General features: G+C 39.9%; 53 protein-coding genes, 2 pseudogenes and 1 riboswitch (2 of these 56 cut by a window edge). Of the genes and pseudogenes, 31 read left to right on the forward strand and 24 right to left on the reverse strand.

The window, feature by feature from the left end; genetic code table 11:
• Together QUE46_RS09675 and QUE46_RS09680 are read left to right on the forward strand one after the other, a co-directional pair.
• Positions 1 to 114, forward strand: partial view of an ATP-binding protein gene (locus tag QUE46_RS09675; protein WP_286244608.1) — the 3' end only. 1,224 nt of this gene lie to the left of the window's left edge; only the last 114 of its 1,338 coding nucleotides appear in the window; the start codon falls outside the window, past its left edge; its stop codon occupies positions 112 to 114.
• Positions 101 to 505 (forward strand): hypothetical protein, encoded by a 405-nt coding sequence (locus QUE46_RS09680; RefSeq protein WP_055014388.1) that lies wholly within the window; start codon positions 101 to 103, stop codon positions 503 to 505. Before QUE46_RS09675 ends, QUE46_RS09680 begins: the two co-directional genes overlap by 14 nt.
• A gap of 93 nt (positions 506 to 598) precedes the next feature.
• On the opposite strand, the gene QUE46_RS09685 is transcribed toward QUE46_RS09680, so the two are convergent.
• A complete protein-coding gene (locus QUE46_RS09685; protein ID WP_286244609.1) occupies positions 599 to 1,633 on the reverse strand; it encodes an AI-2E family transporter in 1,035 nt (344 codons plus the stop codon).
• 170 nt (positions 1,634 to 1,803) lie between these two features.
• Here QUE46_RS09685 and QUE46_RS09690 point away from each other — a divergent pair, with 170 nt between their 5' ends.
• Both QUE46_RS09690 and QUE46_RS09695 read left to right on the forward strand, forming a co-directional pair.
• On the forward strand, positions 1,804 to 2,697 hold the full coding sequence (locus tag QUE46_RS09690) for a TIGR01777 family oxidoreductase (RefSeq protein WP_286244610.1): 894 nt from the start codon (positions 1,804 to 1,806) through the stop codon (positions 2,695 to 2,697).
• A 432-nt stretch (positions 2,698 to 3,129) separates the two neighbouring features.
• Positions 3,130 to 4,002, forward strand: coding sequence for a GGDEF domain-containing protein (locus QUE46_RS09695; protein WP_286244611.1), 873 nt, complete (start codon positions 3,130 to 3,132; stop codon positions 4,000 to 4,002).
• Positions 4,003 to 4,052: 50 nt separating this feature from the next.
• Here the strand turns inward: QUE46_RS09695 and QUE46_RS09700 are convergent, their stop codons facing one another.
• Both QUE46_RS09700 and QUE46_RS09705 read right to left on the reverse strand, forming a co-directional pair.
• Complete coding sequence (locus QUE46_RS09700; RefSeq protein ID WP_286244612.1) at positions 4,053 to 6,605, reverse strand: exo 1,3/1,4-beta-D-glucan glucohydrolase; 2,553 nt, start codon at positions 6,603 to 6,605, stop codon at positions 4,053 to 4,055.
• Positions 6,605 to 7,879 carry a sugar MFS transporter gene (locus QUE46_RS09705; protein ID WP_286244613.1) on the reverse strand — a complete coding sequence of 425 codons (1,275 nt, stop codon included), beginning with the start codon at positions 7,877 to 7,879 and terminating at the stop codon, positions 6,605 to 6,607. Before QUE46_RS09705 ends, QUE46_RS09700 begins: the two co-directional genes overlap by 1 nt.
• Before the next feature lie 523 nt (positions 7,880 to 8,402).
• Between QUE46_RS09705 and QUE46_RS09710 the strand changes: the two genes are divergently transcribed.
• From QUE46_RS09710 to QUE46_RS09720, 3 genes are all read left to right on the forward strand, one after another.
• On the forward strand, positions 8,403 to 9,734 hold the full coding sequence (locus QUE46_RS09710) for a GH1 family beta-glucosidase (protein ID WP_286244614.1): 1,332 nt from the start codon (positions 8,403 to 8,405) through the stop codon (positions 9,732 to 9,734).
• Positions 9,735 to 9,794: 60 nt separating this feature from the next.
• Complete coding sequence (locus tag QUE46_RS09715) at positions 9,795 to 11,123, forward strand: glycoside-pentoside-hexuronide (GPH):cation symporter (protein WP_286244615.1); 1,329 nt, start codon at positions 9,795 to 9,797, stop codon at positions 11,121 to 11,123.
• Positions 11,124 to 11,186: 63 nt separating this feature from the next.
• Positions 11,187 to 12,191, forward strand: coding sequence for a LacI family DNA-binding transcriptional regulator (locus tag QUE46_RS09720; protein ID WP_286244616.1), 1,005 nt, complete (start codon positions 11,187 to 11,189; stop codon positions 12,189 to 12,191).
• 216 nt (positions 12,192 to 12,407) lie between these two features.
• Here QUE46_RS09720 and QUE46_RS09725 read toward each other — a convergent pair whose 3' ends face one another.
• Together QUE46_RS09725 and QUE46_RS09730 are read right to left on the reverse strand one after the other, a co-directional pair.
• The gene (locus QUE46_RS09725) at positions 12,408 to 13,076 is read right to left on the reverse strand and encodes a DUF2987 domain-containing protein (RefSeq protein WP_286244617.1); all 669 of its coding nucleotides are present in this window, start codon (positions 13,074 to 13,076) and stop codon (positions 12,408 to 12,410) included.
• Positions 13,069 to 13,878, reverse strand: a complete 810-nt coding sequence (locus QUE46_RS09730) for a glucosaminidase domain-containing protein (protein WP_286244618.1) — start codon at positions 13,876 to 13,878, stop codon at positions 13,069 to 13,071. Before QUE46_RS09730 ends, QUE46_RS09725 begins: the two co-directional genes overlap by 8 nt.
• A gap of 212 nt (positions 13,879 to 14,090) precedes the next feature.
• On the opposite strand from QUE46_RS09730, the gene QUE46_RS09735 reads away from it, so the two are divergent.
• From QUE46_RS09735 to QUE46_RS09745, 3 genes are all read left to right on the forward strand, one after another.
• Positions 14,091 to 15,383, forward strand: a complete 1,293-nt coding sequence (locus QUE46_RS09735) for an anti-phage deoxyguanosine triphosphatase (RefSeq protein ID WP_286244619.1) — start codon at positions 14,091 to 14,093, stop codon at positions 15,381 to 15,383.
• Between the two features lie 116 nt (positions 15,384 to 15,499).
• Entirely contained in the window at positions 15,500 to 15,811 is a 312-nt protein-coding gene (locus QUE46_RS09740) for an Mpo1-like protein (RefSeq protein ID WP_286244620.1), read from the forward strand.
• Between the two features lie 440 nt (positions 15,812 to 16,251).
• Positions 16,252 to 18,819: a TonB-dependent siderophore receptor gene (locus QUE46_RS09745; RefSeq protein WP_286244621.1), complete on the forward strand. Its 2,568-nt coding sequence runs from the start codon at positions 16,252 to 16,254 to the stop codon at positions 18,817 to 18,819.
• Between the two features lie 80 nt (positions 18,820 to 18,899).
• Here QUE46_RS09745 and QUE46_RS09750 read toward each other — a convergent pair whose 3' ends face one another.
• From QUE46_RS09750 to QUE46_RS09760, 3 genes are all read right to left on the reverse strand, one after another.
• On the reverse strand, positions 18,900 to 19,943 hold the full coding sequence (locus QUE46_RS09750) for a branched-chain amino acid aminotransferase (RefSeq protein ID WP_286244622.1): 1,044 nt from the start codon (positions 19,941 to 19,943) through the stop codon (positions 18,900 to 18,902).
• A 150-nt stretch (positions 19,944 to 20,093) separates the two neighbouring features.
• Positions 20,094 to 21,146 carry an acyl-CoA desaturase gene (locus QUE46_RS09755; protein ID WP_286244623.1) on the reverse strand — a complete coding sequence of 351 codons (1,053 nt, stop codon included), beginning with the start codon at positions 21,144 to 21,146 and terminating at the stop codon, positions 20,094 to 20,096.
• On the reverse strand, positions 21,143 to 22,186 hold the full coding sequence (locus QUE46_RS09760; RefSeq protein ID WP_286247720.1) for a flavin reductase family protein: 1,044 nt from the start codon (positions 22,184 to 22,186) through the stop codon (positions 21,143 to 21,145). Before QUE46_RS09760 ends, QUE46_RS09755 begins: the two co-directional genes overlap by 4 nt.
• A 390-nt stretch (positions 22,187 to 22,576) precedes the next feature.
• Between QUE46_RS09760 and QUE46_RS09765 the strand changes: the two genes are divergently transcribed.
• From QUE46_RS09765 to QUE46_RS09800, 8 genes are all read left to right on the forward strand, one after another.
• Positions 22,577 to 23,686: a PQQ-dependent sugar dehydrogenase gene (locus QUE46_RS09765; protein WP_286247721.1), complete on the forward strand. Its 1,110-nt coding sequence runs from the start codon at positions 22,577 to 22,579 to the stop codon at positions 23,684 to 23,686.
• Positions 23,687 to 23,827: 141 nt separating this feature from the next.
• Complete coding sequence (locus QUE46_RS09770; protein WP_024033426.1) at positions 23,828 to 24,025, forward strand: DUF6435 family protein; 198 nt, start codon at positions 23,828 to 23,830, stop codon at positions 24,023 to 24,025.
• 955 nt (positions 24,026 to 24,980) lie between these two features.
• Positions 24,981 to 25,409 (forward strand): DUF4262 domain-containing protein, encoded by a 429-nt coding sequence (locus QUE46_RS09775; protein ID WP_239247971.1) that lies wholly within the window; start codon positions 24,981 to 24,983, stop codon positions 25,407 to 25,409.
• 123 nt (positions 25,410 to 25,532) lie between these two features.
• Positions 25,533 to 26,033 carry a hypothetical protein gene (locus QUE46_RS09780; protein WP_286244624.1) on the forward strand — a complete coding sequence of 167 codons (501 nt, stop codon included), beginning with the start codon at positions 25,533 to 25,535 and terminating at the stop codon, positions 26,031 to 26,033.
• Between the two features lie 108 nt (positions 26,034 to 26,141).
• Positions 26,142 to 26,660, forward strand: coding sequence for a hypothetical protein (locus tag QUE46_RS09785; protein WP_286244625.1), 519 nt, complete (start codon positions 26,142 to 26,144; stop codon positions 26,658 to 26,660).
• Between the two features lie 100 nt (positions 26,661 to 26,760).
• Positions 26,761 to 27,165, forward strand: coding sequence for a hypothetical protein (locus QUE46_RS09790; RefSeq protein ID WP_286244626.1), 405 nt, complete (start codon positions 26,761 to 26,763; stop codon positions 27,163 to 27,165).
• A gap of 463 nt (positions 27,166 to 27,628) precedes the next feature.
• Positions 27,629 to 27,985 (forward strand): hypothetical protein, encoded by a 357-nt coding sequence (locus QUE46_RS09795; RefSeq protein ID WP_286244627.1) that lies wholly within the window; start codon positions 27,629 to 27,631, stop codon positions 27,983 to 27,985.
• 135 nt (positions 27,986 to 28,120) lie between these two features.
• Positions 28,121 to 29,023 carry a hypothetical protein gene (locus QUE46_RS09800; RefSeq protein WP_286244629.1) on the forward strand — a complete coding sequence of 301 codons (903 nt, stop codon included), beginning with the start codon at positions 28,121 to 28,123 and terminating at the stop codon, positions 29,021 to 29,023.
• A gap of 480 nt (positions 29,024 to 29,503) precedes the next feature.
• On the opposite strand, the pseudogene QUE46_RS09805 reads toward QUE46_RS09800, so the two are convergent.
• Positions 29,504 to 30,154: pseudogene (locus tag QUE46_RS09805) on the reverse strand (transposase); the annotation flags it as partial.
• A 128-nt stretch (positions 30,155 to 30,282) separates the two neighbouring features.
• Here QUE46_RS09805 and QUE46_RS09810 point away from each other — a divergent pair.
• The 7 genes from QUE46_RS09810 to QUE46_RS09840 all read left to right on the forward strand — a co-directional run bounded on the left by QUE46_RS09810 (position 30,283) and on the right by QUE46_RS09840 (position 34,934).
• The gene (locus QUE46_RS09810; protein ID WP_286244630.1) at positions 30,283 to 30,879 is read left to right on the forward strand and encodes a glutathione S-transferase family protein; all 597 of its coding nucleotides are present in this window, start codon (positions 30,283 to 30,285) and stop codon (positions 30,877 to 30,879) included.
• A 116-nt stretch (positions 30,880 to 30,995) separates the two neighbouring features.
• Positions 30,996 to 31,391, forward strand: a complete 396-nt coding sequence (locus QUE46_RS09815) for a hypothetical protein (protein ID WP_286244631.1) — start codon at positions 30,996 to 30,998, stop codon at positions 31,389 to 31,391.
• Positions 31,392 to 31,529: 138 nt separating this feature from the next.
• Positions 31,530 to 32,039, forward strand: coding sequence for a hypothetical protein (locus QUE46_RS09820; RefSeq protein WP_286244632.1), 510 nt, complete (start codon positions 31,530 to 31,532; stop codon positions 32,037 to 32,039).
• A gap of 116 nt (positions 32,040 to 32,155) precedes the next feature.
• Entirely contained in the window at positions 32,156 to 33,094 is a 939-nt protein-coding gene (lepB, locus tag QUE46_RS09825; RefSeq protein WP_286244633.1) for a signal peptidase I, read from the forward strand.
• Positions 33,095 to 33,214: 120 nt separating this feature from the next.
• The gene (locus QUE46_RS09830) at positions 33,215 to 33,682 is read left to right on the forward strand and encodes a hypothetical protein (protein ID WP_286244634.1); all 468 of its coding nucleotides are present in this window, start codon (positions 33,215 to 33,217) and stop codon (positions 33,680 to 33,682) included.
• A 120-nt stretch (positions 33,683 to 33,802) separates the two neighbouring features.
• Positions 33,803 to 34,423, forward strand: a complete 621-nt coding sequence (locus QUE46_RS09835) for a hypothetical protein (RefSeq protein ID WP_286244635.1) — start codon at positions 33,803 to 33,805, stop codon at positions 34,421 to 34,423.
• Between the two features lie 55 nt (positions 34,424 to 34,478).
• The gene (locus QUE46_RS09840; protein ID WP_286244636.1) at positions 34,479 to 34,934 is read left to right on the forward strand and encodes a hypothetical protein; all 456 of its coding nucleotides are present in this window, start codon (positions 34,479 to 34,481) and stop codon (positions 34,932 to 34,934) included.
• 30 nt (positions 34,935 to 34,964) lie between these two features.
• Here QUE46_RS09840 and QUE46_RS09845 read toward each other — a convergent pair whose 3' ends face one another.
• The 7 genes and pseudogenes from QUE46_RS09845 to QUE46_RS09875 form a co-directional block, all read right to left on the reverse strand.
• Positions 34,965 to 35,405, reverse strand: a complete 441-nt coding sequence (locus QUE46_RS09845) for a GNAT family N-acetyltransferase (RefSeq protein WP_286244637.1) — start codon at positions 35,403 to 35,405, stop codon at positions 34,965 to 34,967.
• A gap of 4 nt (positions 35,406 to 35,409) precedes the next feature.
• Positions 35,410 to 36,201 (reverse strand): SDR family oxidoreductase, encoded by a 792-nt coding sequence (locus tag QUE46_RS09850; RefSeq protein WP_286244638.1) that lies wholly within the window; start codon positions 36,199 to 36,201, stop codon positions 35,410 to 35,412.
• A 59-nt stretch (positions 36,202 to 36,260) separates the two neighbouring features.
• Positions 36,261 to 36,764, reverse strand: a complete 504-nt coding sequence (locus tag QUE46_RS09855; protein WP_286244639.1) for a DUF962 domain-containing protein — start codon at positions 36,762 to 36,764, stop codon at positions 36,261 to 36,263.
• A gap of 72 nt (positions 36,765 to 36,836) precedes the next feature.
• Entirely contained in the window at positions 36,837 to 37,523 is a 687-nt protein-coding gene (locus QUE46_RS09860; RefSeq protein WP_286244640.1) for a Crp/Fnr family transcriptional regulator, read from the reverse strand.
• The gene (locus tag QUE46_RS09865; protein ID WP_286244641.1) at positions 37,520 to 38,176 is read right to left on the reverse strand and encodes a hypothetical protein; all 657 of its coding nucleotides are present in this window, start codon (positions 38,174 to 38,176) and stop codon (positions 37,520 to 37,522) included. Before QUE46_RS09865 ends, QUE46_RS09860 begins: the two co-directional genes overlap by 4 nt.
• Positions 38,177 to 38,698: 522 nt before the next feature.
• A complete protein-coding gene (locus QUE46_RS09870) occupies positions 38,699 to 41,830 on the reverse strand; it encodes a pilus assembly protein (RefSeq protein WP_286244642.1) in 3,132 nt (1,043 codons plus the stop codon).
• 473 nt (positions 41,831 to 42,303) lie between these two features.
• Positions 42,304 to 42,714: pseudogene (locus QUE46_RS09875) on the reverse strand (hypothetical protein).
• A 271-nt stretch (positions 42,715 to 42,985) separates the two neighbouring features.
• On the opposite strand from QUE46_RS09875, the gene QUE46_RS09880 reads away from it, so the two are divergent.
• On the forward strand, positions 42,986 to 44,299 hold the full coding sequence (locus tag QUE46_RS09880) for a S41 family peptidase (protein ID WP_286244644.1): 1,314 nt from the start codon (positions 42,986 to 42,988) through the stop codon (positions 44,297 to 44,299).
• 76 nt (positions 44,300 to 44,375) lie between these two features.
• On the opposite strand, the gene QUE46_RS09885 is transcribed toward QUE46_RS09880, so the two are convergent.
• The 4 genes from QUE46_RS09885 to QUE46_RS09900 all read right to left on the reverse strand — a co-directional run bounded on the left by QUE46_RS09885 (position 44,376) and on the right by QUE46_RS09900 (position 47,329).
• Positions 44,376 to 44,786, reverse strand: coding sequence for a hypothetical protein (locus tag QUE46_RS09885; RefSeq protein WP_055015172.1), 411 nt, complete (start codon positions 44,784 to 44,786; stop codon positions 44,376 to 44,378).
• Between the two features lie 239 nt (positions 44,787 to 45,025).
• Complete coding sequence (locus QUE46_RS09890; protein WP_374761404.1) at positions 45,026 to 45,541, reverse strand: M23 family metallopeptidase; 516 nt, start codon at positions 45,539 to 45,541, stop codon at positions 45,026 to 45,028.
• A gap of 404 nt (positions 45,542 to 45,945) precedes the next feature.
• Positions 45,946 to 46,353 carry a hypothetical protein gene (locus QUE46_RS09895; RefSeq protein WP_286244645.1) on the reverse strand — a complete coding sequence of 136 codons (408 nt, stop codon included), beginning with the start codon at positions 46,351 to 46,353 and terminating at the stop codon, positions 45,946 to 45,948.
• A 568-nt stretch (positions 46,354 to 46,921) separates the two neighbouring features.
• On the reverse strand, positions 46,922 to 47,329 hold the full coding sequence (locus QUE46_RS09900) for a hypothetical protein (RefSeq protein WP_055015177.1): 408 nt from the start codon (positions 47,327 to 47,329) through the stop codon (positions 46,922 to 46,924).
• A 317-nt stretch (positions 47,330 to 47,646) separates the two neighbouring features.
• Here QUE46_RS09900 and sbcB point away from each other — a divergent pair, with 317 nt between their 5' ends.
• Positions 47,647 to 49,092, forward strand: coding sequence for an exodeoxyribonuclease I (gene sbcB / locus QUE46_RS09905; protein WP_286244646.1), 1,446 nt, complete (start codon positions 47,647 to 47,649; stop codon positions 49,090 to 49,092).
• A gap of 247 nt (positions 49,093 to 49,339) precedes the next feature.
• On the opposite strand, the gene QUE46_RS09910 is transcribed toward sbcB, so the two are convergent.
• Positions 49,340 to 50,221, reverse strand: coding sequence for an NAD(P)-dependent oxidoreductase (locus tag QUE46_RS09910; protein WP_286244647.1), 882 nt, complete (start codon positions 50,219 to 50,221; stop codon positions 49,340 to 49,342).
• Positions 50,222 to 50,337: 116 nt separating this feature from the next.
• Here QUE46_RS09910 and QUE46_RS09915 point away from each other — a divergent pair, with 116 nt between their 5' ends.
• Positions 50,338 to 50,889, forward strand: a complete 552-nt coding sequence (locus QUE46_RS09915) for a glutathione peroxidase (RefSeq protein WP_286244648.1) — start codon at positions 50,338 to 50,340, stop codon at positions 50,887 to 50,889.
• 302 nt (positions 50,890 to 51,191) lie between these two features.
• Entirely contained in the window at positions 51,192 to 52,172 is a 981-nt protein-coding gene (locus QUE46_RS09920) for a 2-hydroxyacid dehydrogenase (protein WP_286244649.1), read from the forward strand.
• A gap of 67 nt (positions 52,173 to 52,239) precedes the next feature.
• Here QUE46_RS09920 and QUE46_RS09925 read toward each other — a convergent pair whose 3' ends face one another.
• Complete coding sequence (locus QUE46_RS09925) at positions 52,240 to 53,562, reverse strand: sodium-dependent transporter (protein ID WP_286244650.1); 1,323 nt, start codon at positions 53,560 to 53,562, stop codon at positions 52,240 to 52,242.
• Positions 53,563 to 53,700: 138 nt separating this feature from the next.
• Between QUE46_RS09925 and QUE46_RS09930 the strand changes: the two genes are divergently transcribed.
• On the forward strand, positions 53,701 to 54,444 hold the full coding sequence (locus tag QUE46_RS09930; RefSeq protein ID WP_286244651.1) for a 4'-phosphopantetheinyl transferase superfamily protein: 744 nt from the start codon (positions 53,701 to 53,703) through the stop codon (positions 54,442 to 54,444).
• A 17-nt stretch (positions 54,445 to 54,461) separates the two neighbouring features.
• Here QUE46_RS09930 and lysC read toward each other — a convergent pair whose 3' ends face one another.
• Both lysC and nhaD read right to left on the reverse strand, forming a co-directional pair.
• On the reverse strand, positions 54,462 to 55,847 hold the full coding sequence (gene lysC, locus QUE46_RS09935) for a lysine-sensitive aspartokinase 3 (RefSeq protein WP_286244652.1): 1,386 nt from the start codon (positions 55,845 to 55,847) through the stop codon (positions 54,462 to 54,464).
• A 74-nt stretch (positions 55,848 to 55,921) separates the two neighbouring features.
• Positions 55,922 to 56,094, reverse strand: a riboswitch (Lysine riboswitch).
• A gap of 98 nt (positions 56,095 to 56,192) precedes the next feature.
• Positions 56,193 to 57,440 (reverse strand): sodium:proton antiporter NhaD, encoded by a 1,248-nt coding sequence (gene nhaD / locus QUE46_RS09940; protein ID WP_286244653.1) that lies wholly within the window; start codon positions 57,438 to 57,440, stop codon positions 56,193 to 56,195.
• A 212-nt stretch (positions 57,441 to 57,652) separates the two neighbouring features.
• On the opposite strand from nhaD, the gene QUE46_RS09945 reads away from it, so the two are divergent.
• Positions 57,653 to 57,671: the start of a hypothetical protein gene (locus QUE46_RS09945; protein ID WP_286244654.1), read on the forward strand. Its footprint extends 1,253 nt past the window's final position; the window shows 19 of its 1,272 coding nt (coding positions 1–19); it begins with the start codon at positions 57,653 to 57,655; its stop codon lies beyond the right edge, outside the window.

Genomic DNA, 57,671 nt, shown 5'->3' on the forward strand with positions numbered 1-57,671 from the left:
GCGATAGTCTCTGACTTGGTTAACTCTTATAACGGCCACTTAACGATTAATAAGTCTGACACCCTAGGCGGCGCACAATTTATTTTAGAGTTTAATTACAATGATAAAAAATAGCCTGTTAATCACACTTACAAGCCTATTAGCCCTAAGTGCTAATGCCAGCGCGAAAACACAGTGTACGCTTGAGCAAAACGCAACGCCAAGCCAAACTAAACGCTATACGCAGTGTTTAGACACGCAAATAAATCAGGCGAAGTACAGTCAAGGTACGTGGATTCAAAAACGTAAATATGAACTCACTAAACTAGAAGAGCAAAGCGGAAATACGCAAATCCTGATGTTGTTCAAGCGCAGCGTCGATAACCACCAAAAGTATATTGAAGCAAGCTGCCAATGGCGCTATATATTAAAACTGCCAAATGCCAGCCAAGCCGCTATAGATTACAAATTATGTGAACTTGCTCTTATTGAGCAGTTTACTCAAGTGCTTAAAAACCCGCTTTAAATGGGGGTATTAACCTCCATTAAAAAAGCGATTAGTACTGTGTATTAATCGCTTTTTTGTATTAATCAAATATGCATATTTAACGAACTGATATTATTTATCGTCTATCGACTCGCCAGTGCCAAGTAGCGTGGCAACCCAGCGCCCTTCATCACTTGCCTCAAGGGCTATTTTAACTATCATAGTAAGCGGTACCGATAGCAACATACCTACAGTTCCTAATAACCAGCCCCAAAATATTAACGACAAAAACACCACTAAGGTAGAAAGCCCAAGGCCTTTCCCCATAAATTTAGGCTCTACAATGTTACCCATAACCGTATTAATGACCAAGTAGCCTGCTCCAACAAGCCCCGCGGTCAGTGGACCTTGTGTAATTAGTGCAAGTAATACTGCAGGTACTGCAGCAATAATAGAGCCTATATTAGGGATGTAATTAAACATAAACGCTAAAACGCCCCACAGTACAAAATAATCAACATCTAAAATCCATAAATAGAATGCGGCAATAACACCTGTGCCTAAACTAACCAAGGTTTTAATTGCTAAATATGAATTAATTGAAGCCAAAAAGCGGTCTATTTGTTCCATTTTTCGATCTGGATCGGCAAGTGCCATGTGGATTTTTTTGCTTAGAGTAGGCCCTTCAAAAAGCATAAACACCACTGTTAATATAATTAAAAACATGTTTGCCATTACACCGCCTAAGCCAGTAAGCATATTAGTGGCTACATCGACCATTTTACCTGGGTCAAACATGGAGAGGATTTGATCTCTATCGATTAAAATATTGTATTGCGATGCAAGATCGACCAACCACACAAACTCTTCTTTTAGCCGAGCTTTATATTCAGGAAGTTGCTGCGAAAAGTCGTTAACAGATTGCCCCACAAGGCCGCCTAAGCTTACACCTAAGCCGACAATTATAAGTACCACAATAACAACAGAAACCCCTTTTGGGATGCGATAGCGGCCAAAAAAAGTGATCAGCGGGTTACATACAATGGCAATAAACGCTGCCAAAATAAAGGGGATAATAATAACACTTGCGGCCTTAATACCGGCTAATACAACCACCAGTGCTGCAAATATTATTAAGCTTTTATTTACACCAGTTAAACTTGCCAACGCGCCAATCCTTTTCTAATTAAACTCGCTTTAGTGTAAGACAAAAACTAATTAAATGAAATATTTACAAAGTGATCGTTGTTTTTAAAATCACGTAATAATTTGCAATAATAGATTTTAAATAGTATACATTTTAAACACTTTGTGTACTTATATTTGGTAAGGTTGCTATGCATATATTTTTTACAGGTGCCACTGGGTTAATTGGCAAACACTTAACCCCCTTTTTATTACATCATCACAAAGTAACTGTACTTAGCCGCAACAAAACGAAAGCACACGTGCTACTAGGGCATAATATTGATGTTGTGACTGACGTAGCAAATATTGATTTTAACAATATTGATGTTGTTATTAACCTTGCCGGAGAACCAATCGTTAATAAACGATGGACTCAATCACAAAAGAAAATTATTAGAGACTCTCGTATAAAGCTCACTGAACAAATTAGTGATGCCATTACAAAGTGTGCTACACCTCCAGCCACGTTTATATCTGGCAGTGCTATTGGTTACTATGGCCGCCAAGGCGATACCCCCGTTGATGAGCAGAGCAGCGATGTAAATGATGAATTTAGCCATCAGCTATGTAAAGAGTGGGAGCTCGCAGCCCTAAAAGCGCAAAGTGATAAAACACGGGTGTGTTTATTACGCACAGGAATTGTACTTAGCAAAAACGGTGGCGCTTTAAGTAAAATGCTACCTGCGTTTAAGTTTTTTTTAGGTGGCCCGATTGGCGATGGTAAACAAGGTATGTCGTGGATACATATTGATGACATGACTCAACTCATTTTATTTATTATTAAGCATAAAGAGGTATTTGGGCCCGTGAATGCGACTGCACCAGCTCCTGTAAGTAATAAAGTATTTAGTAAAAGTTTAGCAACTGCCCTTTCTCGTCCTGCAGCCTTAACTATGCCAAGCCCTGTGCTAAAAGTGTTAATGGGTGAAATGTCTGATTTGCTCACTACTGGGCAGTACGTAATACCCAAAAAAGCGTTAGCGCATAATTACCGTTTTCATTTTACGGATATAGATTCGGCTTTGAGAAGTTTAATAAAGTAGGTGTATTCAGCATAGATACACCTAATAAAGGTTATAAAATACTACTTTAAGCTGGCTTGTAAAATTTTTTATACGCCCTAGTATCTAGTCTCCATTAAAATAGTCGTTTTATAATAAAAGAACCTTTATATGCTGCACTTACCAACCGTTATAAGCCTTTCTTTTATTTTAAACCTTATAATCGGGCTGTATTTTATCTCTATCTATAAATATAAAAAACAAGCGAGCTTTTTATATTTTGGCCTTGCTTGTAGCACCTTTACGCTCGCCATTGTCTGCGCAAGCTTACGCGTGCTCCTTAATTGGCCGTTTATTACCCATTACTTTGCAAGTCTATTTATTATTGCTTGCCCACTTTTTTTAATTATGGGTTTAAAAGCACTCAGCCCTTTAAATAAGAGCATATACAAGCAAGTTAGCTGTTTTCTAATCGTGGCTTCGGTTTTTTTACTCGTAGTTTACAACACCGCAGCAGAGCAAATATTGGTTAGTTTAATTCTGGCAGGGTTATTTTTGTATGCTTCGCATATTGTTTTAAACACCCGCTTTATAGCAAAAATACAGCAGCGTATGTTGTTACTTTGCTTATTACTACATGCAATCGTTATGTTGATACAGGGTGCTTTATTACTATTGCCTTTTTTTACTGAGCTCAGCTTTAACTTTGCCTCTGTTTTACAAATTACATTAGCGGTACATTTAATACTTGCCACCAGCGCCGCCCTATTGCTGCCTTTTTTGGTGTTTGCCAATACAGAGCATACGCTCAATACTCTTGCTAATCGTGACCCATTAACCCAGCTATTAAATAAACGCGGCTTAAATGCAGTTGCCAATACGTTATTTAGTAAAATTAGTACCGAGCAACCCCTAAGTATTATTATGGTCGATATAGACTTTTTTAAGCGCGTTAACGATGAATACGGGCACGATGCAGGCGATGAGGCAATTAAATGGGTTGCGCAGCATATTGCAGCGCTTTTTTCTAAGAGCGCAGTTACCTCGCGTGTTGGCGGCGAAGAGTTTGCAATTTTACTTAACCACTGCACTTTAAATGAGGCACAGTGCGCGGCAAACACCCTCAGAAAAAACATTAAAAACAAGCCTTTTAGCTACTACGGTAATACCATTTATTTAAGAATAAGCGCAGGAGTGGCATGCAGCGATTCTCAAACAAACTCTTTTAAATCGCTACTTAGTGCGGCAGATAAGCGCTTGTATATTGCTAAAACCACAGGGCGCGACAAAGTTATATGTAAATCTGCACAAAACCCTTTTATAAGTAAAAAACCGGTTTGCACATAAAAAAAGCCCTTCAATTGAAGGGCTTTGACATACACACTAAAACAAAATGATTACTGACATTTAAGCCCAGCAGAGTCTGCCTTATTAGGCACAAACTGAATGTTTGCTACCGATACTGAGGTTTTGCTGCTTGCATGTAAACTAAACGGGCTTGTAAGGCTTGCAAAATCTACGCCTTGGTTAGCAAAACAACGTAAGTCTACCGACACCGATTGCCATTTATTTTTGATTGATTGATCAACCATTTTACTCAATGCAATCGCACCACCACACTCACCTGAACAAGTCATAGCAAGGTTTACATCATCGGTTAGTGGCTCATTGAGTTTAATATCAAAACTAATAACGCCATTAGCCTCTAAATACGTAATGGTATCTTCTGCAAAGCTTGTGACTATTTCAGCACTTGCCTTTTGCTCGCCACTAAAATTAAATTGGCGTGCGTCTTCTTGAACTGTTTTATCCTCAGTACGGTATTTAAGTGCCCCCAGTTGATGAGTACTGCTTGATACATCTAATAGCTCATCGCCAGATTTAAGTAATAAACGCCACGGAGCAACCGGTGCGCCAACTAAAATATCCATATTAGTGAGCGCTGAGTTATCTAATTTAGAGTCTTCGTCTAAATTATCAGCTAATACATTTTTATCGCCATAAGTTAAACCAAAGCCGTACGGTAATAATGGGCTGTAATCGTCATCGCCTTTATTAACCGTTGCTTGTACTGCTGTTTTAGGCCATGAAAACGAAAGCTTGCCGCTAAAGTCATGTTGAATGCTGCCATCTTTGGCTTTTAAAATAACATCGGCAATACCGCAGCCCTCTGTACCTGGCAGCCATGCTGCAACAAATGCATCTGAGGCATTCAATTCACTGTTAACCCACATAGGGCGACCCGAAATAAATACCGATACAACCGCAATATCCTGCTTTTTTAATGACTTTAATAACGCGAGCGATTTTTTATTACCGCGCTCAAATTCAAGGTTATCTCTATCGCCGTGGCCTTCTGCATAAGGCTCCTCTCCAAATACCACAACGGCTACATCTGGGCGCTGATCATATGAGCCATCTGCACTTAAAATGGCACGACCACCCGCCTGCGTAATTTGTTTTTCAAGACCTGCATAAATAGACGTAGCTCCAGGAAAATCGGCATTTTTGTTATTAGTCCCTTGCCACGTAATACTCCAACCACCCGACTGCTTACCTATGTTATCGGCGCCATCGCCAGCAATTAATACAGTTTGGTTTGCATCAAGAGGCAAAATATTGTTTTTATTTTTAAGTAAAACAAGTGATTCGCGTACTGCTTGACGCGCAACTTCGCGGTGCTGCTGCGCACCAATTAGCTCCGTTTTACCCGAGAACTGACGCTTAGCCGGGCTTGGTTTATCAAATAAACCGGCACGCAATTTAACGCGTAAAATTCTACTTACTGCATCATCAATGCGCGACATGCTGATTTCGCCAGCTTTCACTTGCGCTATGGTGTTTTCGTACAGCGGCTTCCAAGCGCCCGTTGGCACCATAAAAATATCTAGCCCCGCATTAACAGCCTGTGCACAGCTCTCGTTTGTACAGCCTTCAATCTGGCCGTGGCCGTTCCAATCACCTACAACAAAGCCATCAAAGCCCATGCGAGTTTTAAGCACATCCGTTAACAGGTATTTATTGCCGTGGTTCTTAACCCCATGCCAGCTATTAAACGATGCCATAACCGACTGACTCCCCGCCGATAAGCCGCCTACATAACCTTGGGCATGTATATCAAACAAATCTTGCTCACTGTCGATATTATTACCTTGGTCATCGCCATCAACTGTGCCGCCATCACCTAAAAAGTGCTTAACGGTGCTAATAACGCGTTTATCACTTAAAAAGTCGCCATCAGCCTTACCCTGTAAACCATTTACAATTGCGGCGGAATAATCGCGTACAATACGAGGGTCTTCTGAATAACCTTCATAGGTTCTGCCCCAGCGGTCGTCACGCACAACAGCCACTGTAGGTGCAAATACCCAATCAATACCCGTTGCCATTACTTCAACCGCAGTGATAGCTGCTATTTGTTCAATCAATGCTGGGTTGTTTGCCGCACCTAAACCAATATTATGCGGAAACAAGGTCGCGCCAATTACATTATTGTGACCATGCACCGCATCGGTGCCCCACATTGTCGGTATTTTACTGCCATCAATAGAATCATCTACCGACGCCTGATAAAAATCTTCAGCCAACTTTACCCAGTCCATTGGTGTTGCGTGTTTATCACCATTAGGAAAGGCACCGCCTCCGTTTAGGTATGAGCCAAAGCCATATTTGCGCATGTCTTCAACGGTAATATCACGAATTTCTGGTTGAATCATTTGAGCTACTTTTTGCTCAAGTGTCATCGTTTTTAAATAATCGGCTATTTTGGCTTCAATTTCTGGGTCTTGTTTTACGGCAATATTAAGTTTTGGCCAAATTTGTTCTGTTTTAGACAACGCATTATTAGCTTCAGGAGTGGTTGGCGCGTCATTTGAACAAGCCGCTAAAATGCCTACTGATGCAATTAATGAGGCACGTGCTATTTTATTAAGTGAAAAAGGGGTTTTCATTATAGAGTCTCCTGAGCTTGAACTGGTTTACTTGCGCTTAAACCATAAAACGCGATAAATAAGTAACAAAAAATAGGTAAAACATACGAAAGTTGAACACCCACACTATCAGCAAGTGCACCTTGTAAAAGTGGCACTATTGCCCCCCCAACAATCGCCAAGCACAAAATACCAGAGCCTTGCGCGGTATGCTTACCAAGGCCATTTAACGCTAAACTAAAAATAGTTGGGAACATAATAGAATTGAATAAACCAACCAGTAGTATTGACCACATTGCTAATTGACCCGACGTGCTCATAGCAATAAACACTAAAACAATGGCCATACTTGCGTTAAAGCCAAGCACTTTACCAGCGGGTAATTTTTGCATGACGGCTGCACCAATAAAACGCCCCACCATAGCTCCACCAAAATAGTATGTGATGTAGTGAGCGGCAACATGCTCTTTTAAACCAGCAATATTTTCTTGTGCTAAAAAGCTAACTAAAAAACTGCCAATTGCAACCTCTGCGCCTACATACATAAATATACCTACAGCACCGAGTGTTAGGTGACGGTACTGCCATGCACTACCCTCAATGGTCTCTGACTTTTCAGCGGCTTGTTTTTGCTCATTCATTATGTCTGGCAATTTAAGCCATGCAAAAATACCGGCTAGTAAAATAAGCATGCCTGCTAATAGTAAATAAGGAAGTTGTACCGATTCTGCATTTTGTGCCGGTGTTAAAAACGCCTCAGAAGCAGAGTCAAGAATCAAAAATGCACCAAATGTAGGAGCAACCGTAGTGCCTAGCGCATTAAATGCTTGCGTTAGAGTAAGGCGAGAAGACGCTGTTTTAGGGGCGCCCAATAAACTTACATAAGGGTTTGCAGAAACCTGCAATAAGGTAATACCGCTTGCCAGTACAAATAAAGCAAACAAAAATACTGGGTAATTATGTAGCGCCGCGGCTGGGTAAAAAAGTACACAACCACATGCTGCTATAAGTAACCCCACTACAATGCCTTTTTTATAGCCTAATTTTTTAACTATATAGCCACTTGGCAGTGACATTAAAAAATAAGCGCCAAAAAAACAAAATTGCACCAGCATGGCTTGTGCATAAGTTAGGTTAAACACCGCTTTTAAATGCGGGATTAAAATATCGTTTAAGCAGGTAATAAATCCCCACATAAAGAATAAAGTAGTTAAAGAAGTTAATGCAAAACCATAGTTTTTATCTTGGTAGTTTTGCGACTGTGTGTGTGTCCTCAGTGGTGCTGAACTGGCCATGGGCTCTCCGCAATTTATTATTATAAATTAGGGCGTGTTGTTCTTTGCGGATTGAGATTTGTTCAATCTAGGGGCGATTAAATCGCGGCGCGAGGTTTGTAACCTAGTGGGCTAAGTAAAAACCAAGCAACAAAGAGTTAATCGTCCCTAGAAAGAACCCGAAGGGCAACGTATGTTTGGCATTTATGCTGCGTTATCGCCTATTTATGGGGAATAACCACACTTCATAGGCTCTGCCTTGCCTAAAACCAAACATACAGCTGCAAATTCAACCATCAAAGATCAATACGCCCTAATACAAAAGTCGTTATTAAAAATTGCCGTGTAACCCAGCAACATTAAAGAGTTGACCTTCGTATCAATTAACACTAATCTAAAAATGTAAGCGCTTTCACGTGTAATTAAATACGAACATGTAACATATTTCAACAAGTTTTATTTTTTTATAAACGCGCCCTTACGCTTCATCGCAGTAAATACAGTGGCTATTTATGCATTTAAGGTTTAAAAAGGTTTGTTACTAATGACAAAATTATCGTTACCATCTCATTCACCTCTATTAACAAAAAACTTTGTTTATGGTGTGGCTACGGCATCATTTCAAATTGAAGGCGGGGTTGAGCATCGCCTACCCTGTATATGGGATACCTTTTGCGATACACCCAACAAAATAGCCGACAGCTCAAATGGGCATGTTGCCTGCGATCATTTCAACCAGTGGCAAAACGATATTGAATTAATAGACTCGCTTGGCGTAGATGCGTATCGACTTTCTATCTCTTGGCCGCGAGTTATCACCTTATCGGGCGAGCTAAACCCTGAGGGCGTAAATTTTTATATTAATATTCTTGATGAGCTCAATAAGCGCAACATTAAAGCGTTCGTAACGCTATATCACTGGGATTTACCTCAACATTTAGAAGATAAAGGCGGCTGGTTAAATCGCGATACAGCTTATGAATTTGCTCGGTATGTAAAGCTTATTAGCCAAGCATTTGGCGAGCGGGTGTTTTCGTACGCGACCCTAAATGAGCCATTTTGCAGTGCCTTTTTAGGCTACGAAGTAGGCATACATGCTCCAGGTTTAGTGGGCAAAGAGTACGGTAAAAAAGCGGCTCACCATTTATTGCTTGCCCATGGATTGGCAATGGATGTGCTAAAACACACCTCGCCTAATACTCAAAATGGTATTGTGCTTAATTTTACACCTTGCTATCCCTTAACGCAGTCAGCAGAAGATATAAATGCAGCCCGTTACGCCGATGATTATTTAAATCAATGGTATATGAAACCAATAATGGACGGCCAATACCCAGAAATTATAAAACAGCTTCCTAGCCATCAGCAGCCTGAAATCCACCCAGGCGATATGGACATAATTTCACAGTCTATTGATTACTTAGGCATTAATTTTTATACGCGCCAAATATACAAAGCGCATCCTAGCAATATATACGAGCCACTTGATCCACAAGGGCCTCTAACCGACATGGGCTGGGAAATTTACCCGCAGTCGTTTACCGATTTACTTGTAGCACTTAACAATACCTACACCTTACCGCCTATTTATATTACCGAGAACGGCGCGGCGATGCCCGACGCCATTAAAAATGGCGAGGTAAACGATGTAGATCGCGTAAACTATTATCATAGCCACTTAAATGCCGTGCACGATGCCACAGCACAAGGGGTTAATATTATTGGTTACTTTGCGTGGAGCTTAATGGATAATTTTGAATGGGCTGAGGGCTATCTAAAACGCTTTGGTATTGTTTACGTTGATTATAAAACTCAGCAACGTACTATAAAAGCCAGTGGCCAAGCTTATAAAAGCTTAATACAAAGCCGTAAATAGCCAATAAAAGCTATACGATTAATCGCATAAATAAAAATCAAAAAGCGAGTACCTAACATCATGATAAGTGTAAAAGAAAAAATAGCCTATGGCCTTGGCGATACGGCGAGTAATATTATTTTTCAAACAGTTATGATGTTTTTAATGCTTTACTACACAGATGTAGTAGGGCTTTCTCCTGCGGTGGTAGGCACCCTATTTTTAGTGGTTAGATTGTTTGATGCCATCACCGACCCGGTTATGGGTAACTTAGCCGATAAAACCAAATCGCGCTTTGGCCATTTTAGGCCCTATTTATTGTGGCTTGCCCTGCCCTTTGCGCTTATTAGTATTTTAGCTTTTACCACGCCAGAGCTTGAAGGCACAGATAAAATTATTTACGCCTTTACCACCTACACCTTGCTTATGGTGGCGTATACCGCCATAAATATTCCTTACTGCGCATTAGGTGGGGTGCTCACAAGCGATGTAAAAGAGCGTGTTAGCGTGCAATCGTATCGTTTTGTGTTTGGTATGTTAGGCGGCGTTATTGTCGCCGGCTGTACAATGCCAATGGTTGAATACTTTGGCCAAGGCGATAACGCCAAAGGCTATCAATACACCATGACGGCAATGAGCTTGCTTGGCTTAGTGTTATTCTTACTGTGTTTTTTTGGTACCAAAGAGCGCGTAGAGCAACCTCCTGAGCAAAACCTGTCGTTGTTTAAAAGTTTAAAAACCTTGATTAAAAACGATCAATGGCGTGTCCTGTGCGCTGCCGCACTGTTTTTACTCACTGGCCAAGTATTGCGTTTAACCTTAGGGGTTTATTACGTTAAATACTATTTAGGGCAAGAAGATTTAATTACCTCCTTTATGACCTTAGGCGTGTTTGCCAGTATGGTTGGGTGTGCGTGTGCTCAGCCGTTGGCTAAACGGTTTTGTAAAATAAAAGCCTATATTAGTTTGCAGTTAATTGCTGCAGGCATATGCATTGCGAGCTATTTTATCTCCCCTGATAACATTACTTTGGCATTTGCCGCCTTTATTTTGTGGAAGTTTTTTTTAGATATGGCCACCCCGCTACTGTGGGCAAAAATGGCCGACACCATAGACTACGGGCACCACAAAACTGGGGTAAGAATTACTGGCCTTGTGTATTCGGGCGTTATATTTTTCATAAAAATGGGTGTGGCGTTAGGCGGGGCAATTGCAGGCTGGCTGCTGTCTTTTTATAATTATCAGGCGCAAACAATGCAGAGCCTGGATACGCAGCAAGGTATTTTATTATCGTTTACTATTATACCGGCGTTTGGTTCTTTGTTTGTTGCTTTTATTATGCGTAAATACACGCTCAATAACGCACAGTTAGCCTCTATACAGGCATCGCTAAAAACTAGTGCTAGTTAACATTTAGTGGGTACGGTATTATTTGCCTGCTAAAATAAAGGATATAAGTGAGTTAACAATAACATGGCCACAATTTATGAAGTGTCGGAGCTTGCTGGCGTATCGTTAGCTACAGTGTCACGGGTAATGAATAAAAACACCCGCGTAAGTGAAAAAACCACCAAAAAAGTACTCGATGCAATGCAACAGCTGGGCTATAAGCCCAACTCTATTGCGCAATCGCTTGCCTCGAACAGAACCAACAGCGTGGGAATTTTGGTCTCAGAGCTTCATGGTCCTTTTTTCGCTCAAATGATGGCGGGCATCGAGTCAGCCCTGCGCGCTGCGGGTAAGCACGTTATTATTACCACCGGTCACAGTGAAGACGATAAAGAAAAAGACGGCATTGAATTTTTAATTAGCCGCAAATGCGATGCGCTTATTTTACATGTAGAGTCAGTCAGTGATGACTACCTAATTGAGCTAAGTAAAGGTAAAACCCCTATTTACCTTATTAACCGATACGTACATTCACTTGAAAGTAACTGCATTAGCCTAGATAACGAGCTCGGCGGCTACTTAGCCAGTAAATCTATTGTTGAACAAGGCCACAAAAATATTGCTTATATTGCGGGGCCGCAAGTTAAAGCCGATGCCAGAAACCGTTTAAAAGGACATAAAAAAGCGCTTCGTGAGAACAATATCCCCTTTAATGAGGCGCTGTTTTACGAAGGTGATTTTAACGAAATTGGTGGCAGCAAAGGCCTTGAAAAACTACTCAATACGCGTATTCCCTTTAGTGCTTTAGTGTGTGCCAACGATGAAATGGCATCAGGCGCTATGAAATACGCCCGTGAGCATGGCTTTAATTTACCAAACGATTTGTCGGTTATTGGCTTTGATAACGTTATATTTGCCAATTACCTTTACCCTACACTTACCACCATAGATAACCCAGTAGAAGAAATGGGTGAGATGGCTGCAAAAATGGTGCTACAAGATGTGTATCAGTATAAAAACTTACACATAAACCGCGTGTTTGAACCCACTTTAATTAAACGCGACTCAACCCAAGCATTGCCAAAATAACGCATAAAAAGCGGCGCTATATTAAGCGCCGTTTTTATTAACCCCCCAGGAATACCAATCCGCAATAATACTTAATCATTTTGCGGGGCTAAATGTGTCGCTACTTTCGTTAAAAAACTCTCATTTAGAACAACTAAATAGCGAATTTTTTGCCTAGTTATCAACACATTTATCCATCCTCAAAATAGATCACTTAATTATGCGCATTGGTATAACTTATTTTGCTATCCACGGGGTTACTTTAACTACATTTTCTATATCACCGAGCAGATTTACGTCATCTTCCCAGTTATCCTGTACTGCAAAGTAGCAGATTGATTTTTCGCACTGTATATGCGGGTTATTAAAAGTCACAGGCTCTTTAAACGTTACAGCAACGCCTTTTTGCTCAGGCAATAAAAACCACATGAGCTTACTAACAAAAAAGCCCGATAAATCTGTTAAAAGTTCATCTAACTCGTTATTAATTGTGTACAACGAATCTTTAGTGAAACTAAGCCCTTCAAATTCGCTGGCCTCAATTTGCAATTTTAACTGACAATCGTGATCAGGATTTTGTGGCTCTACAACAATAACGGCTTTATCCGTATCGAGCTGCTTATCAAACGGTAAAAGTAACTGTGCTTTATCGGTAAAATTAAGCGGGTATTCGTTATTTTCGGTTAAAATTGTGCCGCTTTTAATAGCGCATGCCTCGTTTGTGGCAATGTCGCTAATGTAAAAGTTAACCCGTGCATACTGAAAGTCGCCCTTGTTAACCACTTTTAATCTATCGTAAAAGCCATCGTACGACATTACAAACTCTTTGGCGTTAACATTGAGTGTTAAAACACTCAGTGCTAGTAGCGATATAGCTTGAGTGGTTTTTAAAATTCCTTTATTCATCAAAGTAAGCTCTGTTTTGGTTAATCATGGTGTTTAACTCTTCTATGTAGGCCTCGCCGCGCTCAGAGTACGACATTAACCCATGGGTTAATGCCGTTGCCGCAATGGGCTTTTGCTGTCGGCGCAGGTCTTCGCGTATCAGGCGTAAATCTTTGTAAGCAGAATGCGTGTTAATATTTCTAAAATACGAGCTTACTGCCGCACGTACCGACTTAAATGCAGCAACTTCGTGTGCCGCTCCAGTATTGCGGCGTCTTGGAACCATACCGCAGCCTTTTGAATAGCACCATTGGCCAAAAAAGTTAAGCCCTATGCGTGCAAAGCGCGATGTACCCCACGCCGACTCATTCGCCGCTTGCATTAGCGCAAGCTCTTTAGGAATAATATCAACACGGCGCAGCGCTTGGCTTAAAATTAGGGTGTTTACTGTTTCAGGTAAGCCATAGGCTTTTAAAATATTAACGATGTCGCGCTGTTGTTTTTTCTCGAGCGGTTCGTTGTATTCAAGCATCATACGCGCAATTTCTAACTTAGCGCGTTGCTGTAATATTTTTTTATTTTCAGCCTCAACGTGCGGGCGAATAAAATCAAAAAATGCCTGTTTTTTCTCTTTTACGTCAGCAAATTCAGAAAATTTAGGTAAGGTAACATTGTGCAGGGGTTTTTCTTTTTTCTTTACTTTTTTAGGTTGTTCACCTGTGGTTTGTTCTTCAACCTCTTGCTCATTACTTTGCATAAACGGATATGCAAGCGCCCATAAAAAAAATACGCTTAGTAACAGCTTTAAAATGGTTTTTAGCATGTAGTCTCTCTTTCAAACAACAATTATGCATGGGTAATACACACGCATACGAAACCCCATTATACCTAAGCCACTTTGTAAACGCGAATAACCTACTTTGTTCATTCGCAATTTATAAGCACAAAGGTATACTGAGCAAGTAGCCGCTGATTATGAATAAATACGCTACGATTAAATAACCCCTTGTTTGATAACGTTTTAGGTAAAGCAGTATGGATAAACAGTGGCAACAACGAATAATAGAGCAAGCTAAACACCGCCCTAATGACAATCGTTCACCTTGGCAGGTTGACCGCTCTCGCATTATTCATGCGGCAGCATTTAGGCGTTTACAAGCAAAAACCCAAATTATGGGGATAGGTTTAAACGACTTTTATCGCACTCGTTTAACCCATTCGTTAGAAGTATCACAAATTGGTACCGGCATATTGCGGCATTTAAAAGCGCAGCACAGCGATTTTGAACATTTCCCCTCTACTGGTTTATTAGAAACCTTATGTTTAGCGCACGATATAGGCCATCCCCCGTTTGGCCACGGCGGCGAAATTGCCTTAAATTATATGATGCGTGAGCACGGTGGATTTGAAGGTAACGCACAAACATTGCGTATAGTAGCTAAACTTGAGCCTTACTCTAACGGGCACGGCATGAACCTAACTCGCCGCACGTTACTTGGCTTTATTAAATATCCCGCATTTATAGACGATTTATGGCACACCATTCCTGAGATAAATAACACACGCTCATTTATAAAAGCAGATGATTGGCGCCCCGCTAAAGGCTTATACAAAAACGATGCACAAATATTTGAGTGGATCATTGCCCCTTTAAACAACAACGACAAGGCGCTACTAACAAGTCATACGCCTATAGATCAATACCGTGCAAAAACCCGTTATAAATCGTTAGATAGCGCCATAATGGAACACGCCGATGATATAGCGTACGCAGTGCACGACCTAGAAGATGCAATAGCCACTAAAGTGCTTACACTAGATGATTGGCAAACACACGCATTACCCCACTTAAACGCGCTTAATTACGATTGGTTAAACACTAAATTAGACTCGCTCACCCAACGCTTGTTTTCAAAAAACGATTTTGAACGTAAAGACGCCATAGGCGAGCTGGTAAATATGTTTATTATTCATATTCATTTAGATGTGCAACATGGTGATTTTGATTGCCCTATTTTGAAGTACACCGCAAAGCTGGACCCGCAGTACGAGCGCGTTTTGCAAATATTAAAGCATTTTGTATTTAAGCGCTTAATACGCGACCCAGAAATGCAGCAAATAGAGTTTAAAGGTCAAAACTTACTAATTGAGTTATTTACCGCTTTTGCCAGCGACCCACTACGTTTATTGCCCGAAACCACACAAGCTCTTTACATAGAGGCCGAGAAACAAAACCAAGGCATGCGCATAATATGCGACTACCTAAGCGGCATGAGCGATGAATACGCTTATAAAACCTATCAAAGGTTGTTCTCCCCTATTCAATAATGGTTCAATAAAGCCAAGTGCGCATCTGGCACTTGGTCATCTCTTGACAATTTTTACCTGCAAAGTCTCATAAACCATTGTATATTTAATAAACTATAAAAATAAGAGCATGGATTATGAACACACCACACACTTTTAACTCCTTTAAAGCGTTTTACCCGTATTACTTAAAAGAGCACCGCAATGTAACCTGCCGCCGTTTACACTTTGTGGGGAGCGTACTAGTACTGGCAGTTATCGTAATCGCGCTGTTAAAACAGCAATACACCCTATTATGGTTATTGCCTGTTATTGGCTACGGATTTGCGTGGGTTGGGCATTTCTTTTTTGAAAAAAACCGCCCTGCTACATTTAAGCACCCAATTTATAGCTTATGGGGAGATTGGGTTATGTTTAAAGATATACTTATCGGTAAAATAAAATTTTAATTTTTATATTATTTTCTCATAAAAATCACTCGCAACCTTTTTAAACGCTATACAAATTGCAAATTAAATACCTCACCTTTAAATGTTAATTAATTTAACATTTAAAGGTGAGGTATACACACATTTTTTAAACCCTTTTATTAAATACACATTTTCAAAGGCCCTCACACTGCCCTTACCTGTTAATCAAATGTAAACACTAGGATTGGTAATTATTTTAAGCTTCATCAGTGACTTACCAAATTCAGCCTGTTTATAACTTTTAACTTGTTTAGCTTCATTAATTCGAAATTGTAATTATATACCCCATTATTTTAATTGAATGTTATTCAATTGACTCATTTTGTTAATGCGGTTTATGTTCTCAAAGCCGATTAAATAAAAATTAGCGGTTATAAAAAAATTTTAAATCAATGGGTAATCAAACGAGGATCAACAACATGTATAAAAGCCTACCGTTTAGGTTAAATAATGTAAAAATAAGTACAGCGCTGGCTATGGGTGCATCGTTTTCTCTATTCGGCGCATTTTCTGCACATGCAGCAGAGCAGTCGCCGCAAGTACAAGAAGATATAGAGCAAATAAGCGTTATTGGCTCACGTCGTTTGGGGCGTACTGTAGAAGATAGTGCCGTTCCTATTGATATTATTGGCGCAGAGGCGCTTACCAGCTCAGGCCTTACAGAGACAAACGCGCTGCTGAGCAATTTACTACCCAGCTTTAACTTTCCGCAAGCATCACTTACCGATGGCAGTGACCACGTACGCCCTGCACAGCTTCGTGGTTTAGCGCCCGATCATACCTTAGTGCTTGTTAATGGAAAGCGTCGTCATAGTAGTGCTCTACTCAATCTTAATGGTTCAACGGGCCGTGGCTCATCGTCTGTAGATTTAAATGCAATACCAGCTAATGCAATTGAACGCATTGAAGTTTTACGCGATGGCGCTGCAGCACAATACGGCTCTGATGCAATAGCGGGTGTGATTAATATTGTACTTAAAAGCGCAAGCAGCGGAGGCTCCCTTGCAGCTATTTATGGGGCAAATATTACTGAAATGGATGGTGTACCTGAGCTTGAATCGGTATCTGAGGGTAGCGATGGCAACTTAGTATTTACAGAAGGCGGCGATCGCTCTTTAACCGATGGGCAAACGCTCACTCTGCAAGGTAATATTGGTTTAGAGCTGGGTGATGATGGCTTTTTAAATATTTCGACCGAATACCGCGACCGCCACTCAACTAACCGTGCCGATTATGATCAACGCGAAAACTACGACCGATTAGAAGATGGTTCACTCGACCCTCGCGAGTTTACCGTTAACCGCTATAACCATAATTTTGGTAACGGCGATGTAGAAGACCTATCGGTTTTTTATAATGCAGGGTATCAACTAGCCAACGATGTAGATTTGTATTCTTTTGGCTCCTACTCTAAACGAGAAGGCGAAGGCGCTGGTTTTTATAGGCGCGCAAGTGACAGCCGTAATATTCAAGAAATTTACCCCGACGGTTTTTTACCTGTGATCACCTCAGATATAAACGACTACTCACTCGCGTTAGGTGTTAAGGGTTTTATAAGTGATTGGAACTACGATGTATCGGCTGTGTATGGGGAAGATGCATTTGAATTTGGCGTAACCAATAGTTTAAATACGTCGTACGGACCAACTAGCCAAACAACTTTTGATGCAGGTACGTTGACATACGATCAACTTACTTTAAATGCCGATTTAAGCCGCGAAGTTGATATAAGCTTTTTAGAAAGCGCAGTCAGTGTTGCCATTGGTGCTGAGTACCGCCGTGAAGGCTACCAAATAGAAGCTGGCGAAGAAGCCTCATACGCACAAGGCACATTTGGCCCAGGCGGTGTAGTCACAGGCGAAGATGGCCCGTTTGGTGCAGCAGGTGCACAAGTATTTCCTGGCTTTACACCTGAGTCTGAAGGTGACAACAGCCGTCATAATGTGAGTTTTTACATAGACTTAGAAACCTACCTCACAGATGATTGGAATATTGCTGTGGCAGCGCGTTATGAGGATTACTCAGATTTTGGTGATACACTTAACGGCAAAATTGCAACACGCTATTCGTTAACTGAAGATTTAGCCATACGCGCTTCAGCGTCAACAGGGTTTAGAGCGCCTTCATTACAGCAGCAATATTTTACCTCAGTTGCTACTGTATTTGTTGATAGCGTTCCGACCGAAACCGGCACCTTTGCACCAAGCAGTGATGTAGCCAAAGCGCTTGGCTCGCCGGGCCTTGATGCCGAAGAAGCCACAAACTACGGGGTTGGCTTTACTTGGTCTACCGACTTTAATTTCAGCTTATCGGTTGATTACTATCAAATACTAATTGATGACCGGATTGTTTTATCAAACAATTTATCGGGCGCAGCAATAGAAGAGTTGCTAGCTGGCACGGGCGCTAACCAAGGCCGCTTTTTCTTAAACGCTATAGATAGCAAAACGCGTGGTGTTGATGTGGTTGCCTCGTACAACTTAATCACCGATGGCTATGGCGATATTGCCTTTAACTTAGGGTATAACTACGGCAAAAATGAAGTCACTGATATTATTGACCCGCCCGCTGAACTACAAGGTGCTGGGTTTGATCAAGACAACTTGTTCTCAGGTACAGAGCTACGCCGCTTTGAAGTAAGCACCCCGCGCAATAAATACAATTTAAGTGCTACATGGACCCATGATGCGCTGCGTACAACACTTAGAACTACGCGTTATGGTGAAACCCAAGACCCTTCATCAACGCCTGAGCTAAACGAGGTATTAAAGCCTAAGTGGATCACTGATTTAGATGTAGCCTATGCCGCTACTGATAACCTAACGCTTAGTTTAGGTGCCAATAACATTTTTGATGTATACCCAGATCCTACCCGCGAAAATGTAGAAGAAGTCTCTACTTTTTCTCGCTTGTTTGCTTATTCAAGCTTTTCGCCCTACGGATTTAATGGCCGTTATGTGTACGGCAAAATAGAAATGAAGTTTTAAGCGCTCAACATTTCAAAAACTACTCCAAAACACAAAAGCCACCTAGTCGGTGGCTTTTTACTGCGAACTAGTTAAATTAATTAGACTTTAGTTAACCAGCCGTGTTTGTCTTCACTTTTACCCCATTGAATATCGTTCAATGCTTGGCGTAATCGCGCTGTTGTAGGGCCTGGCTCGCCACTGCCTACTTTGTATTCTTTATCGTTATGAATAAACGTGCCTACCGGCGTTAACACCGCAGCAGTGCCTGAAAGTGCAGCTTCTGTACCTGGCTTTGCAGCACGCTCTAAAAGCTCGGTAACACTAAAGTTACGCTCGCTTACCGTCATGCCTAAATCTTTTGCAATGGTTAAAATGCTATTACGGGTTACGCCATGTAAAAACGTGCTATCGAGCGCTTTGGTGATAATTTCGTCACCGTCAATAAGAATAAAGTTAGCAGCACCTGTTTCTTGTACGTCGCCGCCTGGGCAAAACAATATTTGATCGGCTTGGTATTTTTCGCGTGCTGCGCTAATTGGTGCAAGTGCACTGGCGTAGTTACCGCCGCTTTTTACCATGCCCATGTGCGGCGCACAGCGCATGCCATCTTCTTCAAGTAATACACGCAGTGCAGTAGCGCCACCGGTAAAGTAATCGCCAACTGGCGATAAAAGTGTATATAACAACGAGCTCATTGACGGTGCAGCCGCTTTACCAATGGCAGCCTCTGTTCCTATGTGAGTTGGGCGAATGTACATAGAGCCCGGTGGTAATGGCGTTTCATCAGCATACTCTTTAACAATCTCGATAATCATGTCTTTTAGCATTTGCCCATCAAAGCTTGGTAAGCTTAATAACGCAGAGCTTTGCTGCATACGCGCAATGTTCGCATCTATTCTAAAAATATAAATAGAGCCATCTTCGTGGCGAAAAGCTTTTAAGCCTTCAAAACACGTGCTTGAATAATGAAGGACGTGCGCGCCCGCATGAAGTTCAAGTTTATCGGAAGGGACGATTGAGCTTTCGCTCCATTGGTTATCTGAAAAACGAGCTTGAATCATCTGCGGCATAAACACAGTACCGAATGCGGCCATTTTAATCTCTCTTGTGTGGTCTATTTTTCTCCATTGTATGACAATCATGCATCGTTTAACCATAGCAAAACTGAGGCTTTTTTAATTATTAAAAAGAATTTTTTGCAACTGCTGTTTATAAATTGGCCACATTGTTAACCACATACAAAAAAGCCGATTAATGCATCTTCATTAATCGGCTTTTTAAAGGCACATTATTTATTTAAACGAGTACCTAATAATACGTTTTAATACCGAGCCGTACTGTTTAAAAAAACCACCTGTATGATAATCAATACCGTGCTTTTGCATAACGGCTTGCACTTGCGGGGCCACCTCTTGATAGCGAGAGGACGGCATATCAGGAAATAAGTGATGCTCAATTTGGCAGCTTAAATGCCCAGTTAAAACATGAAACCAATGCGATCCTTTAATATTAGATGAGCCTAAAACTTGGCGATAGTACCATTGCCCTTGCGTTTCGTTTATGCAGTCTTCTTGTTTAAAGGTTTCGGTGTCCTCAGTAAAGTGGCCACAAAAAATAATGGTTGAGGTCCATAAATTACGGATTAAATTTGCCAGTAAGTTGCCTGCTAATACCCATACAAACAAAGGCCCTGCCAATAAAGGAAATATCACATAATCTTTTATTAATTGGCGCGCGCCTTTACTAAAAAAACGCTGTTTTAGGGTAGAATGCGATACACCCCCTTCGCGGTTTTCTTTCTTTTTACCTATAAACACACGTTCCGCTGCCAGTTCGTGATACGACACCCCCCACTGAAACAGCACACTTAAATTTATATAGGTAATAAACTGCCATACATTTTTTAAGCGCCATTTAAAATCATTACTTAAACGCAATAAGCCATAACCAAAGTCGCGGTCTTTACCAATAATATTAGTGTACGTGTGGTGCTCAAAGTTATGAACGCGATGCCAGCTTTGCCCATCGCAGGCAATATCCCATTCATAATGCTGCGAGTTAAGCTGCTTGTCGTTCATCCAATCGTATTGGCCGTGCATAACGTTGTGGCCAATTTCCATGTTGTCTAAAATTTTTGCCAGCGCTAATAACAGTACACCCGCAACCCATAAAATTGGCTGAATAAAGCCCAGCATAAGTAAAATACGCCCACTCCACTCACATAGACGCTGCTTTTTAACAACCGAGCGAATGTAGTTTGCATCTTGTTGCCCTACTTTGCTTAGCGTATCCATTTTTATGGTATCTAAATCGTGGGCTAACTGATCAAAGTTTATGTTTTTCATAGTTGTAACTCCAAGTCGCTAACAGGTTGGCTTACACACAGTTGAATTAACTGCTCGCCATTATCACTCAGCTCGCCGGTTTTTAAATTACGCACCACGCCTGACTTTTTAATGCACTGACACTGATGGCAAATACCAATGCCACACCCGCGTTTAACTGGTAGTTGTTTTGCCTCAAACTGTGCTAACAAAGCGTTGTTAGCATTGACGACATGAGCGGTGCTATTAATCTGTACGTTAAATAGGCTGTCGTCATTTTGGCTTGGCTGTGTTAAACCAAATGCCTCTTGGTAATAATTTAAATGGTGCTTTTTAGCAAAATCACTCACCGTTTTCATAAAGTTTGCTGGCCCACAGCAGTAAATATCTGGGTTTTCCCACACATTTACATGGCGTGTAATGTCACCTGATTGCTCGCGAGTGAGCAAAAAAAATGAAAAATGCGAAAACTGATTTGCTAATGCACTTAGCTCATCTACACATTGGTGTGCTGCAGCTTTGGCATAATAAATTAACGATACTTTTTGTGTGGTATGTTTTAAATGCTCACTAATCATGGCAAGCATAGGTGTAATACCCGAGCCCCCCGCTATAAACGTTGTATTGTTTTGGGAATTTTTATAAACAAAGTCGCCACTAGACGCTGAAATATTACACCACTCACCGACTCGTAAAGCACTGCTTAAAAGGCTTGTAAAACGCCCTTGCTCATTAGTTTTAATTAATAAACGCACTAACCCCGTTTTTTTAAATTGCTCAGGGCTTGAGGCAACCGTAAACACACGGGTTAATAAACGCCCATTTATTTCTACCGTTAAACTAATATGTTGCCCAGCAATGTGTGCCTGCCAATGTTGAGTAGGCTTTAAGGTAATACTTAAAAAATCACCATTGTGCTGCGTCAGCTCTTCTATTTTTGCTCTATAAAGACCAGCACGCCACGCAGGCTTAACCATTTGCATAATGGGCTCAATGTAGCCTGCAAAGCTTTGATGGTGTAAAAACCACTTCGCAAATTGGTCTAATACTTTAGTAATCATCACTATTAATCTCTTGGATATTAAATATTGAATTTGAACTTACATGTGTACGCCCAAACTTCAGCGCACAAGTGTACGCCCAAAAAATTTAATTTCAATAGTATTAGAGTAAATATTCAATTTTTTTAGTGCAGTTTTTACGCAGCGCCCTAATTCAAAGCAATTAACTAAAGCCTCAATTAAGGTGCAATAAATAGCTGTTTAAAATATTAAAACCAGCAATAGCGCTTTGAAGATAAGCCCTTTATTATTGAAATATATGGTTTTTATTAAAGCGCTACATTTAGAAAAATCAGCAACAATATGCTAATGTAGGTATTACTTGCTTACTTATTGGACAGGACAACAACCGTGTTTTTACCTATAAAAACGATTGCTAAAACAGTATCCATGGCGTTTATAGCTGTACTCGTTTCAATGCCAGTGGCGGCTGTTGATTACAAAAACCTTGATGTATTAGCACTCAATGTAAAAGCCGTCAGTGTGGCTAAAGGAGTAACTATCCCCTGGGCTATTGAGCCGCTAAGTAATGGTGATTTACTTATAACCGAGCGAAGCGGCACACTTTATTTATTGCCTAAAAACTCATCAACCTTAACTAAGCTCTCGGGTTTGCCACAAATTGATGCTAACGGGCAAGGTGGTTTACTCGATTTAGCCCTACATAGCGACGCAAACAATAATCAATGGCTTTACATAACTTACTCAAGTACCCAAGGCGCTAAAAGTGGCAGTAATACAGCCCTAATGCGCGCCAAGCTTAGTGACGATCGCACTGAGCTTTTAAACACACAATTACTTTATAAAGGTGAGCATAACAGCACAAAAGGCCAGCACTACGGCAGCCGTATTGTGTTTGATAACCAAGGCTATGTTTACTTTTCTATTGGCGATCGCGGCGCGCGCGATAAAAATCCGCAAGACTTAAGCCGTGATGGCGGTAAAATTTATCGCTTACACATTGATGGCCGTATTCCTAAAGATAACCCGTTTGTAAATCAAAAAAGCGCTAAACCCGCTATCTGGTCATACGGACACCGTAACCCACAAGGCATGTGGTTTGATAAAACAACACAAACGTTATGGTCTCATGAGCACGGCCCACGCGGCGGCGATGAGCTAAACATAATTAAAGCGGGCGCTAATTATGGCTGGCCGGTGGTTAGTTATGGAGTTAATTACAGCGGTTCGTCGTTTACCGACATACAAGAAAAAGACGGCATGCAATCGCCCGTACTGCATTGGACCCCCTCCATCGCCCCTTCTGACATGTTATTGGTTAGCAGCGATAAGTACCCGCAATTAAAAGGCAAGCTTTTGCTATCGTCTATGAAGTTTTCGTTTTTAAGTGCACTGGAAATATCTAACAAAGGTGTTTCAAAGCAATATAAAATTTTAGAAGGAATAGGCCGCGTTCGCAGCTTAGCACAAGGCAGTGATGGCTATATTTACTTAGGCATTGACGGACAAGGTATTAAACGCCTTGAGCCTGACCTATAAAACCGTTTGTAACCGCAGCATAGCAAATAATGCGTTTACCTTGTTTTTATTAACAAGGTAAATGCCCTTCGGCTAAAAGAACTATTTAGCTCTTTGTAGCGTATGGTAATGCTATTACTTTTATAAAACTAAGCGAGCTCCATGTTTTCATTATTTAAATCAGACCCGACAAAAAAACTACGCAAAGAGTACGACGCAAAACTTGAGCAAGGCATGCAAGCACAGCGTAAAGGCGACATTAAAAGCTACGCCATGTTAAGCGCAGAAGCCGAAAAAATCTGGAGTGAAATAGAAGCGCTTGAAGCAAAAAAGCCAGATAATACCAATCGTGTTAAGTAATTAGACATTTATAGCGACGGATAAATAGAGTGATAACAAGGCATAAATTTCGACATGTAGTTGTTCTACATGAGAAATTTATAACGCAGTTAACGCTTTATTTAGCACGCGAGAGAGGCTAAATATTTAAGTCGATTGGTATAAATATCGTGTCTGTACTGTTTTAAAAGTAGAAAGACGCGTTTAGTAAATAATTCATCACCTCGTTTTATAGCCTCCACCAGCCAAAAACCACCTTTTATAATAGGCTTGCATAAACAAATGTACTTAAAGCCGTTACTTACGTTATCGCCACCGTGTTTTTAGTGAATATTAAATGATTTAAAAAAGGGGTTTAGCTTTCATTTTAAATCTTTAGCTGCTGTATTTGCTTACTTCGATGGCGTTTTTCCTCCTAAGTCAGAAAATGAGGATGCTTTCTTCTTTTTTACCTGCTATTAGATAACAATAGGACTTAAAGTTTAAAGCTGGCAATGTGTTACAGTATTTGTTATTAATATTAAAAATAATAAAGAGGACATACTTTGCTCATAAAAAAAGGAAAGTGTCCTCTGATAAAGTTGTTATGTTCTTCTATGAAAAATCATCACCAAATTGTTTTAACCAAATATCAGAATCTTATGGCACCTCATGAGAAAATATTGGCTAGGTGGTTAACGGAAGAGTGGGATGGAGAAGGTACAGAGTTACCAAGTTGGTTACTAAACAAGATTTGGAGTAAATACCCTTCAAATTGCTTAAATGACCCATCGGCTCTAGCAAGAAAACTGTTCCTCAAAATTATGGAGAACAACAGGGGGGAAATATCTCTTCGGGAAAAACGAACATAACAAACGCATTAACACTCGCTGCGCTCGCTAGGGACAAAAACACGTAGGCTCCCTGCGCTTCGCTTGGTATTGTAGCCTACGTATTTTTGCCCGTTATGCGGGCCGTTATACGACATGGAGACATTGTGCAGATAACGGATAATATTGAAAAATATGGATGGCAATTCCAGTATGTATTTGATGCCGAAGGGGATAGACCAAATTTTGCGTATACAATAGGTTTGTTCGAAAGTTATTCTCACCCTGAAATCATGGTATTCGGCCTGAGAAAGGATGTTATGCATACACTTCTTTCAAACATCGCTGCTGAAATAAAAAACGGAGCGACTTTTAACTGTGATACAAAGTTTAGCGGCTTACTTAGCGATAACTTTGAAACAATGTTTAAAGAAATGCGAAGTGAATGGAAAAGCGAATATGCCGGTATTGCATTGGATTACTATGATAGAGAAATACCAATTTGGGTCTTGTTCTGGCCTGACAAGAATAATGTACTTCCATTAGAAAACGATTGTGAGCTTACAGTTCAGGCAGAGGCTGTAAGTGTCGTATAACAAAACACTAAAGGCACTCGCGCTGCTCGCTGGGACGCTAACACATAGGCTGCGTCACTTCGTTCCTAATTTTAGCCTATGTGTTATCGCCCCTTAGTGGGGTGTTAGGTTACCTTTGAAGTTATGCGTAAGTTTTTAAATGTGAGCAAACAACGTCAAAAAGCACTGGAGAAACAATTCCCAAAGCTTATAGATTTAGCTCAAGCTAACGAAACGAAAGAGTATACTTACTTAGCAGTTTCTATTTTTGACCATTGGCTTAATCGTGACGAAGCAATGGAGTTATTAGGTGATCTTGATGCAAGCGAAATTTTGCGAAGAGCTTCAATATTTGAGGCCTTTAATCACTTGTTATCTGAGCAAACAGAAATATTAACTTTTCGCTTTCGCGGATTAAAAGGTGACAAACCTAGGTTTAAATCATTCCTATCAGAACATGCGCAATCTATGTATTTGCGGCAAACTGATATGGGTATGTATCAAGTCATTCTTCCTAGATTAAATGCGGTCTACTTCGAAGGTTATGACGACACAAATGTGTTTTATTTGAAAGATCTTAGTGTTAGACCCATCATTGAGTCTTGTGCTGAGAAAGTAGGCCTACATTGTTTGGAGCATTGGTAACCTAACAAACGCTTTAACCAAGGGACGCAAAACAGCAGGCTTGCGCTCCTTCGTCGCTAATTTTAGCCTGCTATTTTGCGCCGGTTAAGCGGGGCGTTAGCTGTACATATGAAAACTGATCAAACTTCTCAATTATTGTGGTTCATTTTTCTGATTCTAGGGATCTGGTTTTCAATCGAAACAGTGAGTAGAACTTTCTATGGTTTTGAGCTTGTGTTTTGTACTGCTGTGATTGGTTTGGCTGTAGGGTTTATCATCCATAAAAAGCGTAATACGTCTGAATTATGGGATAGTTTTGTTGATAGAAGAAGCTTTTTTAGAAGCCAAAGAAGAACAACATATATGTTCTTTTGTCTGGCTGTTGTAGGTTTCTCAAGCTCATATATATTAGTTGGCGAGACAGTAAGTATAAATGTTGAAATAACTGACAAAAGAGTCAGCAAAGGAAAATCGACTAGTTATATCTTGGCTATCGCTCCAGAGGATCTTGGCCCATTAGATTTAAAAGTTGGCGAAGATTTTTGGAACTCTCAATCCGCAGGAAACATACTCACGATTGAAGTTCAAGAAAATATTCTTGGTTTTTATGTGGTTACGGATTACAGTACAGCTAACAAAGCAAATTAAAAAGTGCGGACAAAAAACAGTTGGCTTTGTTCGTTCCTCACAAATTTTAGCCAACTATTTTTAGCCGTTTATTTGCGGCGTTAGGCACTAGGTAGACACTGTGGATATTGAAGCAATCAAAAAAGAAGTATATAAAGCTAGAGAAGTTTTTGAAAAACATTGCAATCATATCAGCAAGACTTTTTTTGGTGACTTCCCATCAGCCTCATGTGGCCCTTCAGCTGACCTAATAGCAGAGTACCTCCTAAGCAAAGGCGTTCAAAATATTGAATATGTATATGGTGAGCGAAATGGTGGCTCACATGGTTGGCTTGAAATTGAAGGCCATATCATTGATATAACAGGTGATCAATTTGAGGAGGGGATCGAAGGTGTTTTTATTTCATCTAACCGAGACTTTCACAACCAATTTTCGCCTCAAACGCGGAACGATAAACCTGGTGTAAATGGTATTCTTCGAGACCCTTATAATAAGTTCAAGGCGCTTATGGAAACACATGCCTAACAAAACAAATTAAAAATGCGGACAAAAAACAGTTGGCTTTGTTCGTACCTCACAAATTATAGCCAACTATTTTTAGCCGTTTATTTGCGGCGTTAGGTGTCATCAATAATGAAAAACAATGTGGTTCATCAATACACGTACTTGTTTTCTCAAATTAGTAGAATGACCGAGGTTCTTTTTAAGCATGATTCAGGTGAGCACCTACTGAATGAACAGGAAAGAGCGGCGCTAATCAAAATAAGAAAGAATGAATTTGAAAAGCTAACCAGAATAATGAGTGAGTATCCTGATGCACACGAATGGTATCGGGAGTATCAAAAATGACTTTCTTCGAGTCAGCATTGACACCTAACAACTCAATAAACTCACTCACTTCGTTCGCTGGGACGCATACACGCAGGGCGGCTTCGCCATTATGCCCTACGTGCCTGCGCCCGTTATTGAAAAGTTAGGTGCTACCTCGATGGATAACTTTCCAGAATTGCATGACTTAATTGGTTTCTTCGAAGTGGAACCGGTGATCGAAGACAGAGACGTACCTTGGTTCTATAGCAAGTTGGTTTTCAGAACTATACGCGAGCACAATAAGATCTACTTCGCTATTGAGCCGGGTCACGGAAAAGTTGTCTTTATCTGGGAAAGCTCAAATGAGCTAATCGCATCGTTAAATCTTGAAAATGTAACAGCGTTGCTATTATTCACAGAAAGTGGCACAGAGAAGCTTTTGGCAAAATTTGCTCCTTCTACAAATCAATTAGATTTTGAGCTTCAATTAAAGCCTACTATTCATATCAAATGGGGAAATGAGCGTGCAATGTAACGCACCTAACAATCGCATAAACTCGCTCGCAAGCTTGCTGGGACAAAAACACGTAGGCTCCCTTCGCTTCGCTCAGTATTATAGCCTACGTATTTTTGCCCGTTATGCGGGCCGTTAACCATATGTAGGAGCATCATGTTTTCTAAGTTTCCACCAAAAGTATCTGTTCCTCTGTTTTATGCGTTCATAACAATGATGTATCTGATTAGATTCTTTGTCGGAAACATATATGGAATATTCCTTTTAGCGTTATTTATCTACTACAGAGCTGATGAGTTATTCGGTATTAGCCCCTATACGTTTGATCAATTAGTACTCTGGTTGGTTTCTCAAAGCGAATCAACTAAAACAGCACTGCTAAGTTCATTCATTACTGTTATAGGATTTATGCTCGCCTACGCTACAGCTACGGCAAACTGGAAAGGCCAACTTCAAGCTAATCTCAAATTACAGGCAGCGGGTGAGATTGATGTATTTTTCTCAGAATATTCAAAATTAGCAACAGACTGTGAAATTTATGCGTCGTCACTTGCGGAATCGGTTGATAAAATTCAAAAAAATTGCACTATAGAAAAAGCAGTTTTCCTTGCTAACTATAATCGTGATCAAGGGCAAATCTTCATGCAAAAAAGGCAGAGGCTTGTAGCTATGGGTATCGATGTTCATAGCTTTCAGGGACGTTATAGTACGCTTCTCCTGTCTGCCCCTAATTTAAAATCTAGCCTAGATGCTGCGACTGCAGCCGTTACAAATATCAATGATAAACTCTGGATAAATGTTCCATTCCACATCCAAGGTGATGAGAATATAGTCCAAACATTTGTTAATCAGGTAAATGTTGCTGATTGTTTAGCTCTTAAATCGGCGGTTGACGCTCACCACGGTGAGCTTAATTTCTCTTCTGGGGCTGTGAGAGGTAATTTAATGTCAACTGTTATCGGTTTCAATATCTGGACAATGTACCACTTGTTTCGTCAGTGTGGTGGTTTCTATGCGGTAATTAAAGAACGCTATACTAAGTCGCAAAAAAACGGTTAACAAGGCAATTAAAAATCGCCCACATAAAGCGTGGGCTGGACTCGCTAACGCTCGCCTTTTATTGCGGCGTTGGTATGACTCCCACTGTCAAGTTAAGCACACTGATCCTTGCTTAACTTTTTAAGCCATAATTACTTCAGCTCGAATTAGAGCGAGTTAATACATAGGATGAAGCAAGTAATGTCGTCGGTTATCTTGCTGATATTCGTTGGTTATTACTATTTCTAGTAACAGAGCAGACCTTACTTATTTCGTCGGGGCACCTGTCTTCAGTCTATGTTCGTGGTTCAATGAAGCGTTAGCTACATTGCCATCCTAACGCCGTCGGTGGTTGTGCCACTCCCGATGCTTGATCCTATGCATTAACTCTAATTCGTTTATCATGCAGGTACTCTTGCCAATCTAAGTTTTGTATTTACTGGCGTTAGCACCACTTCTTTTGTAATTGCCCATATGTATGCAATCATTTCTCGAGCAATGGACGTGATGTGTTAGCTCATTGTCTAGCCGCTCAAGTCGGCTTATTCGTTCATTAATTGTGTGTAAAAACTCTTGTAAGACGATGTGCTGCGCGGGATGTGGCAACACAAGCTCAGTGAGCCAACGTAAATGTTTTTGCGACCAATTTGCGGTGCCTTTATAATTAATATTATTGCGAAGCAGCAACGCTTTTAACTGATATTTAGCATCTTTTAAATCCTTCATGGCTACTTCGCGTGCACGAGATAAATCGCGTACAGCTTCATCTTCAGGCTCGGGGACATAAATAGGTGTTAAATCTTCAGACTTAAGTAATCTAGCAAGCTTAAGGGCATCACGTTTATCGGTTTTAATCTTCTCACCTGGCTTTTTAGGAATAAGAGAGGGTGCAACCACATAACAGCAATGGCCAAGGCTGGTAATTAATCGGTAAATCCAATAACCACAAGGGCCTGCTTCATAGACAAAGTGTAGCGTTGCGCCAGGGTATTTGGATTCAAACTGACGAATAAGCTTTTGAACGGCCACTTTGGAAGAAGAAATTCGGCCAAGATGAACGGGTTGCGCGCCTCTATGTTCTTCAATATAGGCGACTTCATTGAATTCTTTATGTGTATCAAGTCCGATAAAAAGTATGCTATGTTTGTTCATGTTAGCCTCTGCTATTTAGTTATTTGACAAACTAATTATGGCTCTGGCTTTGAATTAAGCTAACCCACGAAAAGCGGAGGCTAACACCGTGTGGGAGTCATTATGTCTATATGCCGAAGGAGAGTTCAGTGAAGATCTATGGAGATATTCAATCAGGTAATTGTTATAAGGTAAAACTTTTAACATCGCTTTTAGACATCAAACATGAGTGGGTTGATGTTGATATTTTAGCAAAAGAAACACAAACTGATTCCTTTTTAAAAATGAATCCAAATGGAAAAATTCCATTACTTGAGTTAGATGATGGGACTTATATTTCAGAATCTAATGCTATTCTAAATTACCTTGCCTTTGAAACACCGTTAGCTGGTAAAACACGTTTTACTACTTCTAAAATACTAGAGTGGCAATTCTTTGAACAATATAGCCATGAACCCTATATTGCTGTTGCACGGTTTATTTCTAAATACCTCGGGTTACCCGAAGATCGTATATCTGAGTATGAGGCTAAACAATTAGGTGGTCATAAAGCTTTAAAAGTTATGGAAGAGCAGCTGAAATTAACGCCTTATCTTGTTGGCTCTGAAATAAGTATTGCTGATATATCATTGTATGGGTATACACATGTTGCACATGAGGGTGGATTTGATTTGTCAGAATATCCATCGATTCAACAATGGATAGACCGGATTCAATCCGATCCTAAATATATAGGTATGGAGTAATCGGCATATAACAAGCCAATTAAGACGGGACTGCTAACAGCTTGCTCGGTTCCGCTTCGCTACACATTTTAGCAAGCTATTATCAGCCCCTTATTTGGGGTGTTAGGCGCCAAAGTATGTATGCATCATTTAAAGAAATGCCGCCTGTTTTAAAATTTTTAACGGGGATGGCAATTTTCTTTATATTTCTTTTTTTTAAAGCCACGATCCCCGGAATGTTTGGTACTTTCACGTACAATGGTGAAGTTCTAGAATTTAATGAAATATGGGAGCGTGGTTTTGGAGTGCCGTTAATTATAATCGGTCTTTTGGTGCCTCTCTCTGGCGTATCAGTTCTTTTAAAACAAAAGTATTCTAGACATTTCTATTGCTTCGCCTTAGCTGTCGCAGTTTCTATGCCAGCGTTAGAAGAAAGAGACTTTTACGCATTAGTATTCTTCTTGATTGTTCCAGTTATCGCTGCGATTTATCTTTTTTCATTTAATGAAGTTCGGCGGTATTATGTCACCTAACAAAAAAATTAAGTCGTTCCCGTTGGTCACTGGGACGCATACACGTGGGCTGCTTCGCATTCTAGCCCACGCGTCTGCGCCCCTTATTTAAAAGTTATGTGTCCCGTCTTATCCGAATATTTTACAAAAGGATTTATTATGAGAATTGGTTTTCTATTTATTCCGTTTATTGTAAGTGGCTGTGCAGGTTTACCTAAATATAAAGCTCCTCAAGCAAACCAGCCTACAGCGGCACTAAAAATAAATCATGATTTCAACGCACCACTGCTTGGCTATTCTACATTTGTGAATGTTCACTCTGAAGAGGAGTCATGTGGAAAATCGTTTGGTGAGGAAAGTGCAGCTCAATTAGTTATTTTGGATGACAGCAATCCTTTAATTTCACCATTAAACCCAGATGGCGTAAATCTTGTTGCTGACAAAAAATACACCTTCATGATTATGTCAGTAGCAGGCATGAGTAATTGCACAACTTACGCTTCATTCAAGCCTAAAGCTGATCAAAACTATGAAATCAACGTGTCGGGTAAGTTAGGAGCACATGAGTCATATTGTAAAGCTGAATTAGTTCATATAGATGGCAAGTCAAAAGAAACTTCACCTATGCAATTCGAATACTATGGCAATTGCAGGGAATCGAACAACTAACACATAACAAGCGCATCAATGAATGGACGTCTAAAGCTTGGCTGGCGCTCGTTCCTCGCTATTTTAGCCAAGCTTAATCCGCCCATTATGCGGGCGTTAGGCGAATAGGAGATAAATTGGAAAATTCATGGAAGCCTAAAGGCTGGCTGAGTATTTTATACGGTTTTGTATTACAGCCATTTACGTTTTTGTATGTCAATAAAGCCAAGCTGTTTTGGTTTTATTTAATCTTAACAGTATTAGTTTCATTGATTGATACAAAACTACATGCAATACCAAATAAGGAAGCTTGGTATCAAAGCGTATACTTCACGTGGCTAATTTTTTTAATTTGTCCTTTGCACGCATTTCTAATATCTCGACATTACGATAAAGCTCAGATTAGAAAATGGTACGCTAGCTGGTGGGCTACATTAGTATGTTTTGTAGTAGTTTTTATTTTAATGTTTTTGGGCAGAACATTTTTATTTGAACCATTTTCTATTCCTGCAAAGTCAATGAGTCCCACCTTGAATCCCGGTGACCAAGTAATAGTTAGTAAAAGCGGATATGGGAACTACAAATACTTAGGAATACAAATATATAAAACAGAACCATCTGAAGCTCTGCAAAGAGGGGATGTGGTAGTTTTTCAATATCCCCAAAATCCCAGCATTGATTATGTCAAAAGAGTCATTGGGTTGCCTGGCGATAAAGTGGTCTACCGCAACAAAAGTATTTTTATTAAACCTTCGTGTTTGGATGAATCAGCCAATTGCCCTAGTTTTAAGGAAGTGGAGAAAGAGTATAAATTTACTCGAAGCGAAGATGATTCTGAACACGTGTATTATCAAGAATTTTTAGGCAAAGTGTCATACGATATAAAATTGAACAGTAATCATATAGATCTAGCCAATCGATATTTTTATCAAGTTGGGACCCAACAAGATGAATGGTTAATACCAGATAATCATTATTTCGTATTGGGTGACAACAGAGATAATAGTCTAGACAGTCGTTATTGGGGGTTTGTACCTGAGAGTAATATTGTAGGTAGAGTAACTTTTAAATGGTAATTCGCCTAACAAACCAATGCAGGCAGGGACTTTTAACCGTTGGCTGAGTTCCGCTTCGCTTCACATTATAGCCAACAATTAAAAGCCCCTGATTGGGGCGTTGGTGCCTAGGATGGTGTCGTGAAATATCTAATATATTTGGTTATTGTCATTTCTTCTTTTAAAACTATCGCTCAAGATCATGATTGGATTCTGAGAGCTAAAATTGAGACTATGAGAAGTAATGATCAGATTTGGGTTAATGATAAAGGTGAGTTTTATTGGAGTACATCAATGTTCTTTGAGTCTATGCCTTGTAAAACTAATCTTAGTGACAGTGAACTTATTGAAGTCTCATCATTAATACAAAGTTTGCCTTCTGAACCATATGAAAGAGATTTCAATAACCAATGTAAAGATGGTCTTCGTTTCTTTATTCTATCTTCAACTAAGCAAGTTAACGGAAATTTTGTACAAGTCGGTAAGCAATTTCCAGCCTCAAAGGAGTGTCGAATTAAGGCAATTGATAAAGCTTGGGATGACTTAAGTGAAAAGCTATATACATTAACTCAAGACAAGTTTAAATCTTGCAAAAGTAGTTCGTGGTAACAGGCACATCAAGCTGCTCAAGCGGGACAAATAACAGTTGGCTGTTTCGCTCCGCTCACATTATAGCCAACTACTATTTACCTCTTAACAGGGCGTTGGTATTTCTTAAGAGAGATCTATTTGAATCAATATTTATCCACACTACTTAGTTCCATCGGTATCGATTTCGTACACTTAAAAAACAAATATCTTAGTCCCCAGGAACTTACATATATCGATAAGCTGTTGGCATCTAAGAAAGATTTCGAAGGAACTTTTTATACTGACGAACATGGCGATAAATTGGAGGTGTTGCTAATGTTTCTGAATGCTCATAAGGAGGGCATAATCAATATTATGGGAGGCAAAGGGAAAACAGAAACACTTAACGAGCTATATACATCAAGTGTGACATCAGGGAGTTATGATTGTTTTTGCTTTGATTTGTCAAAGTTTCCTCAAAGCTACACGCCTTTGAATCAAACTTTAACCTTATATCGAATAGGTAGAGATGGTGAGTCTAAACAGGATTTAGGTTGCTCGTGGGCAATGGAAATTGAAGGGCTTAATGCTTTTTACCATTCATCTGGAATGTCCAAATCCACGCTTAAAGCTAAGCCAGTATTTCTTATGGAAATAGATGATTCACAGGTGCTGTTCGAAGGTAATGTAAGAGAACATGAATTAGTATTAAAGCCTAATTTTGCACCTAATATATTAGAAAAGCTTGATGAAGAAAGACGAAACCGAATTAGCAGTTAAATCATCTAACGAAATATAACAAGACGTTATGTGCCAGTGCAATATGGAGTAAGCATTGAGTTTTAGTATTCAATCAAAATTATTATATAGTGCAGGTGTTATAGCTTCCGCTTCTGCGATCTGGCATCTACTCTGTATTTTGGCCGGTCCTAGTTGGTTTGCATTTGCTCGAGCACCTCAACAAATAATCGACTCTTCGATTCAAGGAACTTTACTTGCTCCAATTGGCACAATAATCGTTGCAAGCTTAATGTTTGCTTGTACTATTTTTGCTTTTTCAGCAATTGGTTTAATTCGCAAAGTTCCTCTGCTCAAATCAGCTTTAATTACCATTGCAATGATCTGCTTATTGCGGGGATTAATTGCTGTTCCTACATTTGTAACGCCCTCAGGTTTAGATACTTGGCAAATTGTAGCGAGTACTGTTTGGCTTTATGTTGGTATTTGTTTTTCCGCTGGTAGTATAGAACAATATAGTCTTGGTAAATTAGGCACACAGAAAACTTCTTAAACTCTTCGCCCCATTTATTAGGTCTCACTATTATTTTTTACTATACACATTCTCAGGATTTATTTGCATTAGCAGTGCTGGATTATCTATCGGTTTAAACCCGTATTGCGTATAAAGGCCATGGGCATCAGCAGTGGCTAATAAAAAGCGCCTGAGCCCTTGCAGCTCAGGGTGCTCTACTATCGTTTTAACCAGTAACTTGCTCAAGCCATTACCTTGCAAATCTGGGATAATAAATACATCGGCTAAATAGGCAAAGGTGGCGTTGTCGGTTACTACACGGGCAAAACCTATTTGCTCGTTTTGGGCACTATAAACACCAAAGCACATTGAGTTATCAATTGCTTTTTGCATCACACTTTTGGGTATTCCTTTAGCCCAATAGCTATTAGCAATAAAGTTATAAATAACGTTAAAGTTAAGTTTGTTTTTGTCTGTGCTTATTGTGTATTTTTTCGTATTGGCATTCATTACATTATCTATAATTGGTTCTAGCGGTTAATCGATTAAATAAGCGAGGGAAAAACCGTTTAATGGTTGGTGCCCAGCCACTTAAGCCTTTGCCAACAATCACTTCGTCTTTTTTATTACCAATTGCGAGGATCATTTTTTTAGCGGCTACGCTTACATCCATGCCATTTTCTATTGAGTGCTCTGGCTTATTTTGCGCTATGCCTTGCTCATTTAACGAATTATGTGCAATGGCGGTTTTAATAGAGCCGGGGCAAATGGTTAAGCAATGAATGTTATACTCTGCAAGCTCTGCACGCAGACAATCCATAAAACCTACTACCGCGTATTTAGAGCCTGAGTAGCCCGTTCTAAATTTAGAGCCTACTTTACCCGCAACGCTACTAATAGAAACAATAGAGCCGCTGCGCCTTGCTACCATACTAGGCGCTACCGCTTTGGTCAGTGCTATTAGGCCAAAGTAGTTAACTTCCATTAATTGGCGATAAACATTAAAGTCGTTTTCTAAAAATAGGCTGCGCTGCGACACCCCGCCGTTATTAATTAAAATATCGATTGCAGGTAATGTACTTATTAAATCAGTAACCTGAGCCAATACAGCTTCAGGCGCTGACAAATCAAGTGGCAGTACAATGTGGCCATCGCCATGTAAGCTTTGCTTTAGTTCGTTAAGTTTATCAACACTTCTGGCGGATAAAATAACGTTAGCCCCAAGCTGGGCAAACTGAGTTGCGAGCTCTTTGCCAATACCTGATGATGCACCTGTGATCCATACGGTTTTATTTTTATAGTCCATGCGTTATTTACCTTTTATGTTCTCTGGTGCTAATAATTATCGTATTAAGTCGCTTATTATTATGCTTTAGTTGGGCCAGCTATGGCGTTAACTTCATCTTCTAAGGTTTTATAAAAACCCATTAAAAATAAAAGCTCAACGGTTACATATAAAGGGCCAATAATTAAACCAATTAAATCATCTACAAACGCGGGCTTTTTACCTTCATAGTAATGGCCAATAAACTGCAGTACCCAACCAAATACAAATACGCCAGCGCCAATACTTAACCAAGGCCAAAAAGCCATAGCTGCGATTGGCTGCGCTGCTAAAAGTAATAATGTAAACAGTACGCCCATTATTAAACCAAGCGACACGCTCAGCATTAAGTAATACACCACGCTTGCAAAAACAAAAAGCTGCGCACCATCAATAATTAAGCTGCCAATGGGTATTTGAATACGTGCTAACAAGCACAGCACGGCAAATACAATAAGTGGAATACCAAAAAAATGAGTTAAAACATTGCGCTTAGAGCGATGGTACAAACCATATGTACCAAGCTGTTGCTGTAGGGTTTTCATGCGAGTGCCTTTTATTGTGTTTTTTACACTATATCAGGCTTTTAAATTATCACTCTGTCGGGAAGCCGACATTTACTGATTACAAAGTTGCTCTAAAGCAGATTGGTTTAAAATGGTTACTTTGTTATAGCCAATTTCGATAAGTTGTTGCTTTGCTAATTTTTTGAGGATTTGGTTGGCGGTTTGCCGTGTCAGGTATGTCATATCAGCCAATTGTTGCTGCGACAAAGTAAACGTATGGCCATTACTATTTGCTAAGTGTGCACACAATATGAGTAAGCGTTTTGCAACGCGCTGCTCAGCGCTTAATAGTGCGTGATCTTCCATGCTAGTAAACATAACGCGTAATTTTTGAGCAAGGAGTAGCCCAAAATCTTGCCAGTAATGAGGGTACTGGTTTAACAATTGCTCAAGTGCGCGTTGCCCAATAAAACACAGTGTCACATCGGTTTGCGCATATACATCGTGCGTGCGCATTCCGCGGTCAAATAAAGTAACTTCGCCGAACCACAACGAGGCGTCAACAAAGCTTAAAACAGCTTCTTTACCATTATTACTTACCCCACTAATACGCACCACACCACTTAATACAGCATAAATACCATCGTGTTTATCTCCGCGTAAAAAAAGCGATTGGTGCGCGCTAAGGCTTAAACATTTTGCGTGGCTTAGTAAAAACTGCTTTAAGTGTGCATCTCGACCAGAAAACCACTGCCCTTGTTCAATAATATTAATGTGAGCTTTACTAAGTTCTTTCATTGCATTGTGTTTATATGTGGTTTTAGCTCTTTAGCTAACGACTTTGGTAAATCTAAATTACTGGCAATAACAAAATCGTTATAGGCTTCATTCCCAGAGAAAAACTCTCCTATAAGTGTTTTATTTTTATATACATTCACTGTAACACCACTGCCCATACCACCGGCATTAATAATGTAGTAATAGTAATTGCCTTTGTTAAAAAACAAAATACTTTCGCCTACTTTCCCTATTTGACGATAGTAGCTCCCAAATGGCTGCGCCGCAGTGGCCGTGTACTCTAGGCCAATTTTTTGCTCAGTGCCATAACGATAAGTAATAGCTGAGTTATCATTAGCAACACACACGGACAAAATATTATCAGTGGGTTTTAGTGTATATGTCACTTTTGCGGTTGGATTGCGTATAACCTTTTGCATTTTTGCATTTATATACGCTGTTTCACCACGTTTACAGTGACTCGGTACAATTCCCTCTATTAGGCCTTCTACAACAAGGTGCTTTTGCTCAATAGCAGTCGGAGGTAAATCAGCGTTTGCGTTTTTTGCCACTAACGGCGTTTTGCTGCTACTAAATACACCCACTTCCTCATCGCAACCATTTAAAAAGAGTACGGGAATACAATAGCAAAAAGAGATCAGTTTGAAACTCATACTAATTCCATCTAATACAACTTAACCTTAAAATAGCGGCAAAATTAAGCACTAGCAACCATTAAAAATGGTAAGTTTTATAAAACTTTTTTTAAACCATGTTATGCAAATATTGCTTTACTATTTAGTGACTTATTTAATATTTATTTACACATTAATTGGTTTATTTACGTACAGTTCATAAACCTATTCATACTCGTATATCTATTTTTAATATAGGGACAATAAGCCCCCTTTTAATAATGCTCAATCATTATAATTGCGTATAAACGTGGCTTAGCGTAAAGCAATGTTGGCTTTTATTAATACAAATTCGCTTGGTTAGGCAGTCTATTTTAGGTAGGAGGCGTGTTGAATTTTAGGCAAAAATTTTATTGTTGAGCTTTCTTCGGCAGAATATCTTAACGTAGCAAGGTTTGCTTTGAGCTCTAATAGTATTAGCTAGAAAAGTTAGCGCATGCCTTTTAAAGGCATGCGCGGTAAATAATAACGACTGTGACTCCCAAAAAAGCCTGGTTTAATTTAATCAGATGAAGAATCGTTTTCTTCACGTTTATATATGTAGGTTTGCTGCGTTTTAAAGCCAAAGCCTAATGTATCACTGTCATTCACTAGTTTCACTTTACCATCGACAACAGTTAGCCCTGGGCCGTTAATTTCAGGTGGTTTGATTGGGTTTACGGCGCCTTCACCAGTTAGGCTCGGGCCGATTAAATAAAACTGGCTTACTTGGCTTACAGGTATCGTTTCTTCGTACTCGTAGCCATCACCTGGAGTACCATCATCAGGTGTTGGAACGTCACATAACCCATTATTATTAGCGTCTATACATGACTCGCCTTCACCAAAATATAACTGGGCGGTATCAGGTACATCGTAGCTGGTAGTAAATTTAAGTTGGTCGTACACTTTTGTGCCATAGTGCAAATGAAAAGCGTACATTGCACCTCCGCCCCCTGTTAAAGAACACTGATTTTTATCAGACTCTAGTGCAGGTGTAAACGATGTATAATAAGCTACGCCTCCTACCACGGTGGCTGCAGCCAATGATTTTTCGCCATTACTTAACTCATATCGCCACCCTTTAAAGCCAGCTAAATCGGCTTCAAGTTCGACAAACTCATCAACATTATCTAGTGCATTACCAAATGGGTCGTCATTCATAAGCATTAAATCACTTGGCACTATGGGATCAGGCGTATTTTGTGAATCGAAAGTTTGAGTCACGGTATGCTCATCGCGAATCATATAAAGGTGATCTTGCTCATTAGTTGCAAGCGGATTTGAGCGATTCCCACTGCCTATCACGATTGCATCGTAAGGCGTATCTAACCTTGTGGTTATTTCTTCACCGCCATAGCTCGTTTTGCTCACTTTACTAAACATAGTACGTGCCACTAGTGGCTTGTAAAAAAAGCGTCGGTCTTGCGTTGCTAATGAACTGCCCAGCTCTGCTAATTTGTAATGAGAAAAACTATTTTTGTCAGCGCCTGGCATATCCACACGCCAAATATTGCCCCCAGTATCGGTGGCGTATAAGCGGTCAATGTAACCATCGTAATCTGAGTCAAGCGTTGCTATATCGGCAGCTATACTGTGCTTACCTTTAAAATTGTTATCTTCGGGCGTTAACGCCCATACTCTTTCGCCGGTTTTAGCTTTAACAATGTAGATTCCCGTGCCTGTTTCATCTTCGCTACGAATCGCGTTGTCTTTGTTTGTATCGTAACCGCCACCAAATACCAGTAAAGGTTCATCACCAAACGCTTTAATATAGGCTATTTGAGGTTTTGACCAGGTTTGAGCTAAGTATTCAAACCCATCCGAGCCACCAACAATAGGTTTACTCCATAACTGTTTTGGTTTATCTGGCGAACTAATATCAAGGGCGTAATAGTTTTTACCCCCGCGGCGCATACCAGCAAATGCCCATACTTCATCACCTTTGCTGGCATCTATTACTCCGTCGTTTAAGCCATCACTGTTTAAACTTTTATTATTAAAAAACACACTAATAGGCCCATCCATGCCATACACTTTAGTATTGGCCTGATTTGTACGAAGCGAAGGTATGTTTTTTAGCAGTTCAGCTGGCATAAACGCCCACTCTTCTTCAATGCTGTCACCTTTATCGTTAAACATATGCAAAAAGCCCGCATTGGTGCCCACTAAAATACGTATGTTGCCATCACCATAGTCAATAGATACCGGCTTAGAATGCAAGGGGTCACCAAAAATATTAGCACGCTGATCTACTGATGAGGCATCACCATCTTCGTTATCTACATCCATGCCTCTTGCCCAGCTAATATCAGTGCTCGAGATAGCAATATCAGTACCCGGTATAATGCCACCGATGGCGTCTGACACTATATTTAAAATTTCTTTAACTCTATCAAAGGTAAAATCAACAATTTTACCGCCTGAATCTATATACAGTTTGCGGCTTTGAGAATCTAAGCTTGAAAGTAAATAGTTTACTCCCCCTTGCGCCACTAAATTACCATCAGCAGGCTTATTTGATGGTAGCCAAAACGTGCGAGCATCTTCTTTAATTAAGCCATCATCACCTATTGCCTCTCGGCCTGTAGAGTCAACAATGGTAGATCCCGACATAGCTAGTTTTTTTAAATTTCCTCCCCAACGAGCACCGGTCTCAGGGTAAAACATAGCAAAATAAATTGCGTCTCGGCTGCGGGTTTGGTCAACGTTATTACTGGCAACCGTAGGCGATGAAAAGCTATCGTTTACTTCGCGTATTCTTGAAATAGTATTATTTAATGCTTCAGAGAGTTCTGCTGAGGTATCTGCGTGAAGGTACTCGCCTCCCCCAAGTTCAGCGGTTTTTTCAAGAAGCGTTTTACCTTTGCTACTCATGCCACTTCCAAAACCAATAGTAAATACGCGCCCTGTGTCTGCCACCTCTGGTGTGTCTTCGTAAAGATCTATTTCAACATCTTCTGTACCATGAATTATTTGTGCTAATGCCGCTAAATAACTACTACTTGTTTTACTTGGGTTGTAACCAAACTTTTGCTTGTATAAGTCTTTAATATCATCATTACGGTTATTATCTTGAGTAGGGTCGCCGTCGGTCATTAATATTAAATTTATAGAATTATCACAGCGCTCGGCTGAACCATATGCCTGCTTAAACGGCGAAATATAATCAGGGGGCGTTAAAGGGTTGTCATTGGTCTCTACACTGAAGTCACGCAGAATGGTATTTTGTCCATACCAAACGGTTTGCCCTGTCATATAAAGGTAGGCCTCCCATAAGGTTTCTGTAACGGGGGTATTACCACTAGCAGGTAGCTTATCAATTTGCCCTAAAATAGTGTCATGTGATGAGCCTAAACCAGCCATAATATAACCACCATTGTTACCATTAAAGCGCATTAAACCAAAGTCTATGGCGCTATTATCGTTAACCAGTTGGGTCATAGCATCTTTAGCTGCATCTATTTTTTTAGGCCCATTATTAGGAAGCTTACTTCCCATACTTCCGGAGGTATCAAAAATAATTACGACACGGGGGTTTTCATCGGTTTCTACATTGTGATTTACGTATAACTCTATATCTTCGGCGGTTACAGAAAGGCTAATAGATGCAGCAAAAAAAGATGCAACAATGCGATTGAAGGTAAGTTTCATTTTAAGTCCTTTTATCTGCGCTAAAATCACGCAGTTCCATTAAAAAGTGCAGTTACTTATTTATTTTTAGTTTTAATTAGAAAAATGCACAAAACAGCTAAATGCCACTAAACATAAACCTGTTTACAAAAATTAATATTAACTGAATTTGCTATATTTTAAGTACTTTAATGAAAATAGGCGCAAATATAAAGAAATTTAATACCCTTAGAGCATTTTATATACGCATAGCCGTTTGTAAAATATCCCGTTTTTTTAAAAATTAACCCTATAACTCTCGGTTAACCTTACATGCAATGGTGTAATTACCATATTTAAAGTTAAAACCCTCATTAAAATAGGTGGTTAAGTTAGAACACACGTTAAATCAGCTTAAAATTAACAACTTACATTGGTTAATTTCAAAAATAAAAACTAAAAAGCCCCCACTAGTTATAAACTAGCGAGGGCTTTTTAAGTGCTAAGTAATAAGTTTATAAAGATAAATCTTCTTTAGCACGCGTTAAATTATGAGATACCAGTGAGTTTTTAGAGATTTGATACGCTTCGTATAAATCTTAAAGACCTGCAGTGTCTTTTTTGGCCATCATGCGGGCTACACCGCGGTTACTTAATGCGAACGATGTAAGTTCGCGTACTTTTAAACGTGGGCCACGGCTTTCTTTTAATAAGGCAATTGCTTGAGTACAAATGGCTTCAGCTTCTGCATAGTTTTTAGATTCTACATTAAGTGCACATCTATTAAATGGCTGTTCAAACTCTGGGGCGGCTGTTACAGAATCTTCAATAACCATTAATTTGTAGTCACTTTGATCAGCCATTGCAGCAGCTGAGCAAGTTAAGAATGAGCCAAGAGCGATGGTTTTTAAAAGTGTACGTTTCATGATTATCTTCCTGTTTGGTTAGTCGTGCTTGTTGCCGACAACTTAACTTTAGATAAATCCTCTTGCCCCGACAAACGATAAAAACAAACCTAATAAGTGAGAAAATCTAACTTAAGAGTTTATTCTACAATCTTTTTACAAATGACGATTAACCGCCTAAAAGCTATAATTAACTCGTACAAACTCAATAATTTACACAATAGTTACCTATTGCCATAAAAGCATTAGTGTTGTAGGTTTGTTAATTAACCCAAAACTTACAAGGATTGTCATGATTAAAAAAACAAAAAATATAATTTTTTCTAGCTCAATTTTATTACTATGTGCATGTGGGGGCTCCTCAGAAAACGAAGGCGATATTATAAGTTCCGACCCTGCAGTATGCGCTAGTCAAACAGCACAAAACGAAGCCCTTTGGGACTACCTTCAAACAGATTACCTTTGGAGTGAGCAGCTAAATACCTCAACAAACCCATCTACATTTGACTCATTAAGCGATTTAATGACCGAAGTTAAATCCCAAGTAGAATTAGATAAATACAGTTATGTAGTCACAGCGCAAGAATATGAAGACCGATACCTTAACGCGAGTTATTTTGGTTATGGTTTAGCAAACAAAATAGAATCTAACGGTCTTCTTGTAAAGTATGTATTTGACGATGGTAACGCAGCAGCTATGGGGTTAACCAGAGGCTCATTAATCACCATAATGAATGGCGTAAATATTGAAGAAGCAATAACCAACAATACGTTTGACTACGATGCCTTATTGGGGCCCAAAGAAGAAGGCTATACAGTAGACGTAACATGGATAGATTTAAACGGTGAAGAACAAACCGGCACTATGGCACGCGCAACGGTTAGCACGAACACTATTCTAGACGCCCGCATATTAGAATCTAATACAGGTAAGGTTGGCTACCTGGCCTTTAATAGCTTTATTGAACGCAGTGCACAAGACTTAGATGACGCATTTTCGTTATTCGAGCAAGAGGGCGTTTCAGAGCTAGTACTTGATTTACGCTATAACGGTGGCGGTTACCTTAATGTAGCTAAACAGCTAGCAAGCCAAATTGCCGCAGATCAAGTGCTAGGTAAACCGATGTATAGTTACGAATATAATCAAAACCGCAAATCGAAAAGCACAAATTTTGAGCTAAGTAGCAGCAACCCTCGCCTGAATTTACCTCGAGTTGTAGTGCTCACCACTGAACAAACATTGTCTGCTAGTGAATTGGTGATAAATGCGCTAGAACCCTACATTGATGTTCAAGTGGTTGGCGCAAGCACAGGAGGAAAACCTGTTGGTATGGATGTTAATGAACTTTGTGACCACGTTGTGTTTGCTATAAACTTTAAGATAGCCAATTCAGCTGGGTATAGTGATTACTTTGATGGTTTACCTGCAGATTGTTACGCCGAAGATACCATTAATTCAGATTGGGGCGATACCAAAGATCCTCTTCTAAGCGAGGCTCTATACTTATTAGCTAATAACACTTGCTCAACAACTCAAACAAGCCAGTTACCTAAACAAAAATCGCTTTATAACAATTTTGGTCTATTCGATAAAAACACGATATAACCCTTTTAATTGCAAACAAAAAAAGCCGATGCAGGGTTACCCTTTCATCGGCTTTTTTATTGCGCTATAACGTTTTTCATAAAGATAAATCTTCTTTAGCACGCGTTAAATTATGAGATACCAGTGAGTTTTTAGAGATTTGATACGCTTCGTATAAATCTGAAAGACCTGCAGTGTCTTTTTTGGCCATCATGCGGGCTACACCACGGTTACTTAATGCAAACGATGTAAGTTCGCGTACTTTTAAACGTGGGCCACGGCTTTCTTTTAATAACGCAATTGCTTGAGTACAAATGGCTTCAGCTTCTGTGTAGTTTTTAGATTCTACATTAAGTGCACAGCTATTAAATGGCTGTTCAAACTCTGGGGCAGCGGTTACAGAATCTTCAATAACCATTAATTTGTAGTCACTTTGATCAGCCATTGCAGCAGCTGAGCAAGTTAAGAATGAGCCAAGAGCGATGGTTTTTAAAAGTGTACGTTTCATGATTATCTTCCTGTTTGGTTAGTCGTGCTTGTTGCCGACAACTTAACTTTAGATAAATCCTCTTGCCCCGACAAACGATAAAAACAAACCTAATAAGTGAGAAAATCTAACCTATAGACTTTAGTCTAATACCTACTTTAATTAGCATTTCTTTCACTCTTAAAAAATACAGTAAAAACAAGTAAGTTACCTACTTTGGCATTTAATTTGGTAGAGGCCACCTGTACATAGAACCTGAGTTAGTTAGCAGTCAACTTTTTATGTGGGTTTAAAAAAAACATCTTTTTCCACCCTTGCCTTTGTGTTGTAAAAAGCCACGGCATAGGCATAAGCGATAATATAGAATAATGCACATGAGGTTGTTTTCCTGCAGCATTACCTGTATCACCTAGTAAGCCAATTTGGCTGTTTATGCTAACTACATCCCCTGCATTTACATGGTAGTCATTTAAATGTGCAAAATAATGCACTCGCCATTTTGCACCTAATACCGCAACCACTTTGCCACCTCGGTTTAGTTCACCTGAAAAAATAACAATACCGCTTGTTGCAGCAACCACAGGCGTATTTTTAGCGCCAAAAATATCAATTCCTTTATGCACACCAGAGCGCCCCCACGGCTCATACCAAAACGTATTGTGGTTCCAATCCTTACTTGTAGCGCCTTGCACAGGAATTACTAGTTTCTCAGGAATGAGTAAACCCATTATTAATAAAATTATAACTGCGCCCAAAGTCCACTTTAGTAGTTTCAATGCATTACCTTTGCTGTGAATAGTCATTAAATTATTAATTACAATACCTGAACGCATTGTGAGTATTATTTGAGTTATATCAATCTTGTTAAGTTATTCCTCTGTTCTGGTCAATCAAAACTGCTTCATCTTTAAAAGCTTGAGGGTAACTCTTGTGTGATTTTTTAAACTCATACCGTTTCCTTAATTTATTGACGTTAATGTCTCAAAATTAAGTGCCCTATGGAATTAGGCCTGAAGAGCCACTTATAGCAACCGATAAATAAAACCGTTACTAGGCATAAAATTTTTACATGTAGTTTTTATAAGATCTTTATAAAAAAATTTTATTACACGCACAAAAAAGCCCCTACCAAATATAAATCGGTAGGGACTTTTTTGTGACTCTCGCTAATTAAATTGCTTTATAAGGCAAGCTCTTCTTTAGCGCGAGTTAAGTTATGAGACACTAATGTGTTTTCAGAAACCTGAACTGCTTCGTATAAATCAGCTAATGCTGCGGTATCGTTATGCGCTTTTAAACGTGCAACGCCACGGTTGCTTAAAGCGTACGATGTAAGCTGGCGTACTTTAAATTTAGGGCCATCTGCATCTTTTAATAGTGCAATAGCTTTAGTACAAATTTCTTCAGCTTGAGCGTAATTTTTAGATTTAACGTTAAGTGCACAGCTATTGAATGACTCTTCTAGAGGCATTGGAGCCGTTTCGGTTTTAATAACCATAAGTTTGTAGTCACTTGAATCAGCCATTACAGCTGCTGAGCAAGTTAGTAATGAGCCAAGAGCGATGGTTTTTAAAAGTGTACGTTTCATGGTTTGTCTTTCCTAATTAAGTTAGTCGCGCTTGTTGCCGACAACTGAACTTTAGAGTAATAGCTCAGCGCCGACAAACGAGAAAAACAAACTCAATAAGTGAAGAAAATTAACTTATAGACTTTAGTCTAATATACGTACAAATTTAAATGTTTAACAGCGTGTAAACCAGCGTAATTACTGCTTGTTTTGAAAAAGGTTTTAAAACGAATCTTATGCAGTAGCTACGTATACAAGCCAGTGAACTGTGCAAAAATCGGTCTTTAAAATTTATTTTGTTTTTATGCTTTTAGCGACTTTTCCCACGCTCAAGCCTTGCACTAAAATTGAAAAAACACCATCGCATAAATTAAAACTAGTAAGCCCCTCGGCGCGACGCTAATTTCAAATATACTCAACGTGTTCGTGACATCCATAATCTAGCTCTCTTAAATTTAAAGCCTTATAGGTAGTTTCCACTTTTATGATTTGCACTTTTTAACCATGCAACGCAAAAAGCCCACGTTAAGAATAAACCTAACATGGGCTTTTTATACACTGGCTTAATTAAAGCATGTTTAATGCTTTTTTATAGCGCAAGCTCTTCTTTAGCAAGTGTTAAATTATGCGATACCATTGTACTGTTAGACATTTGCGCTGCCTCGTACAAATCAGCAATAGCTGCTGTGTCATTATTTGATTTTAAGCGAGCAACACCGCGGTTGCTTAACGCGAATGACGTAAGTTGGCGTACTTTAAATTTAGGGCCGTCTGCATCTTTTAAAAGTGCAATTGCTTTTGTACAAATTGCTTCAGCCTCAGCATAATTCTTAGATTTAACATTAAGAGCACAGCTGTTAAATGACTGCTCTAGTGGCTGTGGTGCAGTGGCTTGTTCAATAACCATTAATTTATAGTCACTTGTATCAGCCATTACAGCAGCTGAGCAAGTTAATAAAGAGCCAAGAGCGATGGTTTTGATTAGTGAGCTTTTCATGATTATATTCCTGTTGAGTTAGTCGTGCTTGTTGCCGACAACTGAACTTTAGAGAATTACCATAAAAACGACAAACGATTAAAACAAAACCAATAAGTGAAGAAAATTAACTTATAGACTTTAGTCTAATACCAAACTAGTAAGCAATACATAGCAAGTGCATTAACTATAATTAGTAAACGCCAACCAATTTAACTCTCTTATCAATCGCAAACCTATAAACTCCCTCGTCCATATGTCATAATCTAAATAATTCATAAATTTAGTAACTTGGCGCATATTTGTGCATTTTAAAGTTAACTACTTAGGGTTTTACCATGGCATATCAAGAGCAAAATCAAGCAACAATTTATTGGCACGATTATGAGACCTGGGGGGCGAGCCCTCAAAAAGATAAGCCGAGTCAGTTTGCCGGTGTGCGCACCGATCTTGATTTAAATATAATTGGCGAGCCGCTTATTGAATATTGTAAGCCGCAAGCGGATTACTTACCGCACCCTGAGGCATGTTTAATTACCGGTATCACACCACAAGTGGCGATGAAAAAAGGCTTGGTTGAAGCTGAGTTTATTGCAAAAATTCATGCCGAATTTAGTGCGCCAAACACCTGTGTGGCTGGTTATAACAGTATTCGCTTTGATGACGAAGTAAGCCGTTATAGCTTTTATCGCAACTTTTACGATCCGTACGAGCGTGAGTATAAAAACAATAACAGCCGCTGGGATATTATTGATTTAGTACGTGCATGTTATGCGCTGCGCCCTGAAGGTATTGAATGGCCGTTAAAAGAAGACGGCAGCCCGAGCTTTAAGCTTGAGCATTTAACGGTAGCTAATGGCATTGAACACGCCGCTGCGCACGATGCGCTAAGCGATGTAACTGCCACTATTGCACTGGCTAAACTTATAAAAGAAAAACAACCAAAGCTTTATAACTTCTTTTTTGGGCTGCGGAATAAAAAAGCCCTTGGCGATTTAGTTGATGTATTTAACATGACGCCGCTGGTACACACATCATCGCGTATTCCTGCAACGCAAGGTTGTACTACGTGGGTAGCACCTATGAGCTTTCACCCGGTAAATAAAAACGCCGTTATATGTTTTGATTTAACCCAAAACCCGCAAGTATTGCTTGATTTAAATGTAGAAGAGTTGCGTAAGCGTTTATACACCAAACGCGTTGATTTAGCCGAGGGTGACTTACCCGTTGGTTTAAAATTGGTGCATTTAAACAAGTGCCCTATTTTAGCGCCTGCTAAAACGTTATTGCCTGAAAACGCAGCCCGTTTAGGCATTGACCGTGAGCAGTGCCTCGCTAATTTAGCTATTTTAAAAGCCAATACCGAGCTTCGCGATAAAGTAACTGAAGTGTTTAACGAAAAAGGCGATTACAGCGCGACCACTAATGTTGATTACTTACTTTACGATGGCTTTACAAGCCATGCCGACAAAGCTAAATTTGCGATTATTCGCGATGCTAAACCAGAGGAACTCGCTGGCTTAAATTTAGATTTTGAAGATAAAAAGTTCAATACATTACTGTTTAGATACCGTGCACGAAACTGGCCTGAAACGCTAAACCAGCAAGAGCTTGACCAATGGCGTCAGTATTGCCAAAACAAGCTAATGCACGGGGAAGATCAACCCTCAATAAGTGCACAAGATTTTATGATCACTCTTGAAAACTTGGCGCATGAGCACGACGACAGCGAAAAGAACCTGACCATTTTAAAGGCACTATATAACTACGCACAGAGCATGTAATTTGCTTAAACCTTACTTGTAAAACGCATATAAAAACGCGACGCTTTAGTGATAAAGCGTCGCGTTTTTTTGTTTATAAATATCTATACCACTCCAAACAAAACGAAATTTTTGCACAAAGAGAAGTGAATGAGGAGTGAATGAGGAGTAAATGAGAAAACATAAGCCAATAATAACTTTGCCTAATCACTTCCTCTATAAGCGCAGCGCCTCATATTCTCTTTGTGAATCATTCACTTTAATTACATTATTTTTTATGTAGCGCTTCTATTCGTGCAAGTAAGCTTGATGTGTCGTATCGCCCGCCGCCGAGTGCTTGTACGTCAGCGTAATATTGATCAACCGTTGCAGTCATCGGTAAAGTAGCGCCATTGTTTTTAGCTTCATCAAGCGCGATGCCTAAATCTTTTCGCATCCAATCGACTGCAAAACCAAACTCGTACTCACCTGCCCACATTGTTTTATAGCGGTTTTCCATTTGCCACGAACCCGCAGCCCCTTTTGAAATGGTTTCAATTACTTTTTCACCATCAAGCCCTGCTTGTTTGGCAAAGTGTAAGCCCTCGGCTAAGCCTTGCACTACGCCGGCAATACAAATTTGATTAACCATTTTACATAACTGCCCTGCCCCCACATCGCCTAATAATTGGCTAAAACGGCTATATGCCGCCATTACAGGTTGCACTTTAGTGAAAACAGCTTCGTTACCGCCTGCCATGACTGTAAGCACACCGTTTTCAGCACCTGCTTGTCCGCCTGATACGGGCGCGTCTATAAAATCGATATTTTGCAACGCTGCTTTTGCAGCTACTTCACGGGCTACTTCGGCCGATGTAGTGGTATGGTCAACTAAAATGCTATTAACGGCCATCCCCGCTAAAACACCATTATCGCCATAAACAACCGCACGTAAGTCATCATCATTACCTACACACATAAATACAATATCAGCATTATTAGCAGCTTCTCGCGGCGTGGTGGCCAAGCTTCCTGCAAACTCATCTACCCAACTTTGCGCCTTTGCTTGAGTACGGTTATATACACACACATTAAAGCCCGCTTTTGCTAAATGCCCTGCCATTGGGTAACCCATTACCCCTAAACCTATAAATGCAACATTGATTGACATAAAAGTGCCTTATTTTCCTGCTAACTTAGAAACTATGCCCGATTATGTCAATCGGCTGCTTAAAAAGCGAATTAAGTCTTTATAAATTTCCAACGTAAGGAAATAAGTAGGTAACCATGGATAGTATTTATCAATTTAGTGCCCCTTTATATAACAGCGAAAGCTTTGCGCTTAGCCAGCTAAAAGGCAAAACAGTACTTATTGTTAATACAGCAAGTAAATGTAATTTTTCGGTGCAATTAAGTTCGCTAGAAAAGCTCTATCAAGAATATAAAAACAGCGGTTTCACTATATTAGCGTTTCCGTGTCATCAATTTGGCCAAAACGAGCCGCTTGATAACCTCGCGATTAAAGACTTTTACCAAGGACAATTTGACGTTTCGTTTAAAGTGTTTGGTAAGGTAATGGTAAATGGGCCCGAGGCGCATCCGCTGTTTAATTATTTAAAGTCGCATACCCGTGGTATTTCTCAAAACCGCGCAGTAAAGTGGAACTTCACAAAGTTTTTAATTAACCCACAAGGCCAGCTCGTTGCACGATATGCGCCGCGCACCAAGCCCGAAACGCTTAAACAGGTCATTGAGGCAAACTTACCTAGCGCGGTGAGCGCTAATAATTTAAATAACACTAAAATAATACCCAACTTTAATGCTTTAAAAGGTGCTTAATTATTCTAAATCAATAAACTGGTGGTTACTCAAGCATGCTTTATTAAACTAGTTTAAGGTTATGTATAACCCAATCCGCAATAATGCTTAATCATTTTTAGGGGCTAAACGTGTCGCTATCTGCGTTAAAAAACTCTCATTTACGACTGCATGGATGCACAAGGTAGAGCAATGCAGGAGCAATTGCCGAGAACAACTAAATAGCGATTTTTTTGCCTTGTTATCAGCACGTTTTTCCATCCTCAAAATAGATCACTTGATTATGCGAATTGGTATAACAGCTAAGCTTTGGAGTAAATAACATGAACATTGCTTTTTTTAGTACGCAAAAATACGAACAGCCTTTTTTTAAGCGCAGTACTAACAAATACCCTCAAATAGAGATTTGTTACATTGAGCAAGCACTTACCGAGCAAACAGCACTGCTTGCTAACGGGTTTGATGCGGTGTGTGTATTTGTAAACGACACGGTTAGTGCAGCCGTAATAGAGCAATTGGCAGAGCTTGGGGTGAGCACTATTTTACTTCGCTGTGCAGGGTTTAATAATGTTGATTTAACTGCCGCCAAAGCTCAGAACATAAAGGTATTACGAGTACCTGCATACAGCCCAGAAGCCGTAGCTGAGCACTGTGTTGCACTTATGCTTACCCTTAGCCGTAAAACACATAAAGCCTATAACCGCGTACGCGAAGACAACTTTGATTTAAACGGTTTATTAGGCTTTAACTTACATGGCAAAACAGTTGGAATTATAGGCTGTGGTAAAATTGGCCTTGCACTTTGTAATATTTTAAATGGCTTTGGCGCGCATGTTTTAGTGTGCGACCCTTATGCAACACCTGGCAACTACACCATTACCGATTTAAATTCGCTGCTTACTCAAAGCGATATAATTTCACTGCACTGCCCACTGAATGAGCAAACACACCATTTAATAAACGACAATGCATTTAATAAAATGAAACCTGGAGTAATGCTAATTAACACTTCGCGCGGTGCGCTACTTAATAGCAAAGCCTGTATAAATGCGCTTAAAACTAAAAAGCTAGGGTATTTAGGGCTTGATGTGTACGAGCAAGAGTCGGAGCTATTTTTTAAAAACCATAGCGATGAGATAAACCAAGACGATATATTCTCGCGCTTAGTGAGCTTTAAAAATGTATTAGTAACAGGTCATCAAGGCTTTTTTACTCAAGAAGCCCTTAACGAAATTGCCAATACCACCATACAAAACGCAATAGAAATTAGTGAGCACAAACCTTTAACTAATGAGGTGCTATAAAGCCGTTGCCCGTAAATTTAGCTTTACCCGTTTTACTCTATTTATAACGGGTAAAGCTTAAAATACTTTAGCCAAACGCAACGTTTGCAAAAACAAGGGTCATTAATATCGGGCAAACAAAACGAATGTATTGAGCAAACCAGTAATGCGTGCCACTGCTGGCTTTATGAAGCTTATTACCGCGTTTCCACATCCAACCTGCAGTTATAAAGTAAAACAGCCCCATAAGCGGGAGTTGGTATTGGGTAAACAGCATAATTACTAAACCAAATAACCACTCAAAATTTAATATAATGGCACTTGCGCATACAAGCACAACTAAACTTACAGCCCACGTTGCTTTAGTACGATCTACGCGGTGGTTTTCTACTAAAAACGCAACCGGTATTTCTGTAGTAGAAATAGTAGATGTCACTGAGGCAATCGACATTAGTACAAAAAACAACAAACCTATAAGCAAACCTATTTCGCCCATGGTGCTAAATAACTCAGGCAAAATAGCAAATATCAGCTGCCCTTCGCCAATTAGTTTACCACCACTAAACACCTCTACCCCGTTATGCTGTGCAACATAAATGGCAGGCACTATCAGTAAACCGGCTAAAAATGCCACGCTGGTATCAAGCAGTGCAACGCTTGCAGTTAGTTTTGGCAGGTTTGCATCTGGCTGCAGGTACGAGCCATAAATCATCATGCAGCCAACCCCTAATGAGAGCGAGAAAAACGCCTGCCCCATTGCTGCAATAATTAAATTTGGGTCAAGCACTTGGCTAAAATCAGGAATTAAATAAGCGGCAAACCCTTCGCTGGCGCCTTCTAAACTGGCGATATAAAAAATTAAACCTATTAGTAGCACCAATAACAATGGCATTAAACGGCGCGACCAAGTTTCAATCCCCGATTTAACCCCTTTTAAAATTATACTGGCGGTTAAAATAAGCATAAGCGGCGTAAATATAAAATTTCGCACCATAGAGTCGCTGTGTAAAAACTCGCTTGCTGCACTAAAACCAAAAAATGTAGTAATAGGCTCTATCGCGTAAGAGAGCATCCACCCAGCTACAATAGAATAAAAGCTAAGCATAACCACAGCGCCCGCAAGGCCTATATACCCGGCGGCAGCCCCTACTTTTTTGTTGGTGTTTTGCCACGCATTACCCAATGCTTTTACTGGGTTTGCTTGCGCTTGGTGGCCTAAATAAAGTTCGGTATAAAGCGCAGGTAGCGCAAGTAAAAATATAACAACAAAGTAAACCAATAAAAATGCGCCGCCACCATGGTTGGCCGCCTGCGTAGGAAACCCCCATATATTACCTAAACCCACTGCTGCGCCTGCAGCGGCTAAAACAAAACCAAACCGGCTTTGAAATCCATCACGCACTTGTGCCATATATCTACAAATTCTGTTATTCTTTGATTATTGTGAATTAAACCATATTTAATGCCAACTGAGTAATAAAATTGCTGTTGGCATAAATAAGCGCTGTTAACCGCTCATAATTACAGCACTCACTTATTTTAAGCGCGTATGACTAACCACTTTTTTAAAAACACCTTAAGCATTGCTCCCTCTTTTTATAGCGATTTACCCCCTAGCAACAATACTATTTTAGTGTTTAATGCAAGCACCCTTAATGTAGAACACCTCGATTTAACCCAGTACCTAAGCCCGTTTGAGCTAAGCGTTATAAATCGCCGTAAACGCATGCAAGCAAAGCAAGAATATCTAGCATCGCGCATATTGCTAAAGCAGCTTGCCAAGCATACCCAGCCCCAATACGCGCACGTACCGCTTAATAAAATGAGCACCCTCTTTAATGAAGAGTGCTCAAAACTGCAGCTCCATATAAACCGCAGCGTTATTAATACCTGTATTTCGCATTCTCATGGCTTAGTTGGTGTAGCTCTTAATGTTACTAAGGCTGAGTTTGGGTTTGATATTGAAAAAATAAGCTTAAAACGCCCATTCGAAAAGCTCGCAAAGCATTTTTACAATAAGGCTGAAATTGACTTAATTACCGCCCCTTTGGCTATAAAAGAGCAAGCCTACTGCTTTTTTAGAATTTGGACCTTAAAAGAGGCACTCGCTAAAGCAACAAGCCGCCCAATAGCGCAATTGCTTAGCCCAAATGTATTTGATGAATTATCTTTGTTAAACCTTACAGCATCGAGTAACACCATAATGGTTGCCAATGAGGGGTTTGATATAAGCGTGGCGCATAAAAAAAGCACCGACTGGCGGTGCTTTATGCTTAAAAATTTAGATACTTAATTACTTGGCATATAAGCCTAGGCAGCGCTTTCTAATAAGCGACTGTGTATTGCTTGCACTACGGTATCTGACTCGCTTTGCTCTACTAAAAAGCATAAATTGTGCTTACTTGCACCATGACAAATTAAACGAATATTAAACTCTTTTAATACGTTCATTAAGTTCATTTCGTGCTGGCGTAGCTGTATTTCTGAGCCTATTAGCGCCACTAAGGTTAAGTTATTTTCAACCGACACATGGCAAAATTCAGCTAGCTTATCTAAACACGCTTGCTCAAGCTCAGGGCGCGAGGCATTGGGTGCGTTATCTAAGGTAATAGCAACACTAATTTCTGAGGTAGTCACTAAATCTACCGATATATTAAACTCACTTAAAATGGTAAATACTCTGGCCAAAAAGCCACTTGCTAATAGCATTTCAGGGCTTTTAAGCGTGAGCAATATTTGGTTTTTACGCTGCGTTACAGCGCGTATACCCGGCTGCTGTGACTTTTCACGCTCAATCCACGTGCCACCGCGCTCTGGCTCGCGGCTAGAGCCTACAAATACATTAATATGGCTGCGGCTGGCTGGTAAAATAGTGGCTGGGTGCAATACTTTTGCGCCAAAGGTGGCCATTTCTGCGGCTTCGTCAAAGCTTAAACGGGCAATTGGCGTTGCCTTTGCACATAAGCGTGGGTCTGTGCTAAATATACCCACTACGTCGGTCCAAATATGTACGCTTTTAGCGTTAATCGCCTCAGCAAGTAATGCTGCGCTGTAATCTGAGCCACCACGGCCAAGCGTGGTTGTTTGGCCAAATTCGTCGCTACCAACAAAACCTTGAGTCACAATTACTTGCTCATCTAATAACGGAATTAAAATCTCTTTAGCCGCTTGCGCTGTGGCTTTAACATTGGGTGTTGCTTTACCAAACTGGCTGTCGGTTTTAAGTACTTTACGTACATCAAAACGGTCGGCATTTAAGCCTTTTAAACGTAGCACTTGTGCAAATAAGTACGACGATAAGCGCTCACCAAAACTAAGTAGCTCATCGTGCTGCTGATCCGTTGTTAGTGTTTCAAGTGCTAACGTTTGAAACGCTTTTAACGTTTCGTTAAAACCTACGGCTAAATCGGCATCAAGCGAGAGCTCATCTAAAATTGCTTGCTGAATAGCTAGCACGCCGTCAATGTGCTCTTGGCGCTGCTCTGGGGTAATGCTTGATTTACACAGTGCAACTAAGTGATTAGTTACGCCGGCGCTGGCGCTCACTGCTACAATACGCACGCTTTTATCTGCAACAATAATTTCGCTACAGCGACTCATCGCTTCAAAGTTTGCAACACTGGTTCCGCCAAATTTGGCAACGATGTAATCTGATTTTGCGCCTGGTACTGTTTGTGGCACTGATTGGGTAGTCATTTAGTCTCCTTTCGCGGTATTTTAACCGCTAAAAAACAAGAAGAACTTGGCAAAGGAATGCATTTGATGTGTCCGCTGCCAGAAGCTCTCCACCTATATTGGTGACAGTTTTGAGGATTCAGCCCCATAAACCGAAAAACAATAGCGACGTACTAGTGTTTTTCTCGGCGAGTACTTCCCTCTTTAATGGTTATGGGCGTTCGTCACCTACCATTAAATACCTAAGTATCGCACCTCTTCTGAATGTTTTATTAACCGCTGGCTAATAAAACAAAGCCCCGCTAATTAGCGGGGCTTTGAAAGTTATCGTTTAGACGTCTAGGTGTCAAGCATTTATAGTAAAAATTAAACAAAACCACCCATAAAGTAAGCGCCTGCATAACCTACGGTATAACAAATTAATAATTGCAGCGATAATTTAAAGTAGCTCGTAAAAGTAAGTGCTTTAAGTTTGCTCATGGCAATAATACCCGCTGCAGAACCAATTATAAGCATTGACCCACCTACACCTGTTGCATAGGTAAACGACAACCAATGTTGCTGGCTCATTATTATATCTGCTTTTAATAGCGCAGCAGTAAGCGGTACGTTATCGACCCCTGCAGATAGTATTCCCATTAAATAGTTAGCGTACTCAGGTGCCATTACTGTATATAAATCGGTAAATTTACTTAAAATACCAATTTCTTTTAATGCGCCAACAAGTAAAAGCACCCCAACAAAAAACAGTAGTGTGTCGTATTCTATCTCGCGAACAAAATCGATGATGTCTTTGTTTATGTCTTTTTTACGCATTAAAAATTGCGCCACTAAAAACATAACCGATAAACCAAATAAAAATGTGAGTAGCGGCGGTACGCTATAAATTACGCTAAGGGTTAAAGTACTTACCACGGTTGATAAAAATATGATGGCGATGGTAATGTCAGTTTTTTCTATCCGTTTTTTTTGCGAGCCCACAAACTCTATTTGCCCTTTCATACCAACAGAGAGCAAAAGCGCCAGTAACATTACACTTATAAACGCAGGCGCTATGAGTAGTAATAAGTTTGCAATAGACACTTTGCCATCTAAAAATATCATTAAAGTAGTTACATCACCGGTAATTAACGACACTCCACCCGAGTTAACCCCAAACACAATAAGTGTGGCGTATTTAATCAGCTTTTTAGCTTCCAGCTTTAACGACATAACCACAGCAAGTGATATAAGCGTAGCGGTCACATTGTCAGAAATAGACGAAAACAAAAACGCAAAGCCCCCCACTAAAAACATAAGTTGTCGTTCACTAATGCTTTTAGGCATAACCCGGTGCACAATGTTTTCTATAAATCCTTTTGAATTTAAATACGCAACAAAGGTCATGGCGGCCATTAAAAACAGCCATAGCGAGGCTATTTCTAATATGTTTTCGTTAAGAAGGTGCTGAATAGTTGCAGGGCTTTGCCCATGGAGTGGGTTAACAAAAAGTATAATCCAACAAAGCGTGCCAAAAAAGAGTGTAGTTTTGGCTTTATTTACGTGAATTATATCTTCTATAACGATCAGTAAAAAGGCAATCGCTATTAGGGTTAAAATTATCGAGGGGAGCATGGTAGTTAAATAACCTTTGATATAGTTTTAACAGGACACATAAACAACTTGCGTTTAAGCGTTCCTAATTTTGGTGCGGATTCTAGCACCACAGATATGCAAAAACTATTATTAAATGGTCTTAAAAACGAATACCATATGCAGGTAAAATACGTAATAATGAGTCCTTTTTAAGAACTCAATAATAAAATACTAGGATGTTGTAATCTCTTATGATCCCAGCTAAAAAGC

The sequence above is a fragment of the Pseudoalteromonas sp. MM1 genome, assembly GCF_030296835.1.
GTDB lineage: Bacteria > Pseudomonadota > Gammaproteobacteria > Enterobacterales > Alteromonadaceae > Pseudoalteromonas.

Excerpts from the sequence above, each read along its gene's own strand:
- QUE46_RS09800 (WP_286244629.1), top strand. The coding sequence starts at position 28,121 with ATGTTTTCTAAGTTTCCACCAAAAGTATCTGTTCCTCTGTTTTATGCG.
- QUE46_RS09730 (WP_286244618.1), bottom strand. The coding sequence starts at position 13,878 with ATGCTAAAAACCATTTTAAAGCTGTTACTAAGCGTATTTTTTTTATGG.
- lysC (WP_286244652.1), bottom strand. The coding sequence starts at position 55,847 with ATGACTACCCAATCAGTGCCACAAACAGTACCAGGCGCAAAATCAGAT.
- QUE46_RS09710 (WP_286244614.1), top strand. The coding sequence starts at position 8,403 with ATGACAAAATTATCGTTACCATCTCATTCACCTCTATTAACAAAAAAC.
- QUE46_RS09725 (WP_286244617.1), bottom strand. The coding sequence starts at position 13,076 with ATGAATAAAGGAATTTTAAAAACCACTCAAGCTATATCGCTACTAGCA.
- QUE46_RS09885 (WP_055015172.1), bottom strand. The coding sequence starts at position 44,786 with ATGAAACGTACACTTTTAAAAACCATCGCTCTTGGCTCATTCTTAACT.
- QUE46_RS09860 (WP_286244640.1), bottom strand. The coding sequence starts at position 37,523 with ATGAAAGAACTTAGTAAAGCTCACATTAATATTATTGAACAAGGGCAG.
- QUE46_RS09910 (WP_286244647.1), bottom strand. The coding sequence starts at position 50,221 with ATGTCAATCAATGTTGCATTTATAGGTTTAGGGGTAATGGGTTACCCA.
- QUE46_RS09715 (WP_286244615.1), top strand. The coding sequence starts at position 9,795 with ATGATAAGTGTAAAAGAAAAAATAGCCTATGGCCTTGGCGATACGGCG.
- QUE46_RS09760 (WP_286247720.1), bottom strand. The coding sequence starts at position 22,186 with ATGATTACTAAAGTATTAGACCAATTTGCGAAGTGGTTTTTACACCAT.
- QUE46_RS09680 (WP_055014388.1), top strand. The coding sequence starts at position 101 with ATGATAAAAAATAGCCTGTTAATCACACTTACAAGCCTATTAGCCCTA.
- nhaD (WP_286244653.1), bottom strand. The coding sequence starts at position 57,440 with ATGCTCCCCTCGATAATTTTAACCCTAATAGCGATTGCCTTTTTACTG.
- QUE46_RS09755 (WP_286244623.1), bottom strand. The coding sequence starts at position 21,146 with ATGAAAAACATAAACTTTGATCAGTTAGCCCACGATTTAGATACCATA.
- QUE46_RS09705 (WP_286244613.1), bottom strand. The coding sequence starts at position 7,879 with ATGGCCAGTTCAGCACCACTGAGGACACACACACAGTCGCAAAACTAC.
- QUE46_RS09920 (WP_286244649.1), top strand. The coding sequence starts at position 51,192 with ATGAACATTGCTTTTTTTAGTACGCAAAAATACGAACAGCCTTTTTTT.
- QUE46_RS09740 (WP_286244620.1), top strand. The coding sequence starts at position 15,500 with ATGAACACACCACACACTTTTAACTCCTTTAAAGCGTTTTACCCGTAT.
- QUE46_RS09720 (WP_286244616.1), top strand. The coding sequence starts at position 11,187 with ATGGCCACAATTTATGAAGTGTCGGAGCTTGCTGGCGTATCGTTAGCT.
- QUE46_RS09895 (WP_286244645.1), bottom strand. The coding sequence starts at position 46,353 with ATGAAACGTACACTTTTAAAAACCATCGCTCTTGGCTCATTACTAACT.
- QUE46_RS09915 (WP_286244648.1), top strand. The coding sequence starts at position 50,338 with ATGGATAGTATTTATCAATTTAGTGCCCCTTTATATAACAGCGAAAGC.
- QUE46_RS09925 (WP_286244650.1), bottom strand. The coding sequence starts at position 53,562 with ATGGCACAAGTGCGTGATGGATTTCAAAGCCGGTTTGGTTTTGTTTTA.
- QUE46_RS09700 (WP_286244612.1), bottom strand. The coding sequence starts at position 6,605 with ATGAAAACCCCTTTTTCACTTAATAAAATAGCACGTGCCTCATTAATT.
- QUE46_RS09865 (WP_286244641.1), bottom strand. The coding sequence starts at position 38,176 with ATGAGTTTCAAACTGATCTCTTTTTGCTATTGTATTCCCGTACTCTTT.
- QUE46_RS09855 (WP_286244639.1), bottom strand. The coding sequence starts at position 36,764 with ATGAAAACCCTACAGCAACAGCTTGGTACATATGGTTTGTACCATCGC.
- QUE46_RS09870 (WP_286244642.1), bottom strand. The coding sequence starts at position 41,830 with ATGAAACTTACCTTCAATCGCATTGTTGCATCTTTTTTTGCTGCATCT.
- QUE46_RS09690 (WP_286244610.1), top strand. The coding sequence starts at position 1,804 with ATGCATATATTTTTTACAGGTGCCACTGGGTTAATTGGCAAACACTTA.
- QUE46_RS09785 (WP_286244625.1), top strand. The coding sequence starts at position 26,142 with ATGAAAACTGATCAAACTTCTCAATTATTGTGGTTCATTTTTCTGATT.
- QUE46_RS09770 (WP_024033426.1), top strand. The coding sequence starts at position 23,828 with ATGTTTTCATTATTTAAATCAGACCCGACAAAAAAACTACGCAAAGAG.
- QUE46_RS09820 (WP_286244632.1), top strand. The coding sequence starts at position 31,530 with ATGAGAATTGGTTTTCTATTTATTCCGTTTATTGTAAGTGGCTGTGCA.
- QUE46_RS09850 (WP_286244638.1), bottom strand. The coding sequence starts at position 36,201 with ATGGACTATAAAAATAAAACCGTATGGATCACAGGTGCATCATCAGGT.
- QUE46_RS09880 (WP_286244644.1), top strand. The coding sequence starts at position 42,986 with ATGATTAAAAAAACAAAAAATATAATTTTTTCTAGCTCAATTTTATTA.
- QUE46_RS09780 (WP_286244624.1), top strand. The coding sequence starts at position 25,533 with ATGCGTAAGTTTTTAAATGTGAGCAAACAACGTCAAAAAGCACTGGAG.
- QUE46_RS09815 (WP_286244631.1), top strand. The coding sequence starts at position 30,996 with ATGTATGCATCATTTAAAGAAATGCCGCCTGTTTTAAAATTTTTAACG.
- sbcB (WP_286244646.1), top strand. The coding sequence starts at position 47,647 with ATGGCATATCAAGAGCAAAATCAAGCAACAATTTATTGGCACGATTAT.
- QUE46_RS09930 (WP_286244651.1), top strand. The coding sequence starts at position 53,701 with ATGACTAACCACTTTTTTAAAAACACCTTAAGCATTGCTCCCTCTTTT.
- QUE46_RS09745 (WP_286244621.1), top strand. The coding sequence starts at position 16,252 with ATGTATAAAAGCCTACCGTTTAGGTTAAATAATGTAAAAATAAGTACA.
- QUE46_RS09750 (WP_286244622.1), bottom strand. The coding sequence starts at position 19,943 with ATGATTGTCATACAATGGAGAAAAATAGACCACACAAGAGAGATTAAA.
- QUE46_RS09845 (WP_286244637.1), bottom strand. The coding sequence starts at position 35,405 with ATGAATGCCAATACGAAAAAATACACAATAAGCACAGACAAAAACAAA.
- QUE46_RS09795 (WP_286244627.1), top strand. The coding sequence starts at position 27,629 with ATGGATAACTTTCCAGAATTGCATGACTTAATTGGTTTCTTCGAAGTG.
- QUE46_RS09900 (WP_055015177.1), bottom strand. The coding sequence starts at position 47,329 with ATGAAAAGCTCACTAATCAAAACCATCGCTCTTGGCTCTTTATTAACT.
- QUE46_RS09765 (WP_286247721.1), top strand. The coding sequence starts at position 22,577 with ATGGCGTTTATAGCTGTACTCGTTTCAATGCCAGTGGCGGCTGTTGAT.
- QUE46_RS09735 (WP_286244619.1), top strand. The coding sequence starts at position 14,091 with ATGGATAAACAGTGGCAACAACGAATAATAGAGCAAGCTAAACACCGC.